Here is a 56,243-nt window from a genome sequence, read left to right on the forward strand (position 1 = left end):
GAGCGGGATTCGCGGGCGCTTCAGGAATTGCCGTGCCGCATTGGGAACAGAAGCGGTCGCCGGTATTAAGCGCTTGGCCGCAGTTTATACAGTATTTCCACATTTTTGTACCTTCTTATGGTCGCACTAGCGCTACAAGCGCCGGTATCCCGTCGGGCGTATCCATCGTTCCAATGGCGTATTGTTTTCCGTTTTGCTCATAAAACTGTGTCAGGTGTATTGTCCCCGCACCGGAAGCCCACAAACCGCTGTTTTCCCATTTGCCGTTGAACACACTGTCTTCCATGTTGCTTTTATCCAGGCGTTTTCCTTCATTGGCCAAATAACTCTCATACCAGTCAAGGGTCACGCTTAGATTCTTCGCCGTACCCGTAAGGACGATGTTAAGAAATTCCATTCCGCTTGCGTCGTACTCGTTGTTAAGGTCATGAACAATAAGCGCTTTCCAGCTCCCGGTCAGCGGGCCTATATTGTTGATGATAGTGGCATCGGATGGCACGCCTTCATAAGCCACACCTTCTGTGTACCAGAGAAAATCCCCCAAATTGGGGCGTTTCCTCGTGGATAAGCTCACGCTTGTTTCCTTTGGCGCGGGATTATGGCCGCTGTCCATAGTCACAAGCGGGGTTTCTGTCTTAGGAGAAGGTGTGACAGGCGCTTTTTGTACCACCTGCTGCACAGGGGATTCTTTTCCTGTTGCTGGCCGCAGATTAGGCGGTATGGTTAGAATGCCTATCACAAACATCAGTAGATTGGCTGTGATAAGTATTGCAGGCAAGATTTTATGACTTCTGCCTGTAGATGGTATATGGTCTCTCATGGATATGCCTACAGTTTTTTCTCGGGTTACTCAGCCGTTTCGCCGATGCCATAATACTTGCTTTTTTTCTTGGTTTTTTATCAGGGTGTTGATGAGCTCCGCATGGCTGCCTGCATTGTATCTTGAAAAAAACATTTCTTGCCTGTGTTTTAGCGGTATTGGCACCGATGAATAAAACCTTGGCAGATTGCCGATTGGTTTGACCATCGTAAAGCGCAACCAGGCGGGACTTTATTCTTTGCACTTTGCTAATGTTAGGCAGTTTTGGTTTGAGCTACCTAGGGTTCCAGGATGAGTTTATAAGTTGATTTAAACAAATTAAATATGGCCGCTTTCAGCTAGTGAGACCGCTTTGTCTGCCGCTACAATCAGGTGATCTAGTAATTTGATATCGACCAGTTGCAATGCCTTCTGGATATGTTTGGTCAGGGAAATGTCGGCCATGCTGGGTTCTGGAATGCCTGAGGGGTGGTTGTGGGCAATAATGACCGCTGCTGCATGGTGCTTCAAAGATGACTTGACAAGTTCCCTGGGGTAGACCGAGGCCTGGGAAAGAGTGCCTTGTGATATTTCTTCGCTGCAAATAAGGCGGTAGCGGGTGTCCAGATAGATGGCCATGCAGTGCTCAACCTGAAGGTGGGCCAGTTTGCTGCTGCAATAAGCCTTGACCTTATGGGGGTGATCCAGGGCATTGCGCGATTGCAGTTCCTCTTCCAGGGAGCGTTTTGCCAGTTCATGAATAGCCAGTAACTGGCATGTTTTGGCATTACCCATGCCTTTTACCCGTTGTAGCAGGGCAATATCCGCGGCCAGCAGGTTGCGCAGTCCGCCAAATTCGTTTAGTAGCTTGGCCCCAAAATTAACGGCATCGCAGCCGCTGGTGCCGGTTCGCAGCACAATGGCGAGCAGTTCTGGCGTAGTTAAAACTTCGGGGCCATGACTGATCAGGCGCTCTCTTGGGCGTTCCTGATCGGAAATAAAGCGATAAGTTGACATAACAGTTAAAATGATGATTTTCAGACACCATTAAGGTGACAGATTTTTATCGGGAAGTCAGAGAAAGTGAATCATATTGTCCATGCCAATTCTTATATAACCTTGCACTACCGTATTACCCTGGCTTCTGGTCCGGGTGCCGGTTCGGTGTTTATGGATACCTTTACCGGTAACCCTGCCACGCTCTTGATGGGTTCCAATCAATGGCTGCCTGCCATGGAGGCGCCATTGTTGGGCAAACAAGAAGGCGATGAATTCAGCTTTACCCTTACGGCAGCGCAGGCTTACGGGGAAAGAAACCCCGAGCTTTTGCAGCGGGTTACCAAAGCCTTGCTGGCCGAACATGCAGGTGAAAACGCCACTTTCGAAAGTGGTGACATGGTTGAATTCACGGCGCCCAATGGGGGGCGTTACTCAGGTATTTTCAAGGAGTGGGGCGATACCTGGGCGCTGTTCGATTTCAATCACCCTCTGGCAGGCATTGACTTGAAAGTGGATGTTTCCTTGTTAGGGGTCATGTAATGACGGCAGGAATGGATATTCTTCTTGCTGAGCCCCGGGGCTTTTGTGCTGGCGTTGATCGCGCCATTGATATTGTGGTGCGTGCCCTTGAATTGCATGGTGCACCCATTTATGTCCGGCATGAAATCGTGCACAACCGTTTTGTGGTGGATTCCCTGCGCAAGCAGGGGGCCATTTTTATCGATGAGCTTGATGAGGCGCCTGCCGGTTCAATAGTCGTATTTTCTGCGCACGGGGTTTCCAAGGCTGTGCGCCAGGAAGCCCAGGACCGTGGCTTGAAAGTATTTGATGCGACTTGTCCATTGGTTACCAAGGTGCATGTTGAAGTCAGCAAAATGCATGCCGAGGGCCGTGAAATTGTCATGATCGGGCATAAAGGGCACCCTGAAGTCGAAGGTACATTGGGGCAAGCCCAGGGGCATATGTATTTGGTGGAAACACCCGAGGATGTACAAAACCTGGTAGTTGAAAATCCGGATAACCTGGCTTATGTTACCCAGACAACCTTGTCTGTTGATGATGCGGCAGTGGTTGCCGATGCCTTGCGCAAGCGTTTCCCCAATATTGTGGCCCCCAAGAAAGCGGATATTTGCTATGCTACGCAAAACCGTCAGGATGCCGTTAAGATCATTGCCCCAGAGTGCGATGTGTTTTTTGTGGTGGGCAGTGTAAACAGTTCAAACTCAAACCGCCTCAGGGAAGTGGCCGAGCGTTTGTCTTGCCCTGCTTACCTGATTGACGGCGCCGAGGCAATCCAGCCGGAATGGCTGGACAATGCGCGGCATATTGGTATTACGGCAGGTGCCTCTGCGCCCGAAGTGTTGGTCCAGGAAGTGATTACCCGTTTACGGGAACTGGGAGCGGTTTCGGTCAGAAAAATACAGGGTGCCGAGGAAAATGTTTCGTTTCCTTTGCCCAAAGAATTATCACGTAAAAAATAATCAGGAGATTTTTAGGATGAAGTTATATGGCTATTATCGCAGTTCTGCTGCCTATCGCGTCAGGATTGCGCTTAACCTGAAAGGGCTGGAATATGAGTCCGTGCCGGTTCACTTGCTAAAAGACGGCGGCCAGCAATTAAGCCATACTTACCGGGAGTTGAACCCCACCGCACTGGTACCTACTTTCACGGATGAAAATGTCAGTATTGGTCAGTCATTGGCCATTATCGAGTATCTGGAAGAAGCCTATCCGGCCACCTTCCGGCTGTTGCCCGACACCTATGCGGCACGGGCCAGGGTGCGTTCATTGGCGCAGTTCATTGCCTGCGATATTCATCCTTTAAACAATTTGCGTGTCCTGAAATATTTGACCCGCACGCTGGGTGTCAGTGAAGAAGCCAAAAATGAATGGTATTTGCACTGGGTCCGCGAAGGTTTTGACTCGCTGGAAAAAATGCTGGCCTCATCCAGCCAGACCGGCAAATTCTGTCACGGTGATACACCAACCCTGGCTGATATCTGCCTGGTGCCTCAAGTGGCCAATGCCCGTCGGTTCAATTTGGACCTGAGCCCTTATCCCAGCATTGTGCGCATTGATGCCGCTTGCAACAAGGAAGAGGCTTTCATCAAGGCGGCACCGGCCAATCAGGCTGACGCCGAATAAGCACGCCGCAGTAAGCGGCAGGTTTCAAACAGTGGCAGTCCCATGACGCCACTGTAACTTCCCGAGATGTGTTCAATAAATACGGAAGCCAGGCCTTGTATTCCATAGGCCCCGGCTTTTCCGTTTGCTTCCCCGCTGGCGCAGTAGGCAATGATTTCCTCTTCTTCCAGCGGTTTCATGCGGACTTGGGTAATAGAGACATCGTTAAAGTATTGCCCTTGCCAGGCCACCACAATCGCCGTATGGACTTCATGGGTTGAGCCTGATAGTAGGCCCAGTATCCTGCGGGTATCTGCATCATCTATCGGTTTGCCCAATACCTGGCCGTCAAGAATGACGCAGGTGTCGGCGCTCAAGACAGGTTTTGGGGCAAGTTTCTGTTCTTTAATAAAATCGCAGGCACGCATTGCTTTTTCCATGGCTGTACGCTGCACATAGAGATGGGCCGGTTCGCCTGGGTGTTGCGGTTCATCTTCACCCGGTGGTGTGGGTACACGCAGGATTTCATGGTTTACGCCAATCTGGTTTAACAGTTCGTGGCGGCGCGGACTGGCAGAGGCCAGGTAAAGCGAAGGAGGCATTCCGGGAAGCATATTAAATAAAGAAAATCAGGCCCTGTGATAGGGGTGGTTAACCAGGATTGCCCAGGCACGGTAGAGCTGTTCGGCCAGGACAATGCGCACCATCGGGTGGGGAAGGGTCAAGGAGGAGAGCCGGATCATGCCGGAACAGCTTTTTTTCAATTCGCTGTCCAGGCCATCGGGGCCGCCAATCAGGAAGGCCACATCCTGCCCACCGCTACGCCATTGGTCCAGGCGGGAAGACAGATCCATGGTGGTCAGGTCTTTGCCATGCTCATCCAGAGCGATGCGCAATGCCGAAGCCGGGATGGCGGATTCTATGCGCCTGGCTTCCGCCTGCATCATTTGCTGCGGTGTTTTCCCCGTGGTGCGGGGTTCGGGTTTGATCTCTTTCAATTCTATGGCGCAATCGGCCGGCATGCGCTTGGCATAATCTTCCCAGGCGGTTTCTACCCAGGCCGGCATTCTTGTGCCCACAGCGATCACAATCAACTTCATGATGTTGGCTCTAGATGTTTGGGTCGTAGGCCTGATCGGGAGAAATGACTGGGGGTACCTGGGTGGATTGTGGTAGCAACTTGACGTGTACCGGTTTGTCACCCCAAACTGCTTCAAGGTTGTAGTACTGGCGGATAGCCGGTTGCATGCAATGAATCACGATATCGCCAATATCAAGCAAGACCCATTCGCCGGTATCAGTGCCTTCATAAGCGATAATCTGGATGCCATGCTTGCGTACTGCATCAGCGACACTTTGTGCCAAAGAGCGGGTTTGGCGGTTTGAGGTGCCGCTGGCAATAATGACACGATCAAACAGGCTGGTGAGGTGGGTGGTATTGAATACCTTGATGTCCTGGGCTTTGACGTCTTCCAGGGCATCAATCACAATGCGTTGAAGTTTTTGTATTTCCATAATAGTTCTGTAGTAATAATCTTAATGATTCAAATATAAAGTTTATGTTGCCTGATGTAGGCAAGGACCGGTTTTGGCAGGAACCGGCTGACGTCCTGTTGGTTTGCAAGACGCTGGCGGATATCGGTTGAGGAAATATCCATGGCTTCAAATGACAGTGTAATCAGTTTTTTGCCTTTTTGTTGCAGTTTTTCCGCCAGTAACTGAGGGATTTCAAAGGGATGGGTGTTTCTTTGGGCGACCACCAGGGTGACATGATCGAGAATTTTTTCCCATTGGTGCCAGGTGCAAAAATTGGCCAGCTGGTCGGTGCCCAGAAGCCAGTAATAGCTGGCACTGGCCGGCAAGGCTTTCAGGGTGTCTATGGTGTAGGTGGGGCCTTCACGGGTAATTTCAATATCGTTGATGACCATGCCGGGATGACCGGCAATCGCCAATGCGAGCATTTCCAGACGGTCTTGGCCACTGACTGCCAGTGCCTGCTTTTGCCAGGGATTGCCGGCAGGGACAAGCTGTACCTCGTCAAGCGAAAGTGTTTTAAGGGCGGTTTGGGCCAAGGCAAGATGTGCGTTGTGAACAGGGTTGAAGCTTCCACCGAGGAGGCCGATTTTTTTCATCAAAGCCAATCTCGGGGCGTCAGGAAATCGTAAAGCCGGGCCTCAGCCGAACCGGGCTCGGGTGTCCAGTCGTAGCGCCAGCTTGCGGTAGGCGGCATGGACAGCAGGATGGATTCGGTACGCCCGCCTGACTGCAGGCCAAACAGGGTACCCCTGTCCCACACCAGGTTGAATTCTACATAGCGTCCACGGCGATAGGCCTGGAAATCACGTTCTTTTTGACTGAATGCCAGGTTTTTGCGTTTTTGGACAATTGGCAGGTAGGCCTGGGTGAAGGCATTGCCGGTGGCCTGGACGAGGGCAAAGGATTGTTCAAACCCAAGGTCGTTCAAGTCATCAAAAAATATGCCACCCACACCACGGGTTTCATTACGATGCTTCAGGAAAAAATAGCGGTCACACCATTCTTTGTATTCCTGGTAACGTGTGTTGCCAAACGGCTCAAGGGCGTCGTGACATGTCTGGTGGAAATGCCGGGCATCGCTTTCGAAGGCATAGTAAGGGGTCAGGTCCATGCCACCGCCAAACCAGAAAACATCCTTTTCAGCAGGCTGGCCAGCTTTGGCCACGAACATCCTGACGTTCATGTGCGTGGTGGGAATATAGGGGTTGCGCGGGTGCAAGACCAGTGAAATCCCCATGGCTTCCCAGGAACGGCCAGCCAGTTCCGGACGGTGTGCGCTGGCCGAAGGTGGCAGCTTTTCCCCCATGACGTGGCTGAACAGCACGGCACCGCGTTCAAAAACATGGCCGCCCTCTATATAGCGAGACAGGCCACCGCCACCTTCAGGGCGCTCCCAGGCGTCTTGTGAAAAGGTAAGGCCGTCTTCTTTTTCGAGTGCATTGACAATGGATGACTGCAGTGAATGAAAATACTGGCTGACCTGGTCCAGGGGAATGTGCTGCATATTACTTTAAAGCCCTCCAGGCGATATCGCTGCGATATTGCTGGCCGTCAAACTTGATTTGTTTAACGGTTGCATAGGCGGTTTCGCGTGCCTGTTGTACCGTGTCGCCTAGGGCGGTTACACACAATACCCGACCACCTGAGGTTAGCAACTGGTCGTTTTGCAGGGTAGAGCCGGCATGGAACGTGACACAATCTTTTTGTGCGGCCGGAATGCCGGTAATGAGATCGCCCGTGCGGGGTGTACCGGGATAGTTGTATGAGGCCATGACAACACCCAGTGCCGTGCGTGGATCCCAGCTGATGCTGGCTTGGTCAAGCTTGCCTTGTGCCGCTTTCAGCAGGGTGTCGGCATAGTCGCCTTGCAGGCGCATCATGATGGGTTGGGTTTCAGGGTCGCCCATGCGGCAGTTGAACTCAAGGACCTTGATACTACGCTCTTCGTCGTTGCCGTCACCGATCATTAAACCGGCATATAAAAATCCGGTGAAAGTGATGCCGTCTTTTTCCATGCCCTGGATGGTTGGATAAATGACTTCCTGCATGATGCGTTCATGCAGACGATTGGAAACGATGGGGGCTGGTGAGTAAGCACCCATGCCGCCAGTGTTGGGACCCTGGTCGTTGTCGAGTTGACGCTTGTGGTCCTGGCTGGTTGCCATGGGCAATATGTTTTTGCCATCGCACATCACGATGAAGCTGGCTTCTTCGCCGGCCAGGAAACCTTCGATGACCACACGAGCACCGGCAGCGCCAAGGCTACCGTCACCCAGCATGGCATCCACCGCTTCATGTGCTTCTTCCAGGGTCATGGCTACAACCACGCCTTTGCCAGCGGCCAGGCCGTCGGCCTTGACAACGATGGGGGCTCCCTGTTCGTTGATGTAGGTGTGTGCCTCTTCTGGAGAAGTAAAAGTGGCATAAGCGGAAGTGGGGATGTTGTGGCGAACCATGAAGGCTTTGGCAAAATCCTTGGAACTTTCCAGTTGTGCGGCAGCCTTGGTAGGACCAAAAACGTCCAGGCCCTGTTCACGGAACAGGTCAACCACACCGGCAGCCAAAGGTGCTTCGGGGCCGACAACCGTCAGGTCAATGCCTTCGGTTTTGGCAAAGGCAGCCAGTTCATCAAGCTTGGTAATGGCTACATTCTTGAGTAGCGGGTCAAGGGCGGTGCCGCCGTTGCCAGGCGCCACAAAAACATCGGTCACCTGGGCAGACTGGGCAATGCGCCATGCAATGGCATGCTCTCGGCCGCCATTGCCAATAACGAGTACTTTCATTGTTGGATTTTCGCTTTATTCTTCTGTTTCATCAAAAACAGCGGTTGTATAAACTTCTTGCACGTCATCAAGACTTTCAAGCTGGTCAAGGATTTTCTGCATTTTGGTGGCATCGTCACCGGTCAGCAGGGTTTCATTCAGCGGCTTCATGACGATGGCTTCCATTTCGGGCTTCAGTCCGGCTTCAATGAAGGCGTCACGCACGGCAGCATACTGATCGGGAGGGCAGATCACTTCGACCATGCCGTCTTCATCGGTCTGGATGTCATCGGCACCGGCTTCAAGGGCCACTTCCATGATTTTATCTTCACTGGTGCCCGGGGCAAAAATGAATTGTCCGCAATGCTGGAACATGAAGGCGACAGAGCCGTCCTGGCCCAGGTTGCCGCCGTGTTTGGTTAAGGCATGGCGTACATCGGAGACGGTGCGCACGCGGTTGTCTGTCATGCAGTCGATAATGACGGCAGCACCGTTTATGCCATATCCTTCGTAGCGGATGGATTCGTAGTTGTCGCCATCGGCGCCACCGGCACCACGGGTAATGGCGCGCTGGATGTTATCTTTGGGCATATTGGCAGCGGTAGCTTTATCCCATGCCAGGCGAAGCGCTGGATTGGCACTGGGATCTGGGCCGCCAGCACGTGCTGCAACGGTAATTTCACGAATGATTTTTGTCCATATCTTTCCGCGTTTGGCATCCTGGCGACCTTTCCGGTGCTGGATATTTGCCCATTTACTATGTCCGGCCATATTAATAACAGTTAAAGTAAGTTAATCGAATCTGAGATTTTACCCTGAGTGCAGCAAACTTTTATAGAATATGGATGGTTTTTCTAATGTTTTGCACTTGATAAAGGTTTATTTATGGCAGATCCCATCCTGATAGCTAAAAACGCAAAGACGGATGTCTTTCTTTTGCCCAAGCTGGCCAATCGGCATGGCTGCATAACCGGCGCAACCGGAACCGGTAAAACTATTACGCTTCAGGTCTTGGCGCAAGCCTTTTCCCGCATCGGCACACCGGTATTTCTGGCCGATGTAAAGGGCGATTTGACAGGTATTTCGCAAGCGGGCATTGAAAGCCCCAAACTGCTTGAGCGTCTGGAAAAATTTGGTCTGCCAGTACCGCAATGGGGCGGTTGTCCAACCGTTTTATGGGACGTGTTTGGCGAGCAGGGGCACCCGGTTCGGGCCACGGTGTCTGACATGGGGCCTTTGCTGCTGTCCCGCATGTTAAACCTGAATGACACGCAAACCGGTATCCTGAATCTGGTTTTCAAGGTCGCGGATGATGAAGAACATCTTTTGCTGGACCTGAAAGATCTTCGGGCAATGCTGCAAAACGTGAATGACAGGGCGGCTGAGTTAAGGCCTGTCTATGGAAATGTGTCGGCCGCCTCGGTGGGGGCCATCCAGCGTGCCTTGCTCCAGTTGGAAACCCAGGGGGCAGACCGTTTCTTTGGTGAGCCCATGCTGGATATCCATGACCTGATCCGCTGTAATGCACAAGGCCAGGGCATGGTTAATATCCTCGCGGCAGACAAGCTGATGCAATCCCCCAAGCTGTATGCCGTGTTTTTATTGTGGCTGCTGGCTGAAATATATGAGTCCTTGCCAGAGGTGGGGGATCCCGACCAGCCCAAGTTCGTGTTTTTCTTCGATGAGGCACACCTGCTATTTGACGATGCACCCAAGGTTTTGCTGGAAAAAATCGAACAGATTGTGCGTTTGGTGCGTTCAAAAGGGGTAGGGGTTTATTTTGTCACGCAGAATCCGGCTGATATTCCCGATTCGGTGTTGGGTCAGTTGGGCAACCGGGTCCAGCATGCCTTGCGGGCCTTTACGCCACGTGACCAGAAAGCCGTCAAAACGGCGGCAGACACCATGAGGCCGAATCCCGAACTGGATATTGCCCGCGAGATTACCGAGTTGGGCGTGGGGGAAGCGCTGGTATCCTGCCTGGATGCCAAGGGGAGTCCGGGTATTACGCAACGTGCCTGGATATTGCCACCAGCCAGCCGGATGGGGCCAGCCACCGATTTGGAACGTCAATATATTCGTACCCAGTCAGGTTTTGCTGGCAAATACGATCAACTAATTGATCGGGAGTCGGCATTTGAAGTGCTAACCCGTCGTGCCGAGCAGAAAAATGCCGAAGCCGCTGCACGGGCACAACCCGATGACGAGGGTATCTGGGGAGCGGTCAAGGAAATGATGATTGGCTCAACCGGGCCACGTGGCGGGCGCAAGGATGGCTTGGTACAGCAAGTGGCCAAGGGGATGGTTCGGGAGACGGCCAGGAAGATGCTGCGTGGTGTGTTGGGATCGTTAATCGGAAAGAGCAGCGGGAAACGCTAGGCTTATTGGCTGCAGATGATTGTTTGTCTTGATGCCTGGCTTGAGGCACGGGTGGCAGCTGGCATGTTTGAAGGCAGGTTTCACGGCAAGGTGGTTTGGCGGTGAAATCTGCCTTTTCTCAGTGCTGAAACCTGTACTGCTATTTCAGGTTTGCTGCCTGGCCGTTCAGGCGTTCATGCCATTTTCCTGCATTGTTTTCAAAATATCAGGGTTTGCATTCAATAACATGCGGGTTAGCAAAGACTTCAGCAGCTCTGCTTCTTGGCAGGTAAAGCCTTGCAGATGATGGTTTAATGCCTGGGCCACCGAGGGAAGCAGTTTTTCATTCACCTGTTTGCCTTTTTCAGTAAGCGTCAGTTTGATGACCCGGCGATCTGTTTCACTACGCTGGCGGGTCAGAAAACCTTTGGCTTCGAGCCTGTCAAGGGTACGCGTCATGGCCCCGGTATCTATCTCGGCAATGCGTGCCACGCAGGCGGGGGTATCGGCCTTGCTAAGGCCGATAATGGCAATAGGGTGCCACTGTGTGGCGGTTAGTCCCAGGGGTGCCATGTTTTGTTCAATCATGTTATGGAGGGAATAATGCGCCAGGCGAATCAGGTAGCCAATGTTTTCCTGTCCGCGAGGAACATCTTCGGGCTTGATTGTGAAGTCTTCTTCCAGTTTGGCAGGGGTCATTTTTTTGCTGTTTATCCTTTTAAATTATTGCTTAGGCAGATATTGTCAAAGTATACTATTTTTTTTATCAGTTATTGTTGATATATATTGAATAAAAGTTTTTATTAATTATCATCTAAGAAATGCATAATCAATCATTATTGGAGGTAAACGTGGGTATTACATCAAGAGCTATTCAAATCGAGACACATGGTGGTCCGGATGTCATGAAACTGGTTACGCTTGATGTTCCAGAGCCGGCCGATAACGAAGTACAAATCCGGCAAAAGGCGATTGGACTGAATTTTATTGATATCTATTACCGTACGGGTCTTTATGCCAGCCCGCTGCCTCATGGCCTGGGCTTTGAAGCCTCTGGTGTGGTCGAGGCGGTGGGTAAAAAAGTGACGCACTTGAAAGTGGGTGACCGTGTCGCTTATGGCCAGAGCCCATTGGGTGCGTATGCCGATGTGCGTAATGTACCTGGACAGCAGGTCGTGAAGCTACCCGATGGCATTTCGTTTGAAGAAGCGGCTGCCGTCATGCTCAAGGGATTGACGGTCCAGTACCTGTTCAGGCAAACCTATCGCCTGAAAGAAGGCGAAACCATTTTGCTGCACGCGGCAGCTGGTGGTGTGGGGCTGATTGCCTGCCAGTGGGCCAAAGCCTTGGGCGTGAAATTGATTGGTACGGTCTCCAGCCCGGAAAAGGCAGATATCGCCAGGGCGCATGGGGCCTGGGCAACCATTAATTACACCCATGAAAATGTGGTGGAGCGGGTTCTGGAATTAACCAACGGCAAGAAAGTGCCTGTGGTTTATGATGGGGTGGGTAAAGATACCTGGGAAATTTCCCTGGACTGCCTGCAACCCCGTGGCCTGATGGTCAGTTATGGAAATGCCTCAGGCCCCGTAACCGGTGTTAATCTGGGTGTTTTGGCCAGTAAGGGTTCTTTGTACGTGACCCGTCCAACGTTGGGTGCCCATGTCAATACCCTGGAAAAAATGCAGGCTGCTGCCGATGAGTTGTTCGACATGATTACCAGCAAGAAAATCAGGGTGCAAATTGACCAGCGCTACCCATTGGAAGAAGTGGCTGACGCACATATAGCGTTGGCTTCACGAAAAACCACGGGTGCCACGGTATTGACACTGGATTGATTTTTTCACATTATTCAATTTTTAATATTTGATATTTAAAGGAAGGGGCAAGGCAAATGCAGAAGGTTCAGCTGGGAATAAGCGATTTAATGGTGACGGAAGTCTGTCTTGGCACCATGACATTTGGTGAACAGGTGGATGAGAAAACTGCATTTGGCATCCTCGACCGGGCGGTGGAGAAGGAGATCAATTTCCTCGATACCGCCGAGATGTATTCGGTGCCTACCCGCAAGGAAACCTATGGTGCTACGGAAACGATCATTGGCAACTGGTTCGGGCAAAGTCCGGTGCCCCGTTCTGAAATTGTGCTGGCCACCAAGGTGGCGGGCCCTTCAAGGGGTACCCCCTGGATTCGGGAAGGAGCCGGTTTGACCGGGCAGGATATTATTGCCTCTTGCGAGGGCAGCCTGAAACGCCTGCAAACCGATTATATTGATCTTTACCAGATTCACTGGCCCGAGCGTCATGTGCCCGCTTTTGGGCGGCGTTATTTTGATCCAGATAAAAAGCATGAGCCGGTCACCAGTATAGAAGAACAATTGCAGGCTCTGGATAAACTGGTGAAGTCAGGCAAGGTGCGTTACATCGGCCTGTCCAATGAAACGCCTTATGGGGTGTCTGAGTTTATCCGTCTGGCCGAGCAAATGGGCTTGCCCCGTGTGGCCACGATCCAGAATCCGTATTGCCTGTTGAACCGTTCCTATGAAAACGGGCTTGATGAAATGTGTTACCGGCATAAAGTGTCTTTGCTGGCCTATTCACCTTTGGGGTATGGCCTGTTAAGTGGCAAGTATGACCAGACCGGAACAACCGGACCGGATGCACCCGCCGAAGCCCGGATTACCCGATATGAGTCGGTGCAAAAGCAGCGCTGGGGAAGGCCGTTATGCCTGGAAGCCGCCAGGGCCTATAACGGCTATGCCCGCGAGTTGGGGTTGAGCCCGGTGCAGCTGGCCCTGGGGTTTTGTAATAGCAAATGGCAGGTGGACAGTACCATTATTGGGGTAAGGACACTTGAGCAGCTTGATGAAGACATCAGCGCCATGCAAATCCGCCTTGACGCTGATGTGCTGGCGCAACTGGATGAGCTGCGCCAGCAGTATTATGATCCTGCGCAGTAAGAACGCACGCGCTCTACTTCATTTTTAGAGCCCAGTACCACGCCAACCCGCTGATGCAGTTGGGTTGGCTGGATATCCATAATGCGCTGCACGGAATCGGTGGACATGCCACCGGCCTGTTCAACAATAAAACTCATGGGGTTTGCTTCATACATCAAACGCAGTTTGCCCGGTTTGTTAGGCTCACGTGAATCCCATGGGTACATGAATATGCCGCCACGGCTCAAAATGCGATGCACGTCGGCGACCATAGAGGCCACCCAGCGCATGTTGTAGTCTTTACCCAATGGGCCGGTTTTGCCTGCAAGGCAGTCGTCAATGTACTTGCGAACCGGCGGTGCCCAGTGGCGCATGTTTGACATGTTAATGGCAAATTCTTTGGTGTCAGCCGGAATCTGGATGTTTTCATTGGTCAGCATCCAGGTGCCGGTTTCACGATCAAGGGTAAAACCAACCACCCCGTTACCCAAGGTAATGACCAGCATGGTTTGTGGTCCGTATACAGCGTAGCCGGCGGCTACCTGCTGGGTGCCGGGCTGCAGGAAATCCTGTTCGCTGATTTCACGGCCGGACGCTTCGGCGGGCGCTTTGAGGATAGAGAAAATAGTGCCGATGGAAACGTTCACGTCGATGTTGGAAGATCCGTCAAGGGGATCAAACAGCAACAGGTATTCACCCTTGGGATAGCGATTGGGGATTTTATGGATGGTTTCCATTTCTTCCGAAGCCATCGCTGCCAGCTGGCCACCCCATTCGTTGGCTTCAAGCAGGATTTCATTGGACATGACATCCAGTTTCTTTTGGACTTCGCCTTGGACGTTTTCAGATTCCAGGCTACCCAATACACCGCCCAGGCTACCTTTGCCAACGGCGTGCCCAATGCTTTTGCAGGCACGGGCAACCACTTCGATGAGCAGGCGCACCTCTGCTTGTAATGCGTTATTCTGGCGTTGTTGTTCTACCAGATACTGTGTCAGGGTTTTAAATTTCATTCTTGCAAATTCCTCGGTTTTCAGATGTTCAATGCTTTGGATACGATTTCAAATACGTTTTTAGACAGGCCTGGATGCGCTTCAACGCGTTTCAGGGCTTGCAGCATGCCAGATTTCAGGGCAGGCGAATAACGGGACCAGTTGTCCATGACGCGGGCCAGGCGGGCGGCAATTTCAGGATTGATACTGTTCAGGGCAATGACCTGGTCGGCCCAGAATTCATAACCTGAACCGTCTTCCTGGTGCAGGCCTTCGGTGTTGTTTATGCAGAACTGGAAGATCAGGGAGCGGGCACGGTTTGGATTGCGCAGGTTGAAGGCCGGATGAGCCATCAGGCCAAGGATGGTTTGTGCCGTGGCGTTGCGGGCATTGGCCTGGAGGGCAAACCATTTATCCACGACCAGTGGATCATGCTGCCATTGTTCATAAAACTGGGCCAGCGCCTCATCGCGTTCATCGCCCTCGTAGTAGCTGACCAAGGGGGAAAGTGCACCAATGCGGTCGGTCATGTTGCTGGCATTCTGGTATTGCGCAAAAGCGGCCTGGATGGCTTGCGGGTTCTGGATGGACAGCAAATAGGCTAGCGCCAGGTTTTTCAGGCTGCGACGGCCTGCATTGACAGGGTCCGGGCTATAGGCACCGGGCGTTTCATGCTGGCTTAGGGTTTGCAGCCATAAGTCTAGCAGTCCTCTGGCCAGTTCCTGGCGAACAAATTCCCTTGCTTTGGCAATCGCAACAGGTGCAATCGGATTCATGCGCTCGGCAAGGATTTTTTCCGCCGGCAGGGTCAGTAGCCAGGCGCGATAGCCTGCGTCCAGGTTCGGATCACCCAGGTTGGTTTTCCAGACATGTAGCAGGGCGGAGTCGAGCGTTGGCTGTGCGCCTTGGGCAAGGGTGTTGGCAATGCGCAGTAATTCGCGCGAACTTAATTCCTGTACGGCTTCCCAGCGTGAAAACGGGTTACTGTCATGGGCGCACAAGATAGCCAGTTCCTGGTTGGTCCAGGGGTAATCAACGATTACCGGGGCTGAAAAATCACGCAGTAAAGAAGGGATCGGCCGCTCGGGGACCTGGTCGAAGTGCCAGGTCTGGCTTTGTTCTTTCAGTTCAAGCAAAACGGTGGCGTGTTGCTGGCCTTCAAGGTGCAGTGTGATGGGCTGGCCCGACTGGCTGATGAAACCCATGGCAAATGGAATATGGAAGGGTTGTTTGACAAAGCCATCCTGCAGTTTTTCGACCCCAACCGGCGCGCAGTCTTGTGACAGGGTAACGGCACAGCGTTGCTGTGCTTCATCGTAATCGAGCCGTACCGTCACGCGGGGAGTGCCGGCTTGTGAGTACCAGTTCCTGAACAGGGCCAGGTCTTTGCCCGGATTGCGTTGCTGGTAAACGGATTCCATGACATTGATGAAATCATCGCAGGTGACGGCTTGTCCGTCATGGCGGCGAAAGTATTCATCCATGCCGGCACGGAAACCTTCTTCGCCCAGCAAGGTGTGTTGCATGCGAATGACTTCCGCCCCTTTTTCATAAACGGTTGCCGTGTAGAAATTGCCTATTTCCTGATAGCTTTCAGGGCGAATGGGGTGGGCCATGGGGCCTGCGTCTTCGGGGAACTGGGCGGTTCTCAGGCGGGTAACGTCGTCAATGCGCTTGATTGCCCGAGCGCTGGCCGCCGCAGAGGCATCCAGGTTCCTGGCCATCATGTCGGCAGAAAATTCCTGGTCGCGGAAAACCGTGAGCCCTTCTTTCAGGCTAAGCTGGAACCAGTCGCGGCAAGTGATGCGGTTGCCGGTCCAGTTATGAAAATATTCGTGGCCAATGACTGATTCAATGCCTTCATAATTGGCATCGGTGGCGGTATTGGGGTCAGCCAGGACATAGGCGGCATTGAAAATGTTAAGCCCCTTGTTTTCCATGGCACCCATATTGAAATCGCGTACGGCCACAATCATGAAACGGTCTAGGTCCAGCTCCAGGCCAAAACGCTCTTCGTCCCACTTCATGGCGTTTTCCAGTGATTCAAGGGCCCATTCGGTTTGGTGTCCTGATCCTTTATCACTATAAACCTGCAGCAAGACGTCACGGCCACTTTGCGTGGTGGCGCGTTTTTCCCGAATGTCGAAGTCACCGGCAACCAGGGCAAACAGGTAGCTGGGCTTGCGGAACGGGTCTTCCCAGGTTACCTGGTGGCGCCCGTCTGGCAGGTCTGTGCTGGCACACAGGTTGCCATTGGAAAGCAGGTAGGGGTAACGGGCTTTGTCGGCACAAATGCTGACCGTGTAAATGCTCATGACATCCGGGCGGTCAGGGAAAAACGTGATGCGCCGGAAACCTTCCGCCTCACATTGGGTGAAAAAGCTGTTGCCCGATACATACAGGCCCATCAGGGTGCTGTTTTCCGCCGGATTGCACTCGGACACGATACTCAGTTCGAACTGTCCCTGCAAAGCGGGTACAACCAGGGTCTGTTCATTAATTGAATACTGTTGTTCCTCAAGCGTTTGCCCGTTAAGGGAAATGGCAACCAGCTTGATGTCTTCCCCGTTCAGGACCAGGTCGGCGGGCTGGTTTTCTTTACTGCTGACCGAGAGGGTGCTGGTGATGCGGGTGGCGGTTTCGTGAAGATCAAAATGCAATCCAACATTGGTAATGTTGAAAGGGTATTCACGATAGTCGAGACGGTGTATGGTGGTGGGTGTATTTTGCGTCATGGCAATAAAAATTCTCTTGATTAACGCCACTAATTATAGATGTTTTAAATGCTTTAAAATAATAATCATCGCTTGTGTGTCACAATGCATCATATACCCAGTCCAAGGAATTTAACCATCACTCCAGAGCTTCGTATCATGAGTACTGTCTTTTCAAAGCCAAGCTTGCGAACCTTGTCGATCGCCGCTTCCGTGCTGTTGTTGACAGCGTGTTCGACAACGCAAAGGTTTACAACCCAGACAACTTCTTTCCAGCAATGGCCGGCCAATGCCCAAGGGCAGCTTTACCGTTTTGAAGCCGGTGCCGGACAGGATCTTGAAAAAGCCAGCTATGTCACCCTGTTGCGTAATCAAATGTGGAAAACAGGCCTGGTTGAAGCCGTGGGCAAGCAAAAAGCCCGCTTTGAGGTTGCTTTTGGATATGGTGTTCAAAGTCGCGAGCAACTAGTGCGGGAAACCGATCCTTTCTACGATCCTTTTTTCTACCCCAGCTTTAATGTTGGCTGGGGCTGGGGGGCTCGCCATCCCTTTTATAGTGGCGTCGGTTTTGCCATGGCCCCACAGTACCGTTATGTACAGGCCAGTTATAATCGATACCAATTGCACGTTTCCATACGTGACTTGCAGAACAGTGGTGCTGAAGTTTATCAGGCCACGGTTGTCGCAGACTCTAATAAAGCCAACCTAACACAGGTAATGCCCTTCCTGACCGCCTCTGTTTTTGACGGATTTCCCGGAAAAAACGGTCAGGTGCGTAAAATAAATTTTGACATTGAGAAAAATGAACGTAATTGATTCTGATATGCTAAGCCTGTCAACCGCCAAATCACTTCTGCTTGATCCCTGGGACTTGCACGAAGGGCATCTGGCCAGTGCCTTGGGCGAAATTTTCACCCATAAGGTTGACTATGCCGACCTGTATTTCCAATACACGCGCAGCGAAAGCTGGAGCCTTGAGGAGAGTATTGTCAAAACCGGCAGTTTTTCCATTTCACAAGGTGTGGGCGTTCGGGCTGTTTCAGGTGAAAAAACAGCTTTTGCTTATTCCGATGTGTTGTCGCCCGAAGCCTTGCTGTCTTCGGCCAAAACCGTGAAGACCATTGCCCGGCAAGGGGCGGGTAAAACCAAAATTCTGGCGGCTGACAATCGCCCCCATGATTTGTACCAAGGCGTTGATCCGCTTGCCAGCCTGTCAGCGACAGATAAAGTCAATTTACTGGAACGGATTGAAAAAATGGCACGTGCCAAAGATCCGCATGTCATTCAGGTAATGGCCGGTTTGGGGGCTGAATATGATGTCGTGCTGATCGCCGGCAGTGATGGCCGTTTAGTGGCCGACGTGCGTCCTCTGGTGCGCCTGTCCTTAACTGTCTTGGTCGAGCGAAATGGCCGCCGTGAAATGGGTCATGCCGGTGGTGGTGGCCGCCTGGGATTGAATTATTTTTCAGATGATTTGTTGCATACTTATGTAGACAAGGCCGTTCATGAAGCGCTGACCAATCTAGAGGCCCGGCCTGCGCCAGCTGGCGAGATGACGGTTGTGCTGGGTTCCGGCTGGCCAGGCATTTTGCTGCATGAGGCAGTAGGGCATGGACTGGAGGGTGATTTCAATCGCAAGGGCTCCAGTGTGTTTTCTGGTCGTATTGGCGAACGCGTGGCATCAAAAGGGGTAACCGTGATTGATGACGGCACTATCCAGGATCGGCGTGGTTCATTGAATATAGACGATGAAGGCAATCCTACCCAGCGCAATGTGCTGATTGAAGATGGTATTTTGCGCGGTTACATGCAAGATTCACTGAATGCCCGTTTAATGAAAACTCCGGTAACGGGTAACGGCCGTCGCGAGTCATTTGCCCATTTACCGATGCCACGCATGACCAATACCTTCATGCTGGCAGGCAAGGAAGATCCGCAGGAAATTATTTCTTCGGTTAAAAATGGTTTGTATGCCGTTAACTTTGGCGGTGGCCAAGTGGATATTACCAGTGGAAAATTTGTGTTTTCTACTTCCGAGGCCTATTTGATCAAAAACGGCAAAATCACTCATCCCGTCAAAGGAGCCACTTTAATCGGCAATGGTCCCGATGCCATGAACAAGGTGTCGATGATTGGTAATGACCTGTCGCTGGACTCTGGTGTTGGTACTTGCGGCAAGGAAGGCCAAAGCGTGCCGGTAGGTGTGGGTATGCCTACTATTCGCATGGACGGCTTGACGGTGGGTGGTACGGCTTAAGTCTTTGTCTTAATGTGGTGCATTAATAACATCTTGCAATTATTTTTATTGCGATGCAGTAAAACAGGCTATTTTTAAAAAAAGCTGTGCTAGGATAGAAACATGATGAAAAATTTATCAGTGTCTTTCTTTTTCTTTTATTTTAGTTTTTCAAAGCCTTGGGCGGAGAGAAGGACACAGCTTACGCAGTAAAAATAGCAAAATTCCTAAAAAGCCGCCAGAGAACCTGGCGGCTTTTTGTATATAGACAGCCATAAACGCAAGCATTCAAAAACCTGGAGTTAACCGTGTCATACAATACTGATGATTTACGCATTCGAGAAATTAAAGAATTAAGTCCTCCGTCTCACCTGATGCGCGAGTTTCCATGTACCACCGAGATTTCAAATGTGGTTCATGAGGCACGTGATGCCGTCCATAAAATCATTCATGGTGAAGATGACAGGATGGTCGTGGTTATTGGCCCATGTTCAATACATGATCCCAAGGCTGCGCTTGAATATGTAAAACGCCTGAAAGCGGAACGCGAGCGTTTCAAAGGCGAACTTGAAATCATCATGCGGGTGTATTTTGAAAAACCGCGTACGACCGTAGGCTGGAAAGGCCTGATCAATGACCCGGGGCTTGATGGCAGCTTTAATATTAACAAAGGTTTGCGTCTTGCCCGTCAATTGCTGCTGGCCGTCAATGCCGAAGGCGTGCCGGCCGGTTGCGAGTTTTTGGACATGATCACGCCTCAATACATTGCAGACCTGGTGTCCTGGGGCGCTATTGGTGCCCGCACTACCGAAAGCCAGGTACACCGTGAATTGGCTTCCGGGCTTTCCTGTCCGGTTGGCTTCAAGAACGGCACTGATGGCAATATCAAGATCGCCCTTGATGCGATCAAGGCTGCATCCCAGCCCCATCACTTCCTGTCGGTAACCAAAGGCGGTCATTCCGCGATCGTTTCAACCCTTGGCAATGAGGATTGTCACCTGATTTTACGCGGTGGCAAGGCGCCCAACTATGATGCCGAAAGCATTAACGACGCATCAGAGCAATTGGCCAAAGCCGGTTTGTCTGCCAAGATCATGGTTGATGCCAGCCATGCCAACAGCAGCAAAAAACCTGAAAACCAGCCCATGGTCATGGATGATATTGCCCAGCAGATGGAAGCCGGTGACCAGCGCATTTTTGGTGTCATGATTGAAAGCCATTTGGTTGCTGGACGCCAGGATCTGGTGGAAGGGCAGGAGTTGGTGTATGGCCAGAGTATTACGGATGGTTGCATCGACTGGGATACGTCAGTCCAGGTGCTGGAGCGACTGGCAAAGGCGGTAAAAGCACGCCGGGCCATTGCCGAGGAAAGTGATAACTGATTTTTTTCATTCTGAAACAAATACGGGCCTCAAATATAGAGGCCCGTATTTGTTTGTGATGCAAAGCTCTGCCATGCCCTATTAGGGGTATTTCGGTATGTCACTCCCCTATGCGGATAGGTATACTTGCCTGTAATAAGCAAGCGTATGCTGGCAAAAAAAAATCTAGGTTAGGGTAAGGAGGCATGATGGCACAACGGGAGCAGGCTATACCATTGAATGAGTTTTCAAGCTTGATTGCCGAACTGGGAAGCGTGCTGCCATCCCACTGCATTTTAACTCGGCATGAAGAAAAAAAACCGTTTGAATGTGACGGCCTGACCCTGTTCAAGGAAATCCCGGCGCTTGTCGTTTTACCTGAAAACGAAGCTCAAATTATTCATACCCTGAAAACCTGCAAAAAACATGCCGTGCCGGTTGTGCCGCGTGGTGCGGGAACCGGGTTGTCGGGCGGGGCCACACCGCATTCCCATGGCGTTTTGCTTGGCGTATCCAAGCTGAACAAAATTCGTCATATCGACCCCGTTGCCGCCACTGCCGTGGTTGAGCCGGGGGTGCGTAATCTGGCCATTTCCGAAGCCGTGGCGCAATATGGGCTGTATTATGCACCAGACCCTTCCAGCCAGATTGCCTGTTCAATTGGTGGCAATATTGCAGAAAATGCTGGCGGCGTGCATTGCCTTAAATATGGGCTAACCGTACACAATGTCATGCGTGTACGCATGATTACTATGGACGGTGAAATTGTGGAGCTGGGTTCTGCGGCCCCGGATGCGCCCGGATTGAACCTGCTATCGATCGTGATTGGCTCCGAGGGCATGCTGGGTATCGTTACCGAAGCCACGGTAAAACTTATTCCCAAGCCAGAAGCAGCTGCTGTCATCATGGCCAGTTTTGACTCGGTCAAGGCAGCTGGTGATGCCGTAAGGGATATTATTGCTGCGGGTATTATTCCCGCCGGTCTGGAAATGATGGACCAGCGGGCCACCCAAATGGTTGAGCCCTTTGTGAACGCCGGCTATGACCTGAATGCCCAGGCCATTTTATTGTGCGAATCGGATGGCACCCGTCAGGAAGTGGAAGATGAAATCCAGCGCATGAAAGCCGTTTTTGAAAAGGCAGGGGCGGTCCGCCTGCAGGTTTCAGGCAATGAACAAGAGCGCCTGCTGTTTTGGGCGGGCCGTAAAAATGCCTTTCCAGCGGCCGGTCGTGTTTCACCCGACTATTATTGTATGGATGGTACCATTCCCCGCAAGCAGATTGCCAATGTGTTAACTCAAATGGCCGAGATGGAAAACAAGTACCGGTTACGCTGCGCCAATGTATTTCATGCAGGCGATGGCAACCTGCATCCGTTGATCCTGTTTGATGCGAATGACCCGGACGAAGTTCGGCGTGCCGAGGATTTTGGTGCTGAAATTCTTGAACTGTGCATCAAGGTGGGTGGCACGGTTACCGGAGAGCATGGCGTTGGACTGGAGAAAATCAATCAAATGTGTTCCCAGTTTACCCGTGACGAATTGGATGCTTTTATGGCCATAAAACGGGCCTTTGATCCGGATGAGTTATTGAACCCGACCAAACAGATTCCTACCCTGAACCGCTGTGCTGAATATGGAAAAATGCATGTTCATGCGGGGCAGATCAAATTTCCCGATCTAGAGCGATTTTAACGATTATGTCATTTGTCTTGAATGAATTAAGTGAGCAGGTGGTTGCTGCTGCTGCATCGCATAAGCATGTGCGGGTAAAGGGCAGTGGCAGCAAGGATTTCTACGGAAATCCGTATGTCGCTCCGCCCGAAAACGTGATCCTGCTGGATGTGACCGCCTACAAGGGAGTGATTGAATACGAGCCCTCCGAACTGGTCATGACCGCGGCTTGTGGTACGCCTTTGCAAGAAATCGAAAAGCTGCTCGATGAACAGAACCAGATGTTGCCATGGGAGCCCCCGCATTTTGGGCCGCAAGCAACGATTGGCGGGGCAATTGCCACCGGATTGGCAGGACCCAGGCGGATGGCAGTTGGTGCGACCGCCGATTTTGTACTGGGCGCCAAGTTAATGAATGCCGAAGGGCGATTATTGCGTTTTGGCGGGCAGGTCATGAAGAATGTGGCCGGTTATGATGTTTCAAGACTGTTGGTCGGATCATTAGGCATATTCGGGCCATTAGTGGAAATATCTTTCAAGGTTTTGCCTAAACCGTTAGGTGAGAAAACACTGAAGCACGCTTGTACGATTAATCAGGCCATGGATGTTTTTCGTCAGGTGCATGCGCGTTCCTTGTGTATCAGTGCCAGCTCATGGGTGCCTGAGGATGGGAAAAACGGACATCTGTATTTGCGTCTGTCCGGTTCTGATGTGGCGGTTTCGCAGGCCAAGACCCAATTGCCCGGAGAGGAACTTGGCCATGACGAGGCTGTTGCTTTCTGGCTTTCATTACGTGAGCAATCGCATCCGTTTTTCAAGAATGCCATTATTTGGCGGGTTGCCGTACCTCCTTTGGCCGGCAAAATGAATGAGTCCATGCCGCTGATAGAGTGGGGGGGCGGCCAACGCTGGTTGCGACAGGTTCAGGATACAAGGCATGTCAGGCATACGGCCCAGCAATTGGGCGGGCATGCGACCTTGTTTCGTTATCCCGGACCTGAGGCCATTCCTGCTGATGGTGTCTTTCATCCGTTCAGGACAAACCTGGAAGCTATTTCCCGGCGCCTTAAAAATGCGCTTGATCCCCGGGGTATCTTCAATCCGGAACGTTTAATAAAAAACCTGTGAGTCAAGAGCATGCAAACCAATTTAGCACAATGGGCCAAGGACAGTCCTGATGGCAAGGTGATTGATGAAATCCTGCGAAAATGCGTGCATTGCGGATTTTGCCAGGCAAGCTGTCCAAGTTACCAGATCCTGGGCGATGAGCTGGATAGCCCAAGGGGGCGGATTTACCTGATCAAGGAAATGGTAGAAGGGCAAGCGCCAAGCGCCGTTTCCCAAACCCACCTGGATCGATGCCTGACTTGTCATAACTGTGAAACCACCTGCCCGTCTGGCGTTGAATATGGAAAACTGCTGGATATAGGCCGTGAACTTATTGATGAAAAAGTCAAGCGCAGTTTTTCCGATCGCCTGAAACGCAAAATATTGGCCAAAGGACTGAATTCAGCCTTGTTTGGCTTGTCGGTGCGGGCAGGCCGGCGTGTTCGCGCGCTTCTGCCTGATAGCCTGGCTGGCAAATTGCCGTTGGCCCGCGTGCCCGGACAGCTTCCTGCGGCCAGGCATGCCCGGAAGGTCTTGCTGCCATTGGGGTGTGTCCAGCCTGATTTGATGCCCTCGATAGATGCGGCAAGCATTCGGGTGTTGGATGCAGTGGGTATTTCCGCCTACGATTTGCCCTCCCGCGCATGTTGCGGTGCGGTTAACTTTCATCTTGATGAAACCCAGTCTTCCTTGCAGCAAATACGTCATAACATTGATGCCTGGGTGCCTTTGCTGGAAACCGGGAAAATAGAAGCGATTGTCATGAATGCGTCGGGCTGTGGTGCTTTTGTCAAAGCGTATCCTTTTCATTTGCGGCATGATCCGGTCTATCTGGAAAAGGCAAATTATGTCGTTGAGCACGTTAAGGATATTGCTGAAATACTGGCTCCTTTTGGTGCCGAGCTGGGCAAGAAACTGCGCAATAAATTGCCTGGCCCTGTTGCGTTTCATCCGCCCTGTACCTTGCAGCACTGGCAGGGTTTGCGACCCCTTACCGAAAAGCTGCTTAATGAACTGGGCTTTAATCTGAGCGCATTTGGCGAGTCCAACTTGTGTTGCGGTGCCGCCGGTACTTATTCCCTCTTGCAGCCTGAAATTGCCATGCCCTTGCGCGACCGCAAGCTGGCTGCCATTGATGGCGGGGGACATGTGAATGTGATCATTACCTCGAATATGGGTTGCATGTCGCATTTGCAAAGTGGCACCAGCAAACCGGTCAGGCATTGGATTGAAGTTGTTGACGATGTATTAAGTACTTAGGCCCTAAAATCTGATTCATCACGTAAAATAGCGGGATGAATCAGAAATCATCAAAACCACGCGTTGTTATTGGCATGTCCGGAGGGGTCGACTCCTCGGTCAGTGCCTGGCTGCTCAAGCAGCAAGGCTATGATGTTGTTGGTCTTTTCATGAAAAACTGGGAAGACGATGACGACTCCGAATATTGCTCATCCCGCCAAGACTGGCTTGACGCAGCCAGCGTAGCCGATTTGGTCGGCGTTGATATTGAAGCGGTGAACTTTTCAGCGGAATACAAAGACCGGGTATTCTCCGAGTTTCTGCGTGAATACTCGGCAGGGCGCACCCCCAACCCCGATGTGTTGTGCAATGCCGAGATTAAATTCAAGGCATTTTTAGACCACGCCATGAAACTTGGGGCGGAGTATATTGCCACCGGGCATTATGCGCGGGTACGTTCAGTGAGTCATAACGGTCATACGCAATTCCAGCTTCTCAAAGGTCTGGATCCTGCCAAAGACCAAAGTTATTTCCTGCACCGGCTGAACCAGGCGCAATTGTCCAAGGCCATCTTTCCATTGGGAGAGATCGAAAAGTCCGAAGTCCGCCGCATTGCCCACGAGTTGAAGTTGCCCAATGCCGCCAAAAAAGACTCTACCGGTATCTGCTTTATCGGTGAACGGCCTTTCCGTGAGTTCCTGAACCGTTATTTGCCCACCCAGCCCGGCCCCATTCTTACCGATGATGGCCAGGAAATTGGGAAGCACTATGGCCTTGCATTTTATACACTTGGGCAACGCAAAGGCCTGGGTATTGGTGGTGTCAAGGGACGACAGCAGGCTGATGGCACGGCCGATGCCTGGTATGTCGCCCGCAAGGATCTTGCTAATAACATTCTTTATGTCGTTGCCGGTCATGATCACCCCTGGCTGCAGTCAAACGAGCTTCAGGCCGAAGACCTGAGCTGGGTGGCAGGCCATGCGCCTGAACCCGGCATCTATGGTGCCAAGACCCGTTACCGTCAGGCCGATGCAAAGTGCACGCTGGTAAGTGGTGATCCCAAACACATGATGCTCTCATTTGAACAGCCACAGTGGGCAGTCACGCCCGGGCAATCTGCCGTCCTTTATGATGGCGATGTTTGTCTTGGTGGCGGTATTATTTATTAATTTCTTTATTTTTATCTTTTCCTACTCATGAAAATTGCAGATCAACTCAGTACGCTTAATGCCTTGTCTCCGTTAGACGGCCGTTATGCCTCACGTGGCAATGCCTTGCGCGAATACCTGTCTGAAGCCGGTTTTATGGCCCATCGTGTCGAAGTCGAAGTTTCGTGGCTAATTGCCCTGTCTGATGCAGGCTTGCCCGAACTGGCACCTTTTTCAGCACAGGCCAGGCAAAAACTGGGCAGTCTGGTTGAAAACTTTAGCGAAGCCGATGCCGAGCGCATTAAAGAAATTGAACGCACGACTAACCATGACGTCAAGGCGGTTGAGTATTTTTTGAAAGAAAAAGTGGCCGGTGACGAAGAGTTGGCCAAGGCAGCGGAATTTATCCATTTTGCCTGTACTTCTGAAGACATCAACAATACCTCCCATGCGCTGATGTTAAATCGCGTGCGTGCCAATGTTGTATTGCCTCGTCTTAACGATTTGTTAGCTGAACTGGTGCGTTATGCCAACCTGTTTGCTGACCAGCCCCTGCTGTCCAGGACACACGGCCAGCCTGCCAGCCCGTCTACGATGGGTAAAGAATTTGCCAACGTTGCTGCCCGTCTTAAAAATGCGATTGCTGCAGTAGCCGCTGTAGAGCCACTGGCAAAACTGAATGGTGCAACCGGTAACTATAATGCCCATTTGTCTGCCTATCCTGAAATCAATTGGCCAGCGCTTAGCAAAGGTGTATTGAATAAACTGGGCCTGACCCAAAACGAGCACACCATCCAGATTGAACCCCATGACTGGATGTCTGCATTGTTTGATGCGATTGGCCGTGCCAATACAATTATCCTGGACTTGAACCGTGATATTTGGGGATATATTGCGCTAGGCTACTTCAAGCAGCGCCTTAAAGAAGGCGAGGTAGGCTCTTCAACCATGCCGCATAAAGTAAACCCTATCGACTTCGAGAACTCAGAGGGTAATATAGGCTTGGCTAATGCCGTATTGCGTCATTTGTCAGAAAAACTGCCGGTTTCCCGCTGGCAACGTGACCTGACCGACTCTACTGTATTGCGTAACCTGGGGGTTGCATTGGGCTACTGTATGGTTGCATGGGATTCATGCCTGAAAGGCTTGGGCAAACTGGAAATCAATGCAGCCAACATTGATGCCGATATTGATGCTTGCTGGGAAGTGTTGGCCGAACCGGTACAAACCGTTATGCGCCGTTATGGTTTGCCACAGCCTTATGAGCAGTTGAAGGCACTTACCCGTGGTCGCGGTATTACCCAGGACGCATTGCGTGAATTTATTGCCAATCTTGATTTGCCGGAAGAACCCAAGCAGCGTCTGCTAGAGATGACGCCGCGTTCATATATTGGCCTTGCCGCGGAATTGGCCCGCAAGGTTGGCTAAGTAAGGTAACGTGTCGGGATGCATGTTTAAAAGTAAACCAATCGTGATATCTTGCCTTAAAAAAATCAATGCATGAGACAAGTCATGCATTGATTTCATGACGGGAATTTGTCATTGGTTTGAAATGCATTTTAGGATACTATTTGTAATAATTGTTTTATGACTAGGAGTACACGAATGAAAAAGAAAATTACGGTTTTGGCCCTGGCCTGTACCGCCTTGTTATCCACTGTCGCCAATGCGCAGTTTGCCAAACCTGAAGATGCCGTTGAATATCGTCAGGCCGCTAAAACATTGGTTGCTTCCCATTTTGGCAGAATGCTGCCCGTTATAAAAGGTGAAGCTCCTTATGATGCCGAGGCCATCAAGCAAAATGTGGCCGTGTTGAATACACTGGCCGCTTTGCCTTGGGTGGCTTTTGGTCCCGGCTTTGAAGGTGGTGATGCCAAAGCTGAAGTTTGGACAGATGCCAAAGGCTTTGATGAAAAACGTGAGAATTTTAAGGTTGCGATTCAAAACCTTTCTACCGCTGCTGATAGCGGAGACCTGGCCAAGCTGAAAGTGGCTTTTGGCAAAGCAGGCCAAAGCTGTAAATCCTGTCACGATTCTTATCGTAAAGACTAAGCAAGTTTTGGCGGATGCCTGCAGCTTATAGCCGCTGTTTGGCTACCGCCTGATCCAAGGGTTGGGCACTTCTTGGCCCTTGTGGTTCAGCAACAAAAAAACCGGATTTTTGTCCGGTTTTTTTGTTGAATGCGATAAGAGGCTGGTTAGTAGGCGACTTTAGTAGAAAGACGCACTGCTACTTGCGCCTAGCGTACTTATCCAGTATACAAAGCCCGATGTTGCCGCCAGGATAAGCAAGCCCTTAACGCGTATTTGCAAATTGTCGCTGGCGCTTTGCATGTATTGGGCCGCTTGCTGTGGAACTTGGGTTTTACCTGAAACCATGGTTGCCACCAGATTCTGTTTTTTGAAAACCCGATAATAAATGATGGCCAGTATATGCAGCGCAAATAAAATGATCATGACGGGTTCATTGCTACGGTGCAGGGAGCCCATTGTTTTGCTAAAAGCTGAACTCAAATGGACTAAGGGACCTTCGGTGAAAATGTCATCGGTTGTAAAAAGGCCGCTGAATGCCTGAAAGCCAAACACAGCCAACAGGGCAATAACCGAAAGAGCGCCTAGCGGATTGTGGCCCAGCGACTGATAAGCCCCTTTAACATAACGGATGATGGTGGCAGGCCCTTTGATGAACTCGCTGAAACGGGCATAATAAGAGCCTGTAAAACCCCAGATAATACGGAATAAAATCAGGCTGAGGACGCAATAGCCAAACCATAAGTGCCATTCCATCCAGGCAATGCCTGCATCGGCCATCCAGCCTTCGGTGGTGCCTGCCGCTTTAACGGTAAAGAAGGCGGCTATTACACAGAAAGCCAAGGCCCAATGAAAAAAACGGGTGGGTAAATCCCATACATTAATGGTTTGTTGATTACTTTGACGCATATTATTAAATATTTAAGTTTCCAAAAACAAATTGCGGTGTTAGGATGATACCAATAATTATTTGAAGCATTTTCTTTATATATCTTAATGTCTTACATGTTAGTTCAAGAAAATGTTGGCTTTATGACGATGGTAACAGTATAACCCATGAATTTTTCCTTACATTTGACTGGCAAGCATATCATTCGATTCATCGTGCCTATCATGGCACTTGTTTTGGCAGGTTGTTCATCAACACCTTCAAAAAAAGACCGTTCACTGCAGCATGCCCCCAGAAAACAGGTTGAGCGTGTGGCTTATGCCGGCAGTCCGGCAACGGCGGCCACTCAGCCCAAAACCATGCTGGTGGGGCAAGTTTACATACAGGACAGGGTAAATGGCGGGCACCGAACAGGTGCTTATATTGATGTTGTCCTTAATCCCGTGTCATCGGTTAGTAACCAGTGGTATCAGGAAGTGTGTCGTGCGGGCAAGGTATTAAACGGCAAGGCGGACCAACGTTATGTCAGGGATGCTTTTTATGCCAAAACTAATAATTTTGGGCAGTTTGCTTTTCCTAATGTGCCAGTTGGTGATTATTACCTGACGTCCCGCCTGTATTGGCTTGATACCAAACCAATGAGTGGCCCGGTAGAATATGGGGGCTTGTTATCTAAAAAAGTCCGGCTGGTAGCAGGTACCAATGCATTCGACCTGAATGATTCAGACAGGTGCAAAGGGTATTTTCATTAATACAAGATTTACGTTAAATTAATGTTTTTTAACAAAAAATTTTGATTGAAAGGAATTATAATTAAGAGATAATTCTTTTTTCTGAATATTGTTCTTGAAGGGTCTGTTATGAAATTAGTTAAAGTTTTAGGATTGTCTGTCCTGACCGTTGCGTTGACCGGTTGCAGTGTGTTTGGTTCAAATGAGACGTCCAGTGCCAATAATGCCCAGGCAGCCACCACTAAACCGGTTGCGGCCAGCAGTGCCCAAATGGTTAAGAAAAACGGTAAGGGCGAGATTGAAATTTATGTGGGTTCAATTACCAAGACAGCGGCAAAAAAAGGTAAAAACAGCAAGGCCATTGCCCTGGAAGATGTGGTTGTCAAGGCAGGCGACCAAACCTACTATACATCCGGTGTCCTGTTGAATCGTGAAGATGTGAAAGCGGCTTTTGTAGCAAAAGCCAAAGACAAGCCAGCCCTGGGCCTGCGGCTTACGCCCAAAGGTGCAACCAAGCTGAAAACCGCCATTAACGATAAATCCAATTTACATAAAACGGTTCTGGCCAGCATGGATCAATCCGTGTTTTCAACTATGACAACATCTGAAGCGCAACTTGAAGACGGTGTATTGCTGGTTCCAATGCTGACATTGCTTAATGCAAGGGATACCGCAGACATGATCCGTGGAAAAAGATAATCGCCAGGCATCAAATTTTAGGGTTGTTGACATTTCAAAGCGATAATCTGTCTTGTTTTTTTAGAGTGCCTATGTTGTAATTTGCGTATGGCAGATGAATAATTGCTTTAACAAATAAGGAATTTACATGAAAATCTCACGCAAACTTGGTTTGGTTATTTTGCCTTTGGCAGTGGCGCTGGCCGGATGTAACACAGTGAAAAAAACCGAATCTACGCAAGCTGCAGCACCCGCCCAGGCTGCCAGTGTAGATGTTTATACGGCTTCAGATAAAGTGATTAAAGGTTTCCGTCCTTTCCAGCTTAGCGAAAAGCAAACCATTTATGTTAGCCCAACACCGGTAATTACCCGTGCAAACCTGACAACCATCAACCATGTTCGTGATAACCAAGGCCGTACTTTCATCAAATTGGGCCTGAACCCAGCGGGTGTTGAGGCACTGTCTAAAGTTAATAAACAATACGGATATGCAACTACTATTGGCGGTCAACTGGCTTCCATTACTGGTGTAAAGCAAGGTTCAGATTTCCTTTTCATGGTTCGTGATGATGCAACAGCAGATTCAATCATGAAAGCGGTTGTTCCTCAGCAGGCTGCAAAATAATTGCTTAGTCAATATAACCAATAGTCTTTCGGCCTATCGTTAAAAAAACCTTGTGTATTTATACGCAAGGTTTTTTTGTATGGGGCGGATTTGAATCAGGCTGCTCGTAAGCCTGGGTTTAATCATGTGGGTAAGTGTTCAATGATCAATTTGTTTTTGTCCCGGTATTCGGTGTTTCTTCTTGTTGCCTTGGCCGCCTTGTTGGGCCTGTATATGGTTGTCATTGATGGTGCAAGCTGGCTGTTTTTACTGGTTCCCGCTTTGTTGCTGAGTCTTTTGGGGATTTATGATTTACTTCAGACCCGTCACTCCATCAGGCGCAATTACCCGATTATCGGTAACCTGCGTTTTTTGCTGGAATCTATCCGGCCCGAAATCAGGCAGTATTTTCTTGAAAATGACAATGACAATTTGCCATTTTCCCGTGCCCAACGTTCTATCGTTTATCAGCGGGCCAAGCAGCAAATAGATAAAAGGCCCTTCGGAACGATTGAAAACGTGTATGCCGATGGTTATGAGTGGGTCAATCACTCTCTGCAGCCTTCGAAAATTGATGACGCCAATTTCCGGGTCAGGGTGGGTGGTCCGCAATGCACCCAGCCTTATGAAATGTCGGTATTCAATATTTCAGCCATGAGTTTTGGCGCGTTGTCCGCCAATGCTATCCGCTCTCTTAACAGTGGCGCTGCAAAGGGTGGTTTTGCCCATGATACGGGTGAGGGCGGGATCAGTAGCTATCACCTGGAGCACGGTGGAGACCTGGTATGGAATATCGGCTCGGGATATTTTGGCTGTCGAGATGCCAAGGGCAATTTTTCCGAGGCAGAGTTTGAGAAACGGGCGAATCTTCCCAATGTCAAAATGATAGAGCTTAAATTGTCCCAGGGAGCCAAGCCCGGGCAGGGCGGTATATTGCCAGGACCCAAAGTTACCCAGGAAATTGCAGATGCTCGTGGAGTGCCTGTAGGGGTAGATTGTAATTCTCCGGCAGCCCATAGCGCGTTCAGCACGCCGGTTGAATTGATGCATTTTATCCAGCGCTTGCGAAACCTGGCCAATGGCAAACCGGTTGGGTTCAAACTATGCATTGGTCATCCTTGGGAGTGGTTTGCGATTGCCAAAGCCATGCAGCAAACAGGCATTACACCCGATTTTATTGTGGTTGATGGGGCGGAAGGTGGCACCGGTGCGGCACCGGTTGAGTTTGCCGATCATATGGGCGTGCCCATGAAAGAAGGTTTGCGTTTGGTGCACAATACTTTGGTGGGTATTGGGTTACGCAACCAGATCCGGATTGGTGCGGCGGGTAAAATTATTTCTGGGTTTGACGTGTTGCGAACACTGTCTCTTGGGGCCGATTGGTGCAATAGCGCAAGGGGGTTCATGTTTGCCATCGGCTGTATCCAGGCCCAGGCCTGTCATACGGGGCGTTGTCCTACGGGCGTTGCTACCCAGGATCCCATCAGGCAAAAAGCACTGGTGGTGGAAGATAAATCAGACCGGGTCAAGAATTTTCATCATAATACGTTGCTGGCCTTGGCCGAGTTGCTGGAAGCGGCAGGCCTGGTGCATCCACAACAGTTAAGGGCCCATCATGTGGTAAGGCGAATTTCCAGTAGTGAAGTTAAATTGTTATCGGCCATTTACCCCGAACTTGAGGAGGGGGATTTGCTGAAAGAGCAGTATAGCCAGAAAATTTTCGAATTGGCATGGCCACTGGCGCAGGCCGATTCATTTGCCCCTCGCTATTCGGTGGCTGCAATGGTAGGGCAGGCTTATCGCGACTGAAACAGGTTTGGATAAACGAAAAAATACCCGGAGAGTGGGGAACTGATTAAACGGCTTTCACGGATTGGTGAAGGTTCGTTTTTTTAAGGGCAGTTCTTTATCCGGGTATTTGATTGCATTACATTACGGTATTTCTGTACCGAATTGTTTTTACTGTCCTTTTTCCAGGCTTTTGCATTGTTGCAGGAAATTGTCCAAAAATTGCGCTTTTGGCACAATTTTGTTAGCAGGTGAGTTCCACAAGGTATTGGCAAACTCGATAAATGAGCCTACCTGATCATCAGGTACGCTATTGTCGTTACTGATGAATTCGTTGGCTTCGTCTTGTGTTTTTCCTGCGTTTTTCATGTCATATAGTTTGCCAATGATTTTAACGCTGGCCTGGCAGGTAAAGTTACTTGACGCAACCAGTGGTTGGGCTGGTTCATCGGAAGATGTGCTTTGGTAAAGATCTTCCTGTTTTTGTATGGGGGGCGGTTCGTGCTGTGTGATTTTTGAGGGGATGATGACCCCTGAAACCGGTGGAGTCGGTTCGTCTTCGTCGTTAAACAAAGAGGTTTCCAGCAATTTCCAGGCAAAAAACGTAATGCCTAGAACCAGAGCCAGTAGTATTAAAAATTTACCAAATGCTTTCATGAGCATCCTTTATTAGCTAAAATTATATGCGTGCATCGCTGTAAGACAATTATCCTCAAGCGCAATGAGGATAAACGACTATAACTCAAATTATAATTAGAATTCTCTCATTTCAATTAAAAAATTGACGAAAAATTTCGTTAGGTTTCAAGCATTTTTCTTAAAGCCTGGTTCTGTTAAAAAGATGGCATAAGAAAATAGAATATTTACAATTCCCGCCAAAAGAAAAATAAGCGGTACAGAAAGATTCAGGCTTAGCAGGAAACCGGTTGCCAGTGCGCTGGCAATCAGGAAAATGGCATTGAGAATATTGTTGGCGGCAATAATACGGGCGGTATGTGTTTTTAAGGTGGTTTTCTGAATAAATGTATACAGGGGCACGCTATATAATCCTGCGCAGGCACTTAGCATGAACAGATCAAACATGGTGCGCCAGTTGGCCGGTTGGGCAATGAATTGACTGAAAGTGCGCAGCTCTGGTGAATCGGGCGTGGTAATTGAAAAATACAGGTCGATTGTAAACAGGCTCATTCCTGCAGCCCCCAAGGGCACCAGTGACAAGCCAGGGCGGTGTAAACCCAGTTTCTCGCACGACAATGAGCCTGTGGCCACGCCAATTGAAAACAGTACCAGTAGCAATGCGGCCACGTGTTCGTTGCCTTTTAGAATGTCTTTGGCAAAAATGGGAAATAGGGCAATAAAAACCGCGCCGAAAAACCACATCCAGCTGATCAGCAGCATGCTCTTGAAGATCAGGCGGTTCTCGCGGGCGATCGCCAGGTTTTTAATGGTTTCAGTAAACGGGTTCCAGTTTATGCCGGTATTTACGGGTTTTGTTGCTAGCGGTGGAATGAATTGGGCACTGATTCTGCCGCCCACGGCGAGCAGCAGGCAAGCAAGCGCAGCCCATAGATGCCCGTTACCGGGAATGGCTACCAGGACTCCCCCGGCAATATTGCCTAATAAAATTGATACAAAAGTGCCCATGCTGACCAGGGCATTGCCGCCCATTAGGGATTTATTCTCAAGGACTTGAGGCAGATAGGCGTATTTGGCGGGCCCAAAGAGCGCGGAGTGTAGGCCCATGAGGAAAATGCAGGCCAGCAGTATGAGGACGGATTGCAGGTAAATGCCGTAAGTGGCTATTAGCATGATGCCAATTTCGGCGTTTTTGACATTGCGCATGATGCGGATTTTGTCATACTGGTCTGAGAGTTGTCCGCTGGTTGCTGAAAATAGCAGGAATGGCAAAATGAACAGGCCGCCAATAATCACACCAGCCATGTTCGACGGAAACCATTGGCTTTGCCATTGATAAGTCAGTAAAATTGTTACGGCAAATTTGTAAAGGTTGTCGTTGGCGGCACCGCAGAATTGTGTCCAGAAAAAAGGTGCGAAACAGCGTTTTTGTAGTAAGGAAAATTGGTGGGAGGCAGCTTGCTGTTTCATTGATCTCTCTTTAAATATGCCTGATCTTCTGGTTAAGTATTTGAAAAAATTAAACTATCTTTTTTAACATGGGTGTTTAATCGTTTAAATTGTAAAATATTATTGGTTCGGTGTGTTACTTGCATGCAGGGTATTAGACTGCAAATACAGGATGGGGTCATGAAACGTTTGTTCTTGGTGTTATTGTTGTCAATTTCAATGCCAGTGATGGCAATGGGTAAGGCGCCAACAGAAGTTGAAAAGTCAGCATTTAGGTCTTCGGTTGCTGCTTGTGAAATTGTGGTCCAGGAACTGAACCGGAAGGAACTGTCTGGCCAAATCAATGAGCCCCAATTGGTTGAGATATTGCAAAATTTGAACACCCGTCAAAGATTGCCTGCTTATTTTGTCATGAAGCAGCAGGCACGTGAGCAGGGATGGCGCCCGGGGATATATTTCCAGGACATACCTTCATTAACGGGCAAGTCCATGGGGGGTGACCGTTTTGGCAATTATGAACGCAGATTGCCCAAAGGCAGTTGGAAAGAGGCCGATCTGGATTACCTGGGTAAAAAACGTAATGCCAAACGTCTGGTATATAGCCCAGACGGGCAGCAGCGCTACGTTACGGTTGATCATTACGAGACATTTCACAAGGTGCCATCATGCCAGTAAAAACTGCTTCCATATCGGCTCGCCGCCTGAAAAAAGCCGCACGTTGCGTTAGGGTTTGTGAGTTAAATCGGATTAGTAATATCGATGAGGTTTATGACTTGTTGCAGCTGCATTTAAAGTTGCCCCCGTATTTTGGCCGTAACCTGGATGCCCTGTATGACAGCCTTAGTGCTGATGTCAAAGGTCCTTTTAAAATTGTCTGGCTTGACCATGCAAACAGTGCTGACGCCCTGGGTGAAATTTACTATGAAGGACTGATTGATATTTTCAGGGCGGTGGCTGATGAGCGGGATGATGTTGAGCTGGTCCTGGACTGAATTTTCCTTTGCTTCAGGGTGGTCATCAATCAAGACATAATTCATGGTTATCAAGCGGTATTAATTTATGGCGGTGTTTTAGCAAAATCCGGTAAGTATCCCGGGAGAAATCTCCTGTGCCGCTTTGAAGTATGGTGTGTAGTTCATCCTGATTATGGGCAGTTCCCAAGTAGCACCATTGATGAATAACATGCGTGACCGTACCTTCGCGTAGCAAGGAAATGCCTTTATAGGGCCATGGCTTGATGTGTTGTTTTGCCATGGCAGTTATCAGTCGCTTCGAGTGTTCGCTATGGGTTTCCAGGCCAACGCAGGCCCCATTACATTTTTTCAGTTGTCTTGCAAAACAAGGTGTACCCGGTTTGCCTTTTTCAAGTCCCAGGGTTTGAGCGCATAGTTTTTCTTCTTTGATTATTTGTCGCAAAGCAATGCACGCATCGTTGGCGGTGTCGTAAAGGCCATACAAGTGTGGGTTTACACCCAGTTCAACATCCTGTCCGCTGACCAGGGAAGGTATCCATAATCCAGGTTGCGATTCATTTAATAGCCATGAAAAAACAGACTTGTTACGTCGTAACTGTCGGTTCATGGTTGGCATGCGTTCTTTGATTAAGCGGGACTCTGTTAATAGTGCATCCACTTCCCCTGCGCAGACAATATGCTCGATGCGTTTTATTTGCATGGAAATCGACATTTCTTTGGGCAAGGCGTAATCACTTGAAAAATGGGAAAGAATACGCTGACGCAGACGATTACTTTTACCAATATAAATCGGTAAGTTGTTGTCTCCATAAAAAAGATAGACACCGAATGTATTGGGAATGGATTCAATGATCTCGGCATCAATATGTGCAGGTAACGAAGGACTGAGCATTATGCTTTTAACGGCTTTTGCAAGGTGTTCGGGGGTAAAGGTCCGTTCAATGATTTGCCAGAATTGCATGATTGCATGGGCATCGTCATAGGCCCTGTGCCTGGCACTCGTTTGCAGCTGATGTCGCTGAATCAGCTGGTCCAGACCATGGCGTTGATACTGAGGGTAGAGTTTACGGGAGAGTTTGACGGTACAAAGCAAAGGGGCCTTGAAGGCAATATCCAAGCGCTTGAAAGCGTTTTTAATAAAACCGTAATCAAATCGCACATTGTGAGCAACAAAAATATGGCCATCCAGTTTTTGCCTGATCGTCTCTGCCACTTCAGCAAAGACCGGTGCATCACTGAGCATGTCATTGCTAATGCCTGTTAATTGCTGGATATAGGCAGGGACAGGGGATTCTGGATTGATTAAGCTGGTGTAAGTGCTCACGGTGATCCCGTCGTAACAGATAATGGCTATTTCAGTTATTTTACCGTTACTGACACTTCCTCCATTGGTTTCAATGTCAACAAAGGCCAAAGGTTTATCGGTAATAAGGGGTGTTGGCATAGGCGTTACGAGAGGTTTTTTTGATGCGACCATCACGATACTCAGTTTTTTCTAAAAGCTGTATTTTTGTACAGTTAGTTTTTAGCATATTTAGATTTTGTAAGCAGTAACAAGATTTTATTTTGGTGTTGGCTGGTCTGGTAGGTATGGAGGAAGCTGATTGACAATGGCCGCAGTGATGCGTTTGGAGGGTATTAATGCATGGTGTATGTACATGGATAAAGCGCTATATCCAATCTTTTAGGTTTTATTGGTAATAAGTTAATAATTATTAAATAGTAGTACAAATTGAGAAAATGCTTAGAATTCGTTTCCTGAACTTTAAACTAATCAATAACAAGTGAACTGTATGTCTCAATTTTCTTCCCGCCTTCGTAAATCGGTTTTGGCCAATTCGTTTGCCTCAAAGCGCAATAGTTCTACGCTTTCCTTATCTCGTCGACAATTTCTATGCGGGTGCGGATGCGGAGTGCTTTCTGTGGGCGTCTTGGGTTCTGCGCTGTTGACGGCAGCAACGCGTGCCGAAGCCGCTGCTGGCGGGGAAAAAATTCGAGTTGGACATATGCCAGCAGGGTGTGTCTCTCATCTTTTTTTTGCTAAATCACGTGGTCTTTTTGAAAAAGCAGGTCTTAATGTCGAGTTATCCCAATTTAACGGGCCCAGCGAAGCTCTGCAGGCTTTGGAGGCCGACAACCTTGAATTGATACATAGCCCCTGGACAATGAGTGTGGCTGCTCATGCTGATGGTGCTGAGCATTTGCGGGTTATTGGCGGGTCTGGTCAGGCCGGCATTGAATTGGTAGCCAGAAAAGGATCGGTTGCCAACGTGGATGAGCTGATTGCGCAGGCAGGCAAACAATTGCGTATCGGTACTTTGCGTTTGGATACGCTGGAACTGGTCGGTTATGGAACGCTTTCAAAAAATGGAAAGTCATATGATGACTACAACATGACTTTTTTCAATAGCATGGTGGGGATGGGGGAGGCCCTTGCCAACGGTCGCATCGATGTATGTACGTTGGCCCAGCCTTATGCGGAAAGTGTGGTGAAAGAGGCCGGCGGTGTGTATCTGACAGATTCCAATTCGGTATGGGGCCCCGAGGCGGCGGATTGCGTGATTACGACCAAAGCTGGGACGGTTGATAGCCGGGACAAGGCCTTGTCGGCTTATCTGCAGGTCTTGAAACAGGCGGCCGATATTTTCAACAATGATTTTGAAACAGCATTGGATGATTTGCAGCCTATTTACGGTACGTCACGTGATGTATTGCGGGTGGCGTTAAAGCGCCAGTTCCCTAATCCTGTGATTAGTCCTGCTGGCGTAACGGGCCTACATCAAGGTGTTAAATATTTGATCGAGCTGGGTTATCTGCAAAAAGATAACGTTGATGCTCTGTTGGATTTGCGTTATCAACCTGTTTAACACGTAAATAGTAATGGCCTCAAATCAAAGTGTTGGCTTGCCTGTGATGGATGAGGGCAAGAAAATTAATGCAACAGCAATCATACGGCTTCCTTTCTTACGCGATGCTGGCGGATCTTATGCACGGTTTGCCAAAGTTGGCCGTGATTTTTTATGGTTTTGTTTGGCATGGATGCTCATCGTGGCAGTGTGGGAGGTGGGGGCCTGGCAAGGTTGGTTGAATCCTCGTATTTTGCCACCACCCAGTGAAACGATTCCTTATCTGTTTTCAGGTGAGGCATCGATTGGATTTGGCGTACACCGTATTGGTCTGGGCCAGTCTATTCTTGCGACCCTGTTAAGAGTCGCGGTAGGGATGTTGGCCGGCATCGTGACTTCATTTTTGTTAGCGATTCTTGTGCTCGAAACACGCTTTTTATCCTGTTTGATTATGCCACTGGTGCAATCATTGGCACCGATAGCACCAGTGGCGTGGATACCGTTTACCATCGCGGTAATTGGTATTGGTGGGCAAGCAGCGATGTTTATTGTGTTTATCACTGTCGTTGGCTCAATGACATTGTCCTTAATTGCCGCCTTGCGTAATGTTCCGGTTGAATATATCCGTATTGCCAAAAATCTTGGTGCCTCAAGGGTTCGCTTGTGGCGCAAGGTGTTTTTGCCTGCCATTGCAGGCAATGTCGTCACCACGATCAGAATGAGTTTCTTTGGTGCCTGGATGGCTGTGTTGGCAGGAGAAATGGCGGGTATTAATTCAGGCTTGGGTTATGTGATTATCGTTTCGCAGCAGATGTTCAATATGAAAATGGTGATGGTGGGTATTGTTACCATTGGCATTATTGGTTTTGTTGTTGATCGACTGTTATTGGCATGTGGCCGTTGGATAGTTTGGTGGGAACGATGAGTGTGAACACAACCTCACGCCAGCAGGGTATTCAGCTGGCATTTCAGAATATATATCGAAGGTTTGGATCTGCAGTCACGATTCATGTGGACCAATTAACGATTGAACCGGGGAGTTTGACGGTTTTGCTGGGACGCAGTGGTTGTGGCAAGACTACCTTGTTAAATTTGGCGGCAGGCCTTGATCATGCGGACAGCGGGCAAGTGCTTCACGATGGTTTAGGGTTATCCGGTCCGGCAGCGCAAAGTGCTTTTATTTTTCAACATAACAATCTCTTTCCATGGATGACGGCAGCGGAAAATATCAGCTTTGCACTTGAAAATCATGGGGTTGCGGCAAGTGAGGCAAGACAGATTGCCGGTGAGTTATTAAGTCAGGTGGGATTGGGAGATTTGCATGACCGTTTGCCTGGTCAATTGTCGGGGGGGATGCGACAGCGTGTGGTCTTGGCTCGTAGCATGGCGCTGAAGCCCAGATTAATGTTGCTGGATGAACCATTTTCAGCCCTGGACAACCAAACCCGGCGCCTGATGCAGCAATACCTTCTTCAAGCTTGGCATTTGACGAATGCAACAGTTCTTATGGTTACGCATGATTTGTCAGAAGCCTTGATGTTGGCAAATCGTATTGTGTTGATGGCAAGTCAACCGCAGGGACATATTGCCGAAATTATTGATATTGATATGCCACACCCGCGTGATCCGGATGCTCCGGCCTTTCGAATATTGCAAAAACGGCTGGATAGTTTCCTTGAGCATGAAATGCGGATTGTGGAACGAACTTAAGCGATTACAAAAACCTGGATGTATTTCAGGGACTATTATTAAATTGGAATTTAAAAATGACAAATACGACTCATACTACTGATACTGCAGCTACTTTTTTGAATGGCATTAACTCGGAGCAAGTCAGAAAAGCCCAAGAACAAATGAGAGTTCATCCCGACGGTGAGGTGTCTCGTCCAACCTATGCAGCCAAAGTGCTTTGGAAATCAGGATATCGTACAGAGGCACAGCTTTCTGGTGGTCTGGCATTGCAGGGTGATGAGCCCGTTATGTATGGCGGTCAAGGCTCTGGGGCAACACCGCAAGACTTGTTGTTAGCGGCAGTAGGGCATTGCCTTACCGCCACCTATGTTGGGGGTTTATCCGCTGCCGGTATTCGCGTTGATCATCTGGAAGTGCTGGTGAGTGGCCGGGTGAATTTTCGGGCGGCTTATGGTGTTGAGCGTGGTCAACCCGGATTTGAAAAAATTGAGGTGAAAGTGAATATTCAAACTGATGCCCCCCAAGAGCGGGTAGATGGAATTCTGAAAAAACTTTTACCCACAGCGCCAATTCCAGATACCATTTTGCGTCCGGTTCCTTTGACCGTAGATGTTGTTTATCAGTCTGATTTAGCGGTGACTGCAGTATGACGGAACTGATTCATGATGTGGTTGTCGTAGGTGGTGGTCCTGCCGGCCTGAGTGCCGCGTATGCCTTAAAACAGCAAAAGCTGAATCCTTTTGTGATTGAGCAAACTCAAGCGGTGGGTGATGTGTGGCGGAATCATTATGAAGGGTTGCGCTTAAATACGAAGCGGTATTTTTCGCGCTTGGCCGGAGGGGTTATTCCGCGCTCGGCAGGCGCTTGGCCAGGCAAGGACGATGTGGTCCGGATGCTGGAAAGTATTCCTCGCAATGGTGGGTTTCAGGTTGAAACCGGGGTTTGTGTTACTGCTGTTGTATATGAGCCGGATACATCGCTTTGGCGGATACAGTCCGATTCACTCGCGGATATTTTTGCGCGTGTTGTTGTGCTTGCAGTAGGTGCTTCACGTTTACCAGTGATTCCTGAGTGGCCTGGGCTGGATTCATTTACGGGTGAAGTTCTTCATTCATCCAAATTTAAAAATGCCTTGGACCACAAGGGAAAGCGGGTTTTGGTGGTTGGAAGTGGTAACTCTGGTGCTGAAATCGCTACCCGTCTTTCCGAGCATGCGGATGTGACTTTATCGATCCGGACACCTCCTTATATTTTGCCTAAAAGTGTTTGTGGGGTGCCTTTGGCGTCTCTTGGTGTGGTGTTGCGTAAACTGCCGCGTGCGGTGGGTGACTGTGTTCTGGCTTTTTTACAGCGACAGTTTGTGGGCGATTTGACTAAATATGGTCTTCCTTTGCCTAAGGGCTCGCTGTCAGAAAAATTTTCACGTACTCATGTTACGCCAACGTTATATGCTCCTTTCGCAACGGCTTTGCGTTCAGGTCGCCTGAAAATCGTTGGTCCCATACAAAAGATTAATCATGAAAATGTATATGTGCAGGACCGTATTTTTGGTGAAAGCGATGAACTGATGGACCTGAAGCCGGATTTGATTGTGGCGGCCACTGGCTTCAGGCCAGGTTTAGCTGATTTGGTTAGTGCGCCCAATGTGAAGCTGCCAGAGGATTGGCCCAGAAGTCATATTGTAGAAGGTCCTGCCGTTTTGCCGAATCTTCATGTTATTGGTCAAGTTAATCCGCTTAGTGGCCAGTTACGGGAGATTCGCTTGGAGTCTTATCGCATAGCTAAACTCGTGCAACGCGAATTAAAAATGCGTCATCAGACAGATACAAAGGCTGTGCGCCCGTCGTATGTAGAGCGCTCTGTTTAATCTGAAGGTTAAAGCAGTTGCCTAGTAACTTATCGGATGATGGCTTTTGGCAAGTTATTATCCGATAAAAGTGAATGCTTAGGTCAAGGCTTTATTGATAGCTTAATAGGTTGTTTTTAGAGCCACGCTTGCCATACCTGGATGTTGTTTTTATGAGTGCAACACCAAGCATGATGCTGTAGTTCATGCTTGGTGATTATTAACAATAATTGTGTATAACTTTGCGGAAAAGAGTGGGGTAAGTTTGCTAACTCTTTGATGTTTATAGATAAACCTTTTCTTTGCTTACCTTTTGATCTTTGTTTAGTGGTGTTGGTTTCGCCAACTGTAAATTTTTCCCAGAGTTTGCGTTAATTTTCTGTATTCAGTACGTAAACTTACCCTAAAAAAGCATAAGCCAAAACCAGAGATTTCTACCATTATCATCTTTGATGGAGGAAATCATGAAAGGATCCAAATTTACAGAAGCCCAGATTGTGACTATTTTGAAGTTGGCTGAGCAAGGCATGAAAGTGACGGATATTTGTCGCGAGCATGGCATCAGCAACGCGACTTATTACCAGTGGGAAAGCTCTGACGCCGGAGCGACGACGTGAAGCGGCCTTGCACTTGGTTCAGCAGGGTTCGTTGTCCATTGCCAAGGCGTATCATTTGACGCGTCTGTCTCGTCGCAGTTGGTACCGGCCTGACCCCAATCAGCATCGCCTTGAACGTGATCAACCCGTCATTGATGCGCTTAACGCAATTGTGCAAGATCCAACGCGATCCCGTTGGGGCTTCTGGACATGTTTTTATCGGTTGAGACTGGATGGAAAACCTTGGAATTTCAAGCGATCAAGATTTGTTATATTGAACCATGCAAGCCGAACCAAAATGCGTATATTGAGCGATTTAATCGCACCCTAAGGAAATTAACAGGAAATCATTTAACTCAGCAGTTAAAAAATTGCGCTTAGGCGATTTCCATTTTCATGACTTACGTCACACATGGGCAAGCTGGCATGTCCAGTCTGGCACAGCATTAATGGTACTAAAAGAACTTGGGGGATGGGAAACCTTAGAAATGGTAAAAAAGTATGCTCATTTAGATGCGAGTCATCTAGAGATGCACGCAAATTCGGTCACCTTTTGTTCACCCATAGGTAAAATAGAAGCCGGATGAAACAAAAAAACCGCTTAGCATATTGCGTAAGCGGTTGATTTGACTACGAATTCTTTGGTGGCTCTTCCCCGATTCGAACGGGGGACCTGCGGATTATGATTCCGTCGCTCTAACCGACTGAGCTAAAGAGCCAATTACTTAAATCACATCAAGTAAGAACGTAATTATGCATGTTCTGTTTTGAAAAAGCAATGCTTTTTTCTTGTTGAATCAAAAAACCAACATTTATCTGTTTTTGATATCATTTTTACAACAGTGTAACTGATACACTTCCATATCGTTTTCCATTTTTCTAAACAAGCATGTCACCATTTCCGCAAACCAGTATTGACTGGACTAAAAAACTCATTGGATTCAATACCACCAGTCGTTATTCAAACCTTGAATTGATTGAATACATCAAGGCCTATCTTCCCCACTGCGGGGTAGATAGCTTCTTGGTTTTTAATGAAGATGAAAAAAAGGCTAACCTGTTTGCCACCATTCCTTCTGTAAGCGGGGAATGCCTTGAGGGCGGACTGGTATTGTCTGGCCACACCGATGTGGTGCCGGTAGACGGGCAGGACTGGGATAGCGAGCCTTTCGTGGCCCAGGAGCGAGAGGGAAGGTTGTACGGGCGTGGTGCCTGCGACATGAAAGGTTTTATTGGCACAGTCCTGGCCTTGGTGCCTGAATTTACGCGTGCCCGCCTTAAAGCGCCGCTGCATTTGGCCTTTTCCTTTGATGAGGAAATTGGTTGTCTGGGGGCGCCTCTTATGCTGAAAGAGTTGGCGCAAAGAGGGGTCAAACCGGCAGGTTGTATTGTTGGAGAGCCTACCAGTATGCGGCCGGTGGTGGCGCATAAAGGCATTAGTGCCTATAAGTGTGTGGTGCATGGTTGTGCCGCGCACTCTTCGTTAACACCGCTGGGTACGAATGCGATTGAATATGCCGCACGCATTATTTGCATGTTTCGAGACCTGACCGATGAAATAAAGAAAAAAGGCCCGTTTGATACGTATTTTGATGTGCCTTTCACAACCGGGCAAACCAGTACCATCCAGGGGGGGAATGCTATCAATACCGTTCCGGCTCATTGTGAGTTCCTTTTTGAGTATCGCACTTTGCCTGCCCAGTCACCCACTGAAATCCTGTCCCGAATTGAGGCCTATATCAATGAAGTGCTGGTTCCCCAAATGAAAAAGGAAAATCCAGATGCTGGTATCGAGCTGATCAAGCTGGCCAGTGCGCCTGGAATGGAAACGGTTGAAAAAGAAGCGATTATGCAATTGGTGCGTGGCCTGACGAAAGAAACGGAAATAGCCAAAGTGGCTTATGCCACGGAAGGTGGTTTATTCCAGCAAGCCGGTATTCCTGCGGTTATTTGCGGGCCGGGTAGTATAGAGCAGGCGCATAAGGCTAATGAATACATAGATTTGGAACAACTGGCCCAGTGCGAGAATTTTTTAAGAAGTGTTTGTGCCAGCCAGCAAATTGAATGAGCTTGTCGGCCCCCTAGTTGGGTACCGGTTTTGAATGGGTAATAAATAATAGCCAATTAAAACGCAGCCATATCCTGGCTGCGTTTTAATTAACAGGTCGTATCGATCAATTTGAAGATTGTAGCGCCCGAAGGATTTTTTGTCCGGCCCGGCCATCGGCTGTCAGGCCCAGTCTGGTTTGTTCGGTTTTGATTGCCTCGCGGGTCTTGCTGCCAATCAAACCATCCGCCTCACCAATGTCATAGCCTTTTTGAAGCAATATTTTTTGCAAGGTAATTCGTTGGGCGCGTGAAAGTCCCAGGTCGTCGGTAGGCCAGGCGTTTTTGAAGGGGCCTTTACCTTTCAGGCGGTCGGACAGGTGGGCAATCGCAAGCGCATAGCTTTCAGCGGCGTTATAGCTGTATATCACGTCAAAATTCTTGAAAACCAGGAAAGCGGGGCCTTTGGCGCCTGCGGGCGTAAGCAGGCCGGCTTGCATGGAAGTGGGAACCCGTGTGTCCAGGGCTTTGCCATTAATGTCGGTAAGGCCTTTGCTGATCCAGGTTTGTATGCTCCGTTTCTTTTTGCGGCCCTCGCCGGCAATGGAAAGATTATCGGGCAGCTTTACCTCAAAACCCCAGGGCTGGCCACTGCGCCAGCCATTTTTAGACAGGTAATTGGCGGTAGATGCCAGTGCATCCTCGGTATTGTCCATCAGGTCACGCTGTCCGTCACCATCAAAATCAACAGCAAGCCGTTCGAAAGTGGTGGGCATGAATTGGGTATGGCCAAAAGCACCTGCCCAAGAGCCAACCAGGCGTTCTGGCGCAATGTCGCCAGATTGCAGGATCCTGAGCGTGGCAAAAAATTCTTTCTGGAAAAATGCCTGACGGCGGCCATAGCAGCTTAACGTTCCCAAGGCCTGCGTAAGCGGGTATTTGCCAAAAGTTTGGCCAAAATTGCTTTCAACCCCCCACACGGCAACGACGGTTGCAGGATCAACCCCGTATTTTTCCTGGATACGAGACAGGGTGTGCTTGTGAAGGCTAAGGTTTTGCTTGCCTTCCTGAATGCGTTGCTCATCAACAAGCGCTGCCATGTAATCCCATATAGGCTGCTTGAATTCAGGTTGATAGTCCAGTTTTTCAAGAATACTCATGTCTGGCACGATGTCGCTGGTAAACTGCCTGAAGGCTTGTCCGGAAATGCCCGCTTTTTGTGCTTCAGGTTGTAGTCTGTCGAGGCAGGCAGCAAAGTCGGCCTGTTGTGCCTGAACAGGTAGATTGGCGCAAAAAAATAAGGAAATGAAGGAAAATAAACTGCCAAAGCGTGCAATTGCCGATTTTCTTTGAGAATAGCCGTTCATGAGTTTCTCTCTTGTTGATCCTGTGTTTTGGAGATTGTAGCAGGATGAAGCATTTGCATTTCATCCATATATTTTTTCCTGTAACTTTTGATGAATATCCTGCTAATATCGGTCTTGTGCTTTTCTCTTTAATTATTGGGCGGACTGCGGTAAAACGCAGGTAAAATTACATTTTGGAAAAAATAGAAAACAAGACAAATAAAATAAACTTTTTTCAAAATCCAGTGTCTTTATTTTGTGAATAAGCACGAAGAGCAAATATACAAGGTTGTATGAAAGGTAGGTGTTTTTGATGTTCCGGCATGAATCCGCTTATCAAACCGACTGTTAATAATACATAAATCAAGCAGCAAGGGTTTGCTTGGTTTTACTGAAAAGAGATTGTGTCGCATGAAGTTTAAAGTATTAGTAGCTGCATTGGCATTTATTGCCACCTCTGGGTGTGTATATGCCGACTCCGAAACTGTCAGCAAGGTTGATCAACTTGGTCAGTCCCGGGTTACCCAGCCGGTGTTGGCCCGCCAGTCTGCAGATACGGCCACCGGCAAAACCGAATTGGTAACTTCAGGCAACCTGAAAAAGCCCCAGAAGCAAGAAATCTCCCCAGATATCGAGCATGCCAAGGCGGCCATTATTGTTTCAAATATCCTGACCCGTTTTGAGTACGATAAAAAACCGCTGGACATCAAAATGTCTCACGCGGTTTTTGATGAATACCTAAAAATGCTCGATCCGTCAAAAATGTTTTTCCTGCAATCGGATATCGAGAAATTCTCTACCGTGAAAGATCAAATGAATGACATGCTGCTGAGTGGCCGCTTGGAAATTCCGTTTGATATTTTTGAAATTTACCGTGACCGGGTAGAGCAGCGTTTTGATCATGCCCTGTCCACCTTGAAAGAGGATTTCGATTTTTCAGTTGATGAGTCTTTTGAGCTTGATCGCAAGAAAAGCAAATGGGTTGAAACTAATGAGGAAATTAATGATTTGTGGCACAAGCGTGTCAAAAATGATTATTTAAGATTGAAACTGGCAGGCAGTACTGATGAACATATCAAGAAAACCCTAAGAAAGCGTTATATTAATAACCGCAACCAGATTTTGCGTATGAGCAGTGAGGATGTCAGTGAAATGTTCATCAATGCCTATGCCAGCAGCACAGACCCTCATACCAATTATTACAGTCCGACGTCGGCCAAGAACTTTGATGTGCAAATCAGCCTGTCTGTAGAGGGAATTGGTGCTGTTTTGCAAAAACGTGATGAATATGGGCAAATCCGCGAAGTGGTGCCGGGTGGGCCTGCCGCAAAGTCAGGGCTGATTCAGCCGGGTGATCGCATTGTGGCAGTAGGTCAGGGTGCGAAAGGTCCTATGGAAGATGTGGTGGACTGGCGCCTTGATGATATCGTGAATAAAATCCGTGGCAAGCGTGGCAGTACGGTCAGGATTGAAATCATCCCTTCTGAGGGCGGCATTGATGGTAAGCAGAAAGTGGTTACTTTGGTGCGTCAAAAGGTAACCCTTGAAGACCAGGCAGCCAAATATAAAGTACTGGAAGTGGAAAATAACGGGCAAGCCAAAAAAGTGGCGGTTATTACCATCCCCAGCTTTTATGAAGATTTTGACGCCCGTGCACGCGGTGAGGAAAACTACAAAAGCGTAACCCGTGATGTCCGTGCCATTCTTGAAGAACTGAAGAAGGCCAATGTTGATGGCATTGTGCTTGATATGCGTAACAATGGTGGGGGTTCCCTGACGGAAGCGGCTAACCTGAGTGGCCTGTTTATTGGTGGCCCCAGTCCGATTGTGCAGGTTCGTACGGCAGAGGGTTCCGTTTCCAATGTTCGCAGCATGAAAACAGAGATGGTGTGGGACAAGCCTTTGGCAGTTCTGGTTAATCGCATTTCAGCCTCGGCCTCCGAGATTTTTGCGGGTGCCATGCAGGATTACGGACGTGGTGTAGTGCTGGGTGATCCAACCTGGGGTAAAGGATCTGTTCAAACCATTCGCGGCCTGAATGAATTTTTGCGTCGTCCGCAGGATGAAGAACTGGGCTCCCTGAAGTGGACCATCCAGAAGTTTTTCCGTGTCAATGGCAGCTCAACGCAGGTTAAGGGTGTGGTGCCAGATATTATTTTCCCAACCGTGTTTGATGCTAAGGAAATGGGTGAGTCAAGTTATGAAAACGCGATGCCTTGGACAGCGATTGATCCGGCTTCGTACACGCCGGTTGGTGACCTGAAACCGACTATAGCGAATCTGGCCCGTTTACATAAAGATCGCGTAAGTGAATCAGGTAGCTGGAAATTAATGCAGGATGAACTGGATTACGCCCGTAAACTGTCAGATCAGAAAGTTATTTCCCTGAATTATCAAACCCGTCTTGAAGAGCGTGAAAATATGGAAGCCCAGCGCAGGGACTTTGAAGCAAGGCGTAAGGAACTGGGCGAGTCTGATGTAGGTGGTTTCCGTCTTGACGATGGCTTGCAGGCCGGAGAGGGTAACCTGAAAGAAGAATTGGCCAATGAGAAAAAGCGCAAGGATAATATTGATATCGCAGCAAAAGAGGCGGCCAATATTGTGGCGGATATGGTTAACCTGATGTAAGCCACAAGTGTTGCGGCTCATTTTTTGCAGGATGATAACAATTGACGCTACGATCTCTACTATTGTTTTTAGCCCTGTTGGTAGGAGTATCCAAGGTATGGGCCGAAGATATTCCCGCTGGGCAGCAACGTCCTGCATTAACGGTTTCTGTTCAACCGCTTACGGTTAGTGAAGTCGCCAGAACTTTGTCTGCCACCGGTAATATTCGGCCATGGCAGGATGCCAGTGTAAGTGTTCAAACTACAGGCCTGCGCCTGAAGCAAGTCTTTGCCGATGTCGGTGATATTGTTCAGGCGGGGCAGCTTCTGGCAGAGTTTGATGACACCATCATCAGAGCAGAAATAGACCAGACAAAGGCTGCCATCACCCGGGCGCAGGCCAGCCTTGATCAAGCCACAAAAAATGCCAATCGCATCCGCCGTATCATGGGTAGTGGTGCAGTCAGTCAACAAGAGGTCGAGCAGGTCCTGGCGACCGAAGCAATCAATCAGGCCGAACTGGCATCCGCCCAGGCTGCACTGGTTGGGCAAGAGCAGCGTTTAGCTTATACCCGTTTACTGGCGCCTTATGACGGGGTGGTTTCGGCAAAAGCGGCGGTATTGGGTGCTGTTTATAATCCCGGACAGGAACTTTTTCATCTTATCGTGCAGAATAAATTGCAATGGGAGGCCTCGGTGTCTGGCCGCCATTTGGGTGCACTTGAACCGGGGAAGAAAGTTCTGTTGCATATTAATGATGAAACTTCCGTGGAGGGGGCTGTCCGGCAACTGGCTCCTGCCCTGAATGAACAAACCCGGCAGGCCATCGTGTATGTGGATATTTTTCCCAACGATCAGGTTAAGGCGGGCATGTTTGTTAAGGGCGATTTTCAGTTGGGTATCAATAAAGTCATCATTTTGCCGCGTCAGGCACTGGTGTTGCGAGATGGCTTTTACTATGTATTTGTACTGGAAGATCAAAACCGGGTGGCATTGCGCAAAATAGAGATCGGGCAGTCTTTGCCGGATGGTGTCGAGGTTGTGTCTGGTTTGGGGGCAGGAGAAAACATTGTGGTCAAAGGTGCCCGCTTCCTTGAGGACGGCGATACGGTCCGTGTGGCTGAAACATCTTATGAAACGGCCGGGCGGTAAGTGCCATGAATGTGTCAGCCTGGTCAATCCGGAACCCTTTGCCGGCGTGCATGATTTTTGTGTTGTTGACACTGATGGGATTGTTTTCATTCCATCAAATGAAAATCCAGAACTTTCCCGATATTGATTTGCCCACCGTGGTGGTGACTACCGTGCTCGAAGGTGCCACCCCCGCACAGCTGGAAAATGATGTTGCCCGCAAGATGGAAGACAAACTGGCTACGGTGCAGGGTATCAAGCATATATTCAGTACATTGCAAGATGGGGTGGCTACCATTACGGCACAATTCAATCTTGAAAAGCCTACCCAGGAAGCAGTTGATGATGTGCGCAGCGCCATTTCAAGCATCAGGAATGATTTGCCGGCTGATATCCGCGAGCCAGTGGTTACCAAACTGGAGATGGCTGCCCAACCCATCCTTGCCTTTACCGTTTTCTCAAGCCGGATGGATCAGATTGATCTTTCCTGGTTTGTTGATAATGAGGTCTCCAAGGCCTTATTGGCCGTGCCAGGGGTAGGAGAGGTCAAGCGCATTGGTGGGCTAGAGCGGCAGATCAAGATAGAACTTGATCCGGTTTTGATGCAAGGCCTGAATGCTTCGGCAGCGGAAGTATCCAGAAAGCTCAGGGATATCCAAAAGGAATTGTCGGGTGGGAAAACTGAACTGGGCCAGCAGAACCAGCCTATTCGAACCCTGGGAGCGGTTAAAACTGCTGCTGAACTGGCCAATATACAAATTCCCCTTAATAACGGGCAGGTGATTACCCTGTCCGATGTGGCGACTATTTCCGATGCTTATGCCGATCCGGAAACGGCTGCCTTTATGAATGGCAAGCCGGTTATTGCCTTTGAGGTGTCCCGCAGCCGGGGGGGCGGAGAAATAGAAGTTGGCAAGGGTGTGCTTGAAGCCCTGGCGGCACTTGAAAGCAGGCATGCGGATATTGAATTTGCCAAGGCGTTTGATCTGGTTTCTCCCGTACAGGGGGAGTATAACGGCTCCATGCAGATGTTGTACGAGGGGGCTTTGCTGGCCGTAGTGGCGGTTTGGATTTTCCTCCGGAATGTCCGGGCTACCTTGATATCGGCAGTTGCCTTGCCGATGTCAATCATTCCTGCTTTTATCGGTATGTATTTTCTGGGATTTACGGTCAATGTGGTTACGCTGCTGGCCTTGTCTCTGGTAGTTGGTATTTTGGTGGATGATGCGATTGTAGAAGTGGAAAATATCGTGCGCCACCTGAGAATGGGTAAATCACCGTATCAGGCAGCCATGGAGGCAGCTGATGAAATCGGTCTGGCAGTGGTCGCTACTACGTTTTCATTGATTGCCGTGTTTTTACCAACGGCTTTCATGAGTGGCATCGCTGGCAAGTTTTTCAAGCAATTTGGCTGGACGGCTTCTTTGGCTGTTTTTGCTTCCTTGGTGGTTGCTCGCATGCTAACCCCTATGATGTGTGCTTATATCCTGAAGCCGGCCACCCGGACGGAAAAAGAGGCGGGCTGGATGAAGTTATATCTGGCGCTGGTCAAAAAGTGCCTGCATCATCGTTGGATAACCGTGATGTTGTCGGGTCTGTTTTTTATTGGTTCAATCATGATTGTGCCTTTGTTGCCCACCGGGTTCATGCCACCCGATGATACTTCCCAAACCCAGGTTTATCTTGAGTTGCCACCTGGTTCCCAAATAGGGGAAACCATGGAAGCGGCCAATCATGCACTTTCACTTTTAACTGGTAATCCGTACATAGAGGGTATTTATACCAGCGTAGGTGGCGGGGCGGCAGGTGGTGATATGTTTGCCATTGGGACGACGCAGGATGTTCGCAAAGCGACATTAACCATCCTCCTGAAAGAGCGGGGGGAGCGGCCGGTAAAGCAGGTGCTGGAAAATGAATTCCGGGATTTGCTGCTGCAAATACCGGGTGTCAGGATAAAGGTCGGGCTGGGTGGTTCCGGAGAAAAATATGTCCTGGTCTTGTCGGGAGATAATGCCGATGCCTTGCAGGAAGCCGCCTTGAATGTTGGTCGTGATTTACGAACCATTGCCGGTTTGGGCAATATTTCATCATCTGCCAGCCTGGTGCGCCCTGAAATTGAAATTCATCCTAAGTATGAGTTGGCTGCAGAATATGGCGTGAGCACGGTTGCCATTGCCGATACCTTAAGAGTGGCGACCAGTGGGGATTATGACGTGGCCCTGTCCAAGCTGAATGTGGATCAGCGCCAGGTGCCGATTGTAGTGACGCTGAAAAAATGGGTGCTTGAGGATATTGATTTTCTGGGTGAATTGAAAGTGCCCGGCTCACAAGGTCCAGTACCCTTGAGTACTATCGCGGATATTCGTCTGGGAGCAGGACCGGTTGTGGTCAATCGTTATGATCGGGCCAGAAATATCAATTTTGAAATCGAACTGTCCGGCCAGGCATTGGGTGACGTGATCAAAAAAGTCATGCAGTTACCTTCAATCCAGCAATTGCCGGCGGGTATCTCGATTGTCAGTATTGGCGATGCTGAAGTCATGGAAGAGCTGTTCGCAAGTTTTTCACTGGCTATTGCGGTTGGTATTATTTGCATATATATCGTGCTGGTGCTTTTGTTCAAGCAGTTTTTGCATCCCTTTACTATTCTGACCGCCTTGCCATTATCGTTGGGGGGTGCTTTCATCGGGTTGTTGCTCGCGGACAAGAGTTTTTCCATGCCGTCCCTGATTGGATTGATCATGCTGATGGGCATAGCAACCAAAAATTCAATTTTACTGGTCGAATATGCCATTTTGGCTGAACGTGAAAAGCAGATCTCCCGTTATGAGGCCTTGCTGGATGCCTGTCATAAAAGGGCGCGCCCCATTTTAATGACTACTTTGGCTATGGGCGCAGGCATGATGCCATTGGCTTTGGGGCTTAGCGAAGCGGATCCCGGCTTTCGATCCCCCATGGCCATTGCCGTAATTGGCGGACTGATTACCTCAACATTTTTAAGTCTGCTGGTTATTCCGGTGGTGTTTACCATTGTCGATGATGTCAGTCTGTTCTTGCGTCGTCACTTTGGTGGCGTGTTCAACAAACAGGAGTAATTCACTTGCCATGAAAATTTTACTGTTAGGAAAAAATGGTCAGCTTGGCTGGGAATTGCAACGCGCATTGCAACCTTTGGGTGAGGTGTTTGCCTTGTCCCGTCATAATGAACATGGCTTGTGCGGTGATTTGTCAGATCTGCAGGGGCTGGCAAAAACCATCGAATATTTGAAACCCGAAGTAGTTGTTAATGCGGCAGCCTATACGGCAGTGGACAGGGCCGAGTCAGATCATGATCAGGCATTTTTGATCAATGCCAAGGCGCCTGCAGCCATCGCCCAGGCCCTGAAGGCACATCATGGATTGCTGGTGCATTATTCCAGTGATTATGTGTTTGATGGCTCCGGAGAACAGACCCGGATAGAATCGGCCTTGGAAAATCCGGTTAATTTTTACGGTCATAGCAAACTGGAGGGTGAGCGGGAAATCGCCCGTACAGGCTGCGGGCATCTGATTTTCCGTACCAGTTGGGTTTATGGTGCACATGGCGGCAATTTTGCAAAAACCATGATTAAACTGGCGCAGGAAAAAGAAAAGCTGGCAATTGTGGAGGACCAGATTGGTGTGCCTACCGGCGCCGATTTAATTGCTGATATTACGGCGCATGCCATCAGGCACTATCTGAGCGAAGTTTCGGGGCCTGCCCGCAACACCCTGGATGGTATTTATCATTTGGTACCTGATGGAGAAACCTCATGGCTTGCATATGCCAACTTGATTTTTGGCCAATTGCGCGCAAGGGGAGTTCCATTGGCGCTTAAAGAGGTTGTGCCGGTTACTACTGCCCAATATCCCATGTCAGCCAGGCGTCCGCTGAACTCAAGGTTGAACAATGACAAAATAAAAGCAGTGTTCAACCTGCATATGCCCGGCTGGGAGTCGGGAGTCATACGATTGGTCGAAGAGTTGTTGGCTTAATTGGGGTTGCTTTCAAGGCCTAGGTCATAAAAAATATGGCTGGCATCAATGAATTTATACAGGCAATGCCCAAGGTCTACATAGCCTTTTTCCTGAAAGCGTTGTTCCATGAATGCCAGCATATTTTTTAAGCTGTCCAGAAGCGATGTGATCTGGCTGGGTTCAAAGCTCCACAAACGGGTATTGAATTGCAGGAAGATATTGCCGGTTTGCTCTGATGAGTAGGATGACGGGTATGAGTTGGGCAGAATGAATTTGTTTTGGGTTTCAGGGTTGCTGGCGGTTATCGTATGAATAGCAGGATCAAACGTTTGGCCTGGCCTGATGAAAAACAAACGTTTTATTTTGTTGAAAATCTGATGCTGTTGGGCAACTTCCAGAAACCAGATCAGGCTTGTCAGTTCGGTAAGGTTGAACGAGTCTTTGCGCTCGGGATACTGGTTGATGGTTTTTTGGATAGTCTCGTTGGCGTTGTATTCCATCAGAAAGTCGATTTGCTTTAATAAGCCGGTCTTCTGGTCGTCATTCAGGGCGGTGGTGCCATGTTCAATAACCGTGATCAATGAGCCCTTGGCAGATTGATTTATGCTGCCAACAGTGGTCAGGAGCTGTTCGTAGGCACTTTGGGCGTGTTCATTGCCAAGGGCAGGAGATTCGGTGCTGTTGGCGATGGTATTTGCGCGGTCATTGACCGCACTGGGAATTATAAAAGCAAAGGTCATGATGTTGCTAACAAGCCATAAATTAGTGTAAAACGTTTCATTTTACACGCTTGTAAAGATTGATGAGCTGGTTTTATTGTTTCAGAACACGTAAGCAGTGTTCTAAGAGTAAGGATACAATATCGTTTTATCAATTCAAGCGGGTTAAACAAATTATGTTAACGATTCAGCCTTCAGAAGAAACGGCAATCCTGGAAAAAACAAAAAAATGGGTAGAGAACGCGGTAATCGGCCTGAACCTGTGTCCTTTTGCCAAAAGTGTGTATGTCAAGAATCAGGTACGTATGGTTGTAACCGGTGCCGAAACGGTAAAGGAACTTCATCAGGTATTGGCCAAAGAGTGTACAAACCTGATTGATACCGACCCTGAAGTGCTGGATACCTGTTTGCTGGTGGTACCGCACGTTTTTGAAGACTTTTATGATTTCAATGACTTTTTGGATATTGCCGAGCTGACCCTTGAAGAGCTTGAATTGGTGGGAGAGTTGCAGATTGCGAGTTTTCATCCCGATTACCAGTTTGCCGATACCGAGCCCGATGACATCAGCAACTATACCAACCGTTCACCTTATCCGGTTTTGCATTTGATCAGGGAGTCTAGCCTTGATAAGGCTACGCAGCAATATCCAGATGCAAGTGCCATTTTTGACAGCAATATAGAGAAAGTGACCCGCTTGGGCGTTGAGGGCTGGAAGAAATTGCTAGAGGATGATAAAAGTGTGTAATGCATTGAAATAAAAGTGCTTCTTGAGTAGTGGATTTATTTTTATTTTATGTTATTATGCTAATCAAGCTGTATATCTAGTTAACTGAAGGTTTTCTGGACGCGGGTTCGAGTCCCGCCGTCTCCACCAATAGGATATTTACAACATTATAGTATCTTATTGATGGGGACGCCAAGGTTTCGACAGGGAAAGATAGGAAGACTGGCAGCCGGTAGGCGATGACCGTAAATCAAGCAAAACTCTTAAATGCAAATGACGAAAGTTACGCATTAGCCGCCTAATTTAGGCCGCTAGGAGCCTGATCCACTTGGCAACAGAACGGATTAAAAGGGAGCTTCGGCTCCCTTTTTTATTTTTTGGTTTTGTTTTTTGATCAAAAAGTCCGGGGAATTCCCCTGTCTCTTCGCTTATTATCTTAATTCGTACAAATACAGCTCAATCCGGCGGTTTACAGCCCTGCCGTATGTGGTGTCATTGCTCATCAACGGGTCTATGGCTCCTCTGCCTTCTATATCGATTCGTACGCTTTTAACCCCTTTTTTGATCAAATAATGGGCTACTGCAGAGGCCCTTTGGACTGACAGTGCCTGATTGTTTATTTCATTGCCTTGTGAATCAGTATGTCCGACGACCTTGATGCGCAGGCTTTGGGATTGCTTAAGTTCTGTAACGATTTTATCCAGGATCGGGAACATTTTTTTGTTGATATTTGTTTTTCCCGATCGAAATGAACTGTTGGTTGGCAAAATAACCCTCAGGCTACCATCATGAACGCGGTTGACCTCAACACCTAATGATTCTTTATCCGAGTCTCGAATGGATTTGGCAATTTCATCCCAGTTGCTTGGCGATAGTGCGGTGCGACCGAAGAAACCGGATGTGGGCTTTCCATCGGGGTCCAGGTTCAG

At 49.1% G+C, this 56,243-nt stretch carries 54 protein-coding genes, 1 tRNA gene, 1 other RNA gene and 1 pseudogene (2 of these 57 running past the window's edge); 36 read left to right on the forward strand and 21 right to left on the reverse strand.

The features are described 5' to 3' along the window. The 3 genes from ACM5Q9_RS01305 to radC all read right to left on the reverse strand — a co-directional run. Window positions 1-103: the beginning of a zinc-ribbon domain-containing protein gene (locus tag ACM5Q9_RS01305; RefSeq protein WP_418142929.1), read on the reverse strand. Its footprint begins 2,324 nt before the window's first position; the window shows 103 of its 2,427 coding nt (coding positions 1-103); the start codon lies at window positions 101-103; its stop codon lies beyond the left edge, outside the window. A gap of 12 nt (window positions 104-115) precedes the next feature. Continuing rightward, complete coding sequence (locus tag ACM5Q9_RS01310) at window positions 116-574, reverse strand: hypothetical protein (protein ID WP_418142930.1); 459 nt, start codon at window positions 572-574, stop codon at window positions 116-118. A 564-nt stretch (window positions 575-1,138) separates the two neighbouring features. Beyond that, window positions 1,139-1,816 (reverse strand): RadC family protein, encoded by a 678-nt coding sequence (gene radC, locus ACM5Q9_RS01315; protein WP_418142931.1) that lies wholly within the window; start codon window positions 1,814-1,816, stop codon window positions 1,139-1,141. 75 nt (window positions 1,817-1,891) lie between these two features. Between radC and ACM5Q9_RS01320 the strand changes: the two genes are divergently transcribed. Genes ACM5Q9_RS01320 through maiA form a run of 3 tightly spaced genes read left to right on the forward strand, consistent with a single transcriptional unit; the run spans window position 1,892 to window position 3,943 of the window. Continuing rightward, window positions 1,892-2,338, forward strand: coding sequence for an FKBP-type peptidyl-prolyl cis-trans isomerase (locus ACM5Q9_RS01320; RefSeq protein ID WP_418143144.1), 447 nt, complete (start codon window positions 1,892-1,894; stop codon window positions 2,336-2,338). Beyond that, entirely contained in the window at window positions 2,338-3,279 is a 942-nt protein-coding gene (gene ispH, locus ACM5Q9_RS01325; protein ID WP_418142932.1) for a 4-hydroxy-3-methylbut-2-enyl diphosphate reductase, read from the forward strand. The genes ACM5Q9_RS01320 and ispH overlap by 1 nt, the downstream gene beginning before the upstream one ends. A gap of 16 nt (window positions 3,280-3,295) precedes the next feature. Continuing rightward, on the forward strand, window positions 3,296-3,943 hold the full coding sequence (maiA, locus tag ACM5Q9_RS01330; protein WP_418142933.1) for a maleylacetoacetate isomerase: 648 nt from the start codon (window positions 3,296-3,298) through the stop codon (window positions 3,941-3,943). On the opposite strand, the gene ACM5Q9_RS01335 is transcribed toward maiA, so the two are convergent. Genes ACM5Q9_RS01335 through ACM5Q9_RS01365 form a run of 7 tightly spaced genes read right to left on the reverse strand, consistent with a single transcriptional unit; the run spans window position 3,925 to window position 8,991 of the window. Beyond that, window positions 3,925-4,524 (reverse strand): Maf family protein, encoded by a 600-nt coding sequence (locus ACM5Q9_RS01335; protein ID WP_418142934.1) that lies wholly within the window; start codon window positions 4,522-4,524, stop codon window positions 3,925-3,927. The genes maiA and ACM5Q9_RS01335 overlap by 19 nt on opposite strands. Before the next feature lie 27 nt (window positions 4,525-4,551). Beyond that, window positions 4,552-5,022 (reverse strand): 23S rRNA (pseudouridine(1915)-N(3))-methyltransferase RlmH, encoded by a 471-nt coding sequence (gene rlmH / locus ACM5Q9_RS01340; RefSeq protein ID WP_418142935.1) that lies wholly within the window; start codon window positions 5,020-5,022, stop codon window positions 4,552-4,554. 10 nt (window positions 5,023-5,032) lie between these two features. Continuing rightward, window positions 5,033-5,437, reverse strand: a complete 405-nt coding sequence (gene rsfS / locus ACM5Q9_RS01345; protein ID WP_418142936.1) for a ribosome silencing factor — start codon at window positions 5,435-5,437, stop codon at window positions 5,033-5,035. Between the two features lie 29 nt (window positions 5,438-5,466). Next, window positions 5,467-6,054, reverse strand: a complete 588-nt coding sequence (gene nadD, locus ACM5Q9_RS01350) for a nicotinate (nicotinamide) nucleotide adenylyltransferase (RefSeq protein ID WP_418142937.1) — start codon at window positions 6,052-6,054, stop codon at window positions 5,467-5,469. Then, window positions 6,054-6,962 carry an oxygen-dependent coproporphyrinogen oxidase gene (gene hemF, locus ACM5Q9_RS01355; RefSeq protein WP_418142938.1) on the reverse strand — a complete coding sequence of 303 codons (909 nt, stop codon included), beginning with the start codon at window positions 6,960-6,962 and terminating at the stop codon, window positions 6,054-6,056. The genes nadD and hemF overlap by 1 nt, the downstream gene beginning before the upstream one ends. A gap of 1 nt (window position 6,963) precedes the next feature. Next, window positions 6,964-8,241, reverse strand: a complete 1,278-nt coding sequence (purD, locus tag ACM5Q9_RS01360) for a phosphoribosylamine--glycine ligase (protein WP_418142939.1) — start codon at window positions 8,239-8,241, stop codon at window positions 6,964-6,966. A gap of 15 nt (window positions 8,242-8,256) precedes the next feature. After that, window positions 8,257-8,991 carry a YebC/PmpR family DNA-binding transcriptional regulator gene (locus tag ACM5Q9_RS01365; protein WP_418142940.1) on the reverse strand — a complete coding sequence of 245 codons (735 nt, stop codon included), beginning with the start codon at window positions 8,989-8,991 and terminating at the stop codon, window positions 8,257-8,259. A gap of 114 nt (window positions 8,992-9,105) precedes the next feature. On the opposite strand from ACM5Q9_RS01365, the gene ACM5Q9_RS01370 reads away from it, so the two are divergent. Next, window positions 9,106-10,599, forward strand: a complete 1,494-nt coding sequence (locus ACM5Q9_RS01370) for a helicase HerA-like C-terminal domain-containing protein (protein WP_418142941.1) — start codon at window positions 9,106-9,108, stop codon at window positions 10,597-10,599. A 165-nt stretch (window positions 10,600-10,764) separates the two neighbouring features. Here the strand turns inward: ACM5Q9_RS01370 and ACM5Q9_RS01375 are convergent, their stop codons facing one another. Then, complete coding sequence (locus ACM5Q9_RS01375) at window positions 10,765-11,277, reverse strand: MarR family winged helix-turn-helix transcriptional regulator (protein ID WP_418142942.1); 513 nt, start codon at window positions 11,275-11,277, stop codon at window positions 10,765-10,767. Window positions 11,278-11,399: 122 nt separating this feature from the next. Here ACM5Q9_RS01375 and ACM5Q9_RS01380 point away from each other — a divergent pair, with 122 nt between their 5' ends. Both ACM5Q9_RS01380 and ACM5Q9_RS01385 read left to right on the forward strand, forming a co-directional pair. After that, window positions 11,400-12,416, forward strand: coding sequence for a quinone oxidoreductase family protein (locus ACM5Q9_RS01380; RefSeq protein ID WP_418142943.1), 1,017 nt, complete (start codon window positions 11,400-11,402; stop codon window positions 12,414-12,416). Between the two features lie 56 nt (window positions 12,417-12,472). Further along, the gene (locus ACM5Q9_RS01385; RefSeq protein ID WP_418142944.1) at window positions 12,473-13,537 is read left to right on the forward strand and encodes an aldo/keto reductase; all 1,065 of its coding nucleotides are present in this window, start codon (window positions 12,473-12,475) and stop codon (window positions 13,535-13,537) included. Here the strand turns inward: ACM5Q9_RS01385 and ACM5Q9_RS01390 are convergent. Both ACM5Q9_RS01390 and pepN read right to left on the reverse strand, forming a co-directional pair. Beyond that, on the reverse strand, window positions 13,519-14,529 hold the full coding sequence (locus ACM5Q9_RS01390; protein ID WP_418142945.1) for a class 1 fructose-bisphosphatase: 1,011 nt from the start codon (window positions 14,527-14,529) through the stop codon (window positions 13,519-13,521). The genes ACM5Q9_RS01385 and ACM5Q9_RS01390 overlap by 19 nt on opposite strands. Window positions 14,530-14,549: 20 nt before the next feature. Then, window positions 14,550-17,243 (reverse strand): aminopeptidase N, encoded by a 2,694-nt coding sequence (pepN, locus tag ACM5Q9_RS01395; RefSeq protein ID WP_418142946.1) that lies wholly within the window; start codon window positions 17,241-17,243, stop codon window positions 14,550-14,552. Between the two features lie 138 nt (window positions 17,244-17,381). On the opposite strand from pepN, the gene ACM5Q9_RS01400 reads away from it, so the two are divergent. From ACM5Q9_RS01400 to ACM5Q9_RS01440, 9 genes are all read left to right on the forward strand, one after another. Further along, window positions 17,382-18,038 (forward strand): DUF4136 domain-containing protein, encoded by a 657-nt coding sequence (locus ACM5Q9_RS01400; protein WP_418142947.1) that lies wholly within the window; start codon window positions 17,382-17,384, stop codon window positions 18,036-18,038. Further along, complete coding sequence (gene tldD, locus ACM5Q9_RS01405) at window positions 18,025-19,479, forward strand: metalloprotease TldD (RefSeq protein WP_418142948.1); 1,455 nt, start codon at window positions 18,025-18,027, stop codon at window positions 19,477-19,479. Before ACM5Q9_RS01400 ends, tldD begins: the two co-directional genes overlap by 14 nt. 287 nt (window positions 19,480-19,766) lie before the next feature. Further along, a complete protein-coding gene (gene aroG, locus ACM5Q9_RS01410; protein WP_418142949.1) occupies window positions 19,767-20,840 on the forward strand; it encodes a 3-deoxy-7-phosphoheptulonate synthase AroG in 1,074 nt (357 codons plus the stop codon). A 188-nt stretch (window positions 20,841-21,028) separates the two neighbouring features. Continuing rightward, entirely contained in the window at window positions 21,029-22,513 is a 1,485-nt protein-coding gene (locus ACM5Q9_RS01415) for an FAD-linked oxidase C-terminal domain-containing protein (RefSeq protein WP_418143145.1), read from the forward strand. 5 nt (window positions 22,514-22,518) lie between these two features. Next, window positions 22,519-23,619, forward strand: coding sequence for a glycolate oxidase subunit GlcE (gene glcE, locus ACM5Q9_RS01420; RefSeq protein WP_418142950.1), 1,101 nt, complete (start codon window positions 22,519-22,521; stop codon window positions 23,617-23,619). Between the two features lie 9 nt (window positions 23,620-23,628). Then, a complete protein-coding gene (glcF, locus tag ACM5Q9_RS01425; RefSeq protein ID WP_418142951.1) occupies window positions 23,629-24,858 on the forward strand; it encodes a glycolate oxidase subunit GlcF in 1,230 nt (409 codons plus the stop codon). 35 nt (window positions 24,859-24,893) lie between these two features. Continuing rightward, the gene (mnmA, locus tag ACM5Q9_RS01430; RefSeq protein WP_418142952.1) at window positions 24,894-26,006 is read left to right on the forward strand and encodes a tRNA 2-thiouridine(34) synthase MnmA; all 1,113 of its coding nucleotides are present in this window, start codon (window positions 24,894-24,896) and stop codon (window positions 26,004-26,006) included. 27 nt (window positions 26,007-26,033) lie between these two features. Beyond that, complete coding sequence (purB, locus tag ACM5Q9_RS01435; protein WP_418142953.1) at window positions 26,034-27,413, forward strand: adenylosuccinate lyase; 1,380 nt, start codon at window positions 26,034-26,036, stop codon at window positions 27,411-27,413. Window positions 27,414-27,590: 177 nt separating this feature from the next. Further along, window positions 27,591-28,037, forward strand: coding sequence for a c-type cytochrome (locus ACM5Q9_RS01440; protein WP_418142954.1), 447 nt, complete (start codon window positions 27,591-27,593; stop codon window positions 28,035-28,037). 159 nt (window positions 28,038-28,196) lie between these two features. On the opposite strand, the gene ACM5Q9_RS01445 is transcribed toward ACM5Q9_RS01440, so the two are convergent. Then, on the reverse strand, window positions 28,197-28,925 hold the full coding sequence (locus tag ACM5Q9_RS01445; RefSeq protein WP_418142955.1) for a cytochrome b/b6 domain-containing protein: 729 nt from the start codon (window positions 28,923-28,925) through the stop codon (window positions 28,197-28,199). A gap of 147 nt (window positions 28,926-29,072) precedes the next feature. Between ACM5Q9_RS01445 and ACM5Q9_RS01450 the strand changes: the two genes are divergently transcribed. The 4 genes from ACM5Q9_RS01450 (at window position 29,073) to ACM5Q9_RS01465 (ending at window position 32,727) form a co-directional block, all read left to right on the forward strand. Continuing rightward, window positions 29,073-29,657 (forward strand): carboxypeptidase regulatory-like domain-containing protein, encoded by a 585-nt coding sequence (locus ACM5Q9_RS01450; protein WP_418142956.1) that lies wholly within the window; start codon window positions 29,073-29,075, stop codon window positions 29,655-29,657. A gap of 108 nt (window positions 29,658-29,765) precedes the next feature. Continuing rightward, window positions 29,766-30,335: a hypothetical protein gene (locus tag ACM5Q9_RS01455; protein WP_418142957.1), complete on the forward strand. Its 570-nt coding sequence runs from the start codon at window positions 29,766-29,768 to the stop codon at window positions 30,333-30,335. 127 nt (window positions 30,336-30,462) lie between these two features. Beyond that, the gene (locus tag ACM5Q9_RS01460) at window positions 30,463-30,939 is read left to right on the forward strand and encodes a hypothetical protein (protein WP_418142958.1); all 477 of its coding nucleotides are present in this window, start codon (window positions 30,463-30,465) and stop codon (window positions 30,937-30,939) included. Window positions 30,940-31,083: 144 nt separating this feature from the next. Then, complete coding sequence (locus ACM5Q9_RS01465) at window positions 31,084-32,727, forward strand: FMN-binding glutamate synthase family protein (RefSeq protein WP_418143146.1); 1,644 nt, start codon at window positions 31,084-31,086, stop codon at window positions 32,725-32,727. A gap of 150 nt (window positions 32,728-32,877) precedes the next feature. On the opposite strand, the gene ACM5Q9_RS01470 is transcribed toward ACM5Q9_RS01465, so the two are convergent. Both ACM5Q9_RS01470 and ACM5Q9_RS01475 read right to left on the reverse strand, forming a co-directional pair. After that, a complete protein-coding gene (locus tag ACM5Q9_RS01470; RefSeq protein WP_418142959.1) occupies window positions 32,878-33,363 on the reverse strand; it encodes a hypothetical protein in 486 nt (161 codons plus the stop codon). A gap of 147 nt (window positions 33,364-33,510) precedes the next feature. After that, window positions 33,511-34,812 (reverse strand): MFS transporter, encoded by a 1,302-nt coding sequence (locus ACM5Q9_RS01475; RefSeq protein ID WP_418142960.1) that lies wholly within the window; start codon window positions 34,810-34,812, stop codon window positions 33,511-33,513. Between the two features lie 159 nt (window positions 34,813-34,971). On the opposite strand from ACM5Q9_RS01475, the gene ACM5Q9_RS01480 reads away from it, so the two are divergent. Together ACM5Q9_RS01480 and ACM5Q9_RS01485 are read left to right on the forward strand one after the other, a co-directional pair. Beyond that, window positions 34,972-35,466, forward strand: a complete 495-nt coding sequence (locus tag ACM5Q9_RS01480; protein WP_418142961.1) for a ribonuclease domain-containing protein — start codon at window positions 34,972-34,974, stop codon at window positions 35,464-35,466. After that, window positions 35,457-35,783 (forward strand): barstar family protein, encoded by a 327-nt coding sequence (locus tag ACM5Q9_RS01485; protein WP_418142962.1) that lies wholly within the window; start codon window positions 35,457-35,459, stop codon window positions 35,781-35,783. Before ACM5Q9_RS01480 ends, ACM5Q9_RS01485 begins: the two co-directional genes overlap by 10 nt. Before the next feature lie 25 nt (window positions 35,784-35,808). Here the strand turns inward: ACM5Q9_RS01485 and ACM5Q9_RS01490 are convergent, their stop codons facing one another. Further along, a complete protein-coding gene (locus ACM5Q9_RS01490; RefSeq protein ID WP_418142963.1) occupies window positions 35,809-37,209 on the reverse strand; it encodes an exonuclease domain-containing protein in 1,401 nt (466 codons plus the stop codon). Between the two features lie 469 nt (window positions 37,210-37,678). On the opposite strand from ACM5Q9_RS01490, the gene ACM5Q9_RS01495 reads away from it, so the two are divergent. The 8 genes and pseudogenes from ACM5Q9_RS01495 to ACM5Q9_RS01530 all read left to right on the forward strand — a co-directional run. After that, window positions 37,679-38,632, forward strand: coding sequence for an ABC transporter substrate-binding protein (locus ACM5Q9_RS01495; RefSeq protein WP_418142964.1), 954 nt, complete (start codon window positions 37,679-37,681; stop codon window positions 38,630-38,632). 13 nt (window positions 38,633-38,645) lie between these two features. After that, window positions 38,646-39,536 carry an ABC transporter permease gene (locus tag ACM5Q9_RS01500; protein ID WP_418142965.1) on the forward strand — a complete coding sequence of 297 codons (891 nt, stop codon included), beginning with the start codon at window positions 38,646-38,648 and terminating at the stop codon, window positions 39,534-39,536. Further along, a complete protein-coding gene (locus ACM5Q9_RS01505) occupies window positions 39,533-40,321 on the forward strand; it encodes an ABC transporter ATP-binding protein (protein WP_418142966.1) in 789 nt (262 codons plus the stop codon). The genes ACM5Q9_RS01500 and ACM5Q9_RS01505 overlap by 4 nt, the downstream gene beginning before the upstream one ends. 56 nt (window positions 40,322-40,377) lie before the next feature. Next, window positions 40,378-40,953, forward strand: coding sequence for an OsmC family protein (locus ACM5Q9_RS01510; protein ID WP_418142967.1), 576 nt, complete (start codon window positions 40,378-40,380; stop codon window positions 40,951-40,953). Further along, entirely contained in the window at window positions 40,950-42,170 is a 1,221-nt protein-coding gene (locus ACM5Q9_RS01515) for a flavin-containing monooxygenase (protein WP_418142968.1), read from the forward strand. The genes ACM5Q9_RS01510 and ACM5Q9_RS01515 overlap by 4 nt, the downstream gene beginning before the upstream one ends. Before the next feature lie 443 nt (window positions 42,171-42,613). Next, entirely contained in the window at window positions 42,614-42,766 is a 153-nt protein-coding gene (locus ACM5Q9_RS01520) for a transposase (protein WP_418142969.1), read from the forward strand. Window positions 42,767-42,955: 189 nt separating this feature from the next. Then, window positions 42,956-43,126, forward strand: coding sequence for an integrase core domain-containing protein (locus ACM5Q9_RS01525; protein WP_418142970.1), 171 nt, complete (start codon window positions 42,956-42,958; stop codon window positions 43,124-43,126). Then, window positions 43,090-43,332, forward strand: a pseudogene (locus ACM5Q9_RS01530) (tyrosine-type recombinase/integrase); the annotation flags it as partial. The gene ACM5Q9_RS01525 and the pseudogene ACM5Q9_RS01530, both read left to right, overlap by 37 nt. Window positions 43,333-43,387: 55 nt before the next feature. On the opposite strand, the gene ACM5Q9_RS01535 reads toward ACM5Q9_RS01530, so the two are convergent. After that, a tRNA-Met gene (locus tag ACM5Q9_RS01535) sits at window positions 43,388-43,464 on the reverse strand. 170 nt (window positions 43,465-43,634) lie between these two features. Here ACM5Q9_RS01535 and argE point away from each other — a divergent pair. Then, window positions 43,635-44,813, forward strand: coding sequence for an acetylornithine deacetylase (argE, locus tag ACM5Q9_RS01540; RefSeq protein WP_418142971.1), 1,179 nt, complete (start codon window positions 43,635-43,637; stop codon window positions 44,811-44,813). Window positions 44,814-44,919: 106 nt separating this feature from the next. Here the strand turns inward: argE and ACM5Q9_RS01545 are convergent, their stop codons facing one another. Beyond that, the gene (locus ACM5Q9_RS01545; protein ID WP_418142972.1) at window positions 44,920-46,158 is read right to left on the reverse strand and encodes a lytic murein transglycosylase; all 1,239 of its coding nucleotides are present in this window, start codon (window positions 46,156-46,158) and stop codon (window positions 44,920-44,922) included. A gap of 390 nt (window positions 46,159-46,548) precedes the next feature. Between ACM5Q9_RS01545 and ACM5Q9_RS01550 the strand changes: the two genes are divergently transcribed. The 4 genes from ACM5Q9_RS01550 to rfbD are packed head-to-tail and all read left to right on the forward strand — an operon-like array spanning window position 46,549 to window position 53,888. Continuing rightward, window positions 46,549-48,765: a carboxy terminal-processing peptidase gene (locus tag ACM5Q9_RS01550; RefSeq protein WP_418142973.1), complete on the forward strand. Its 2,217-nt coding sequence runs from the start codon at window positions 46,549-46,551 to the stop codon at window positions 48,763-48,765. Window positions 48,766-48,806: 41 nt separating this feature from the next. Beyond that, window positions 48,807-49,895, forward strand: coding sequence for an efflux RND transporter periplasmic adaptor subunit (locus ACM5Q9_RS01555; RefSeq protein ID WP_418142974.1), 1,089 nt, complete (start codon window positions 48,807-48,809; stop codon window positions 49,893-49,895). Between the two features lie 5 nt (window positions 49,896-49,900). After that, complete coding sequence (locus tag ACM5Q9_RS01560; protein WP_418142975.1) at window positions 49,901-52,969, forward strand: efflux RND transporter permease subunit; 3,069 nt, start codon at window positions 49,901-49,903, stop codon at window positions 52,967-52,969. Between the two features lie 10 nt (window positions 52,970-52,979). Then, window positions 52,980-53,888: a dTDP-4-dehydrorhamnose reductase gene (gene rfbD / locus ACM5Q9_RS01565; protein ID WP_418142976.1), complete on the forward strand. Its 909-nt coding sequence runs from the start codon at window positions 52,980-52,982 to the stop codon at window positions 53,886-53,888. Here the strand turns inward: rfbD and ACM5Q9_RS01570 are convergent. Next, a complete protein-coding gene (locus ACM5Q9_RS01570; RefSeq protein ID WP_418142977.1) occupies window positions 53,885-54,610 on the reverse strand; it encodes a hypothetical protein in 726 nt (241 codons plus the stop codon). The genes rfbD and ACM5Q9_RS01570 overlap by 4 nt on opposite strands. A gap of 155 nt (window positions 54,611-54,765) precedes the next feature. Here ACM5Q9_RS01570 and ACM5Q9_RS01575 point away from each other — a divergent pair, with 155 nt between their 5' ends. Further along, window positions 54,766-55,335 (forward strand): DUF1415 domain-containing protein, encoded by a 570-nt coding sequence (locus ACM5Q9_RS01575; RefSeq protein WP_418142978.1) that lies wholly within the window; start codon window positions 54,766-54,768, stop codon window positions 55,333-55,335. Between the two features lie 31 nt (window positions 55,336-55,366). Beyond that, window positions 55,367-55,687: a transfer-messenger RNA gene (ssrA, locus tag ACM5Q9_RS01580) on the forward strand. Window positions 55,688-55,745: 58 nt separating this feature from the next. Here the strand turns inward: ssrA and ACM5Q9_RS01585 are convergent. Beyond that, window positions 55,746-56,243 carry the 3' portion of an OmpA family protein gene (locus tag ACM5Q9_RS01585; protein ID WP_418142979.1) on the reverse strand. Its footprint extends 93 nt past the window's final position, so the window shows 498 of its 591 coding nt (coding positions 94-591); its start codon lies beyond the right edge, outside the window; it ends in the stop codon at window positions 55,746-55,748.

Origin of the sequence: Advenella sp. RU8 (genome assembly GCF_048381675.1) — a bacterium.
Lineage (GTDB): Bacteria > Pseudomonadota > Gammaproteobacteria > Burkholderiales > Burkholderiaceae_B > Advenella.

Excerpts from the sequence above, each read along its gene's own strand:
- radC (WP_418142931.1), bottom strand. The coding sequence starts at position 1,816 with ATGTCAACTTATCGCTTTATTTCCGATCAGGAACGCCCAAGAGAGCGC.
- ispH (WP_418142932.1), top strand. The coding sequence starts at position 2,338 with ATGACGGCAGGAATGGATATTCTTCTTGCTGAGCCCCGGGGCTTTTGT.
- maiA (WP_418142933.1), top strand. The coding sequence starts at position 3,296 with ATGAAGTTATATGGCTATTATCGCAGTTCTGCTGCCTATCGCGTCAGG.
- ACM5Q9_RS01335 (WP_418142934.1), bottom strand. The coding sequence starts at position 4,524 with ATGCCTCCTTCGCTTTACCTGGCCTCTGCCAGTCCGCGCCGCCACGAA.
- rlmH (WP_418142935.1), bottom strand. The coding sequence starts at position 5,022 with ATGAAGTTGATTGTGATCGCTGTGGGCACAAGAATGCCGGCCTGGGTA.
- rsfS (WP_418142936.1), bottom strand. The coding sequence starts at position 5,437 with ATGGAAATACAAAAACTTCAACGCATTGTGATTGATGCCCTGGAAGAC.
- nadD (WP_418142937.1), bottom strand. The coding sequence starts at position 6,054 with ATGAAAAAAATCGGCCTCCTCGGTGGAAGCTTCAACCCTGTTCACAAC.
- hemF (WP_418142938.1), bottom strand. The coding sequence starts at position 6,962 with ATGCAGCACATTCCCCTGGACCAGGTCAGCCAGTATTTTCATTCACTG.
- purD (WP_418142939.1), bottom strand. The coding sequence starts at position 8,241 with ATGAAAGTACTCGTTATTGGCAATGGCGGCCGAGAGCATGCCATTGCA.
- ACM5Q9_RS01365 (WP_418142940.1), bottom strand. The coding sequence starts at position 8,991 with ATGGCCGGACATAGTAAATGGGCAAATATCCAGCACCGGAAAGGTCGC.
- ACM5Q9_RS01370 (WP_418142941.1), top strand. The coding sequence starts at position 9,106 with ATGGCAGATCCCATCCTGATAGCTAAAAACGCAAAGACGGATGTCTTT.
- ACM5Q9_RS01375 (WP_418142942.1), bottom strand. The coding sequence starts at position 11,277 with ATGACCCCTGCCAAACTGGAAGAAGACTTCACAATCAAGCCCGAAGAT.
- ACM5Q9_RS01380 (WP_418142943.1), top strand. The coding sequence starts at position 11,400 with ATGCATAATCAATCATTATTGGAGGTAAACGTGGGTATTACATCAAGA.
- ACM5Q9_RS01385 (WP_418142944.1), top strand. The coding sequence starts at position 12,473 with ATGCAGAAGGTTCAGCTGGGAATAAGCGATTTAATGGTGACGGAAGTC.
- ACM5Q9_RS01390 (WP_418142945.1), bottom strand. The coding sequence starts at position 14,529 with ATGAAATTTAAAACCCTGACACAGTATCTGGTAGAACAACAACGCCAG.
- pepN (WP_418142946.1), bottom strand. The coding sequence starts at position 17,243 with ATGACGCAAAATACACCCACCACCATACACCGTCTCGACTATCGTGAA.
- ACM5Q9_RS01400 (WP_418142947.1), top strand. The coding sequence starts at position 17,382 with ATGAGTACTGTCTTTTCAAAGCCAAGCTTGCGAACCTTGTCGATCGCC.
- tldD (WP_418142948.1), top strand. The coding sequence starts at position 18,025 with ATGAACGTAATTGATTCTGATATGCTAAGCCTGTCAACCGCCAAATCA.
- ACM5Q9_RS01415 (WP_418143145.1), top strand. The coding sequence starts at position 21,029 with ATGGCACAACGGGAGCAGGCTATACCATTGAATGAGTTTTCAAGCTTG.
- glcE (WP_418142950.1), top strand. The coding sequence starts at position 22,519 with ATGTCATTTGTCTTGAATGAATTAAGTGAGCAGGTGGTTGCTGCTGCT.
- glcF (WP_418142951.1), top strand. The coding sequence starts at position 23,629 with ATGCAAACCAATTTAGCACAATGGGCCAAGGACAGTCCTGATGGCAAG.
- mnmA (WP_418142952.1), top strand. The coding sequence starts at position 24,894 with ATGAATCAGAAATCATCAAAACCACGCGTTGTTATTGGCATGTCCGGA.
- purB (WP_418142953.1), top strand. The coding sequence starts at position 26,034 with ATGAAAATTGCAGATCAACTCAGTACGCTTAATGCCTTGTCTCCGTTA.
- ACM5Q9_RS01440 (WP_418142954.1), top strand. The coding sequence starts at position 27,591 with ATGAAAAAGAAAATTACGGTTTTGGCCCTGGCCTGTACCGCCTTGTTA.
- ACM5Q9_RS01445 (WP_418142955.1), bottom strand. The coding sequence starts at position 28,925 with ATGCGTCAAAGTAATCAACAAACCATTAATGTATGGGATTTACCCACC.
- ACM5Q9_RS01450 (WP_418142956.1), top strand. The coding sequence starts at position 29,073 with ATGAATTTTTCCTTACATTTGACTGGCAAGCATATCATTCGATTCATC.
- ACM5Q9_RS01455 (WP_418142957.1), top strand. The coding sequence starts at position 29,766 with ATGAAATTAGTTAAAGTTTTAGGATTGTCTGTCCTGACCGTTGCGTTG.
- ACM5Q9_RS01460 (WP_418142958.1), top strand. The coding sequence starts at position 30,463 with ATGAAAATCTCACGCAAACTTGGTTTGGTTATTTTGCCTTTGGCAGTG.
- ACM5Q9_RS01470 (WP_418142959.1), bottom strand. The coding sequence starts at position 33,363 with ATGAAAGCATTTGGTAAATTTTTAATACTACTGGCTCTGGTTCTAGGC.
- ACM5Q9_RS01475 (WP_418142960.1), bottom strand. The coding sequence starts at position 34,812 with ATGAAACAGCAAGCTGCCTCCCACCAATTTTCCTTACTACAAAAACGC.
- ACM5Q9_RS01480 (WP_418142961.1), top strand. The coding sequence starts at position 34,972 with ATGAAACGTTTGTTCTTGGTGTTATTGTTGTCAATTTCAATGCCAGTG.
- ACM5Q9_RS01485 (WP_418142962.1), top strand. The coding sequence starts at position 35,457 with ATGCCAGTAAAAACTGCTTCCATATCGGCTCGCCGCCTGAAAAAAGCC.
- ACM5Q9_RS01490 (WP_418142963.1), bottom strand. The coding sequence starts at position 37,209 with ATGCCAACACCCCTTATTACCGATAAACCTTTGGCCTTTGTTGACATT.
- ACM5Q9_RS01500 (WP_418142965.1), top strand. The coding sequence starts at position 38,646 with ATGGCCTCAAATCAAAGTGTTGGCTTGCCTGTGATGGATGAGGGCAAG.
- ACM5Q9_RS01505 (WP_418142966.1), top strand. The coding sequence starts at position 39,533 with ATGAGTGTGAACACAACCTCACGCCAGCAGGGTATTCAGCTGGCATTT.
- ACM5Q9_RS01510 (WP_418142967.1), top strand. The coding sequence starts at position 40,378 with ATGACAAATACGACTCATACTACTGATACTGCAGCTACTTTTTTGAAT.
- ACM5Q9_RS01515 (WP_418142968.1), top strand. The coding sequence starts at position 40,950 with ATGACGGAACTGATTCATGATGTGGTTGTCGTAGGTGGTGGTCCTGCC.
- ACM5Q9_RS01520 (WP_418142969.1), top strand. The coding sequence starts at position 42,614 with ATGAAAGGATCCAAATTTACAGAAGCCCAGATTGTGACTATTTTGAAG.
- ACM5Q9_RS01525 (WP_418142970.1), top strand. The coding sequence starts at position 42,956 with ATGTTTTTATCGGTTGAGACTGGATGGAAAACCTTGGAATTTCAAGCG.
- argE (WP_418142971.1), top strand. The coding sequence starts at position 43,635 with ATGTCACCATTTCCGCAAACCAGTATTGACTGGACTAAAAAACTCATT.
- ACM5Q9_RS01545 (WP_418142972.1), bottom strand. The coding sequence starts at position 46,158 with ATGAACGGCTATTCTCAAAGAAAATCGGCAATTGCACGCTTTGGCAGT.
- ACM5Q9_RS01550 (WP_418142973.1), top strand. The coding sequence starts at position 46,549 with ATGAAGTTTAAAGTATTAGTAGCTGCATTGGCATTTATTGCCACCTCT.
- ACM5Q9_RS01560 (WP_418142975.1), top strand. The coding sequence starts at position 49,901 with ATGAATGTGTCAGCCTGGTCAATCCGGAACCCTTTGCCGGCGTGCATG.
- rfbD (WP_418142976.1), top strand. The coding sequence starts at position 52,980 with ATGAAAATTTTACTGTTAGGAAAAAATGGTCAGCTTGGCTGGGAATTG.
- ACM5Q9_RS01570 (WP_418142977.1), bottom strand. The coding sequence starts at position 54,610 with ATGACCTTTGCTTTTATAATTCCCAGTGCGGTCAATGACCGCGCAAAT.
- ACM5Q9_RS01575 (WP_418142978.1), top strand. The coding sequence starts at position 54,766 with ATGTTAACGATTCAGCCTTCAGAAGAAACGGCAATCCTGGAAAAAACA.